Genomic DNA, 57,671 nt, shown 5'->3' with positions numbered 1-57,671 from the left:
ATCGCGTTCAATCGACCTTGGTTCTGAATAACCGGGCTTCCACCTTTTCCACATCTTCTTCGTATTTAGCATGAGTTGTGCGGATCAGGTCATAGAAGACCCCGCACAGCTCTTTTTCCATTATTAAGAGCGCTTCGGCGGTAATACCGCCCGGAACGGCCACTCTTTTTTGCAGCTCCGCCGGGGAGAAGCCGCCGGTCGTCAGCAGCTTGCCGGTGCCGAGCGTCATTTCGCTGGCGAGCTGCGTCGCTTCCGCTTCGGAGATGCCGGTCGTTTGAACCGCGGCTTCGACGAATTTTTCCACGAAGAAGGCCAGGAAGGCCGGGCCGCAGCTGCTCAGGTCCGAGGAGATGCGCGTATATTGCTCGGACACGCGAATCGGAGCGCTGATGTGGGAGAGCAGGTTCTCGAGCAGATCCTCGTCCTCCGGCAGCATGCGATCGCCGTAAATGCACAGCGTCGCGCCGCTTAATACGTAGTTGGTGATGCTCGGGATGATCTTGGCGATCTTGCAAGGGAGCAGCTCCTCCAAGTGGCGGATCATCACGGGACTTGTGATCGAAACAACGGTTTGCTGCGACGAAACGACAGATTCGATTTCGTCAATGACGGCTTTGAATTCCATTGGTTTTACGCACAGGAACAGCAGATCGGACTCCGCAGCCGTTTGTTTATTGGAAGGGGCCGCTTGAAGGCCCGGATAGCTTTGTGCCAAACGTTCCACTTTCGTTAACGTGCGGTTGGTTGCGATGATTTGCTCCGGGTTTAGCGCTCCGGAACGGATGAACGCTTCGATGAGTATGCTCCCCATGCTGCCTGTTCCTATGAATCCTACTCGCATGACCATCCCCCCTGAATAGATTGCAGCCTTTTTCCATTATATAGGGGGGCGTTTGAAAATATGCATCATTTTTCCAGTTAGAAGGAAGGGATGAAGATGGGAAACGGTCATTCTCCCCGTTTCGGCGGAATTTGGCTCGGGATGGCGGGCTTGCTTGCGCTGCTGATTGTCGGCTTTGCGCTGAAGCCTATTCTGTTTGCAGCTCCTGACGCGGGCTTTGTCACGGTCGACGAGGCGATGCGCCGTATGCTTCAAGAGCAGTCGGGCGCGGAAGCGGGGACCGGGAAAGCGGAGGATGGGAAAGCGGAGGCCCAGAAAGCGGAGGCCCAGAAAGCGGAGGATGGAAAGGCCCCGAGTGGCCCGGGAGCAGGAACTGCGTCGGAGGCGTTGAAACCGGCGGAGGCGGAGAAAGGGAAGCCGAACGAACCGGCGAACGACGCGCCGGAGGGAGCGAAGAAGCAATTGCCTTCCGCAGGCACGGAACCCGGTGCAGCGCAGCCCGCTCCGGGCGCAAGCGGCGGCAAGCTGAACCTGAATCTGGCGTCGGCCGACCAGCTCGATGCATTGCCGGGCATCGGGCCGAGCCGCGCACAGGCGATTATCGAGCTGCGCAGCAAGCTCGGCGGTTCGTTTCGCTCGGTGGATCAGCTCGGGGAGGTGAAGGGGATCGGCGAGAAGACGTTGAACAAGCTGAAGCCGCTCGTCACGGTCGGGACCGAGTGATGCCTTGCTTTTAATCATTTTGGAAATATGGCCGGTCCGGACGTTTCTAACGCGGTGCCTGCTTTCGTTTTTGCGAGAGATGTGCGACAATAGAGTTGTTTCTCATCCAATTCATGCCAATTTGAAGGAGGATTTGCACTCATGTCAGAACGCAAGCTTGCTTTGGAAACGTTAGCTGTTCATGCCGGCCAGGAAATCGATCCGACGACGAGATCCCGAGCGGTACCCTTGTATCAAACAACGTCCTACGGATTCCGGGATACGGATCACGCGGCCAATTTGTTCGGTTTGAAAGAGTTCGGTAACATATATACCCGCTTAATGAACCCGACCACGGACGTTTTCGAGAAGCGGGTGGCAGCGCTTGAAGGCGGGCTGGCGGCCCTCGCTACCGCATCCGGACAAGCTGCGATCACCTACTCCATCTTAAATATTGCCGGAGCGGGAGATGAGATCGTCTCCGCCTCCAGCCTGTATGGCGGCACTTATAATTTATTTGCGATTACGCTGGCGAAGCTTGGTATTCGCGTCCATTTCGTCGATCCCGCCGATCCGGAAAATTTCCGCCGAGCGATCACGCCGAACACGAAAGCTGTGTTTGCCGAGACGATCGGCAATCCAAGGGGCGATGTGTTCGATGTGGAAGCGGTTGCTGCAATTGCGCACGAACACGGCATTCCGTTAATCGTCGACAACACGTTCCCAAGTCCGTATTTGCTTCGCCCGATCGAACACGGCGCCGATATCGTTGTTCATTCGGCGACGAAATTTATCGGCGGACACGGGACGTCCATCGGGGGCGTGATCGTGGACGGCGGCCGCTTCGATTGGAAAGCGAGCGGTAAGTTTCCGGGCTTGACCGAAGCCGATCCGAGCTACCATGGCCTCGTCTATACGGAAGCGGTTGGACCGATCGCCTATATTATCAAAGCTCGCGTGCAGCTGCTGCGCGATATGGGGGCGGCGATCTCGCCGTTCAACTCGTTCCAGCTGCTGCAAGGACTCGAGACGCTGCATCTGCGTATGGAGCGGCACAGCACCAATGCATTGGCCGTGGCCCGCTTTCTGGAAAAGCACCCGTCCGTGGAATGGGTCAGCTATGCCGGTCTGGAAAGCCATCCGTCCTTCTCGCTTGCTCAGAAATATTTGCCGAAAGGCCAGGGCGCAATTCTGACGTTCGGCATTCAGGGCGGCGTCGAAGCCGGCCGGAAGCTGATCAATGCGGTGCAGTTGTTCTCTCATCTGGCTAACGTGGGCGATTCGAAGTCGCTGATCATTCACCCCGCCAGCACGACGCATCAGCAGCTCTCGGAGCAGGAGCAGGCTTCGGCCGGTGTATTGCCAGGCATGATACGTTTATCGGTCGGCACCGAGGCGATTGATGATATCCTCTATGATTTGGACCAAGCAATCCAAGCAAGCCAGCAGTAAAGGAGAAGAGCTTGACCATGACTCGACGCAAAGACTGGGACACTTATTTTATGGATATCGCTTATATGGCGTCTACTCGATCGCAATGCGGCCGCAGGCACGTCGGGGCTGTGCTCGTGCAGGGCAAAAAACTGCTGGGCACCGCCTACAACGGAGCCCCGTCGGGCGTGCCGGATTGCTCGGAAGCAGGCTGCATGCTCGTTGAAGAATACGAGCTCGTCGATACAGCAAGCGGAGAGCAGGTAATCAAGAAGCAGCGATGCATCCGCACGATTCATGCGGAGCAAAACCTGCTGCTGTTCACCGACCGCGAGGACCGGGAAGGCTCCAGCGTGTATGTGACCGATCAACCGTGCTGGACGTGTGCCAACATGCTGGCGAACAGCGGCATTGTGGAGATCGTGTACCATCGGGCGTATCCGAAGGACAGCGAGAAAGTCAGCGCGTTAATGGCCCAAAAAGGATTGACGTTCCGGCGTATGGCAGAATATGAACCGCCGTCCGGTACGTTGGCCGAAGTGAAAAATTAATCGATTGCCAAGAGGAAGAACCTCCAATGATTTGCCGACAGGCGAATGACGGGAGGTTCTTTTTGTTGCTTATGCAGGGGGAGATGGGACTTGGGTTTGGCCGAAAGACCGGTCGTTCTGATCGTGCTGTGTTGGACGCTCGGCTATGTATTGGCGTACGTGTGGGGTCTGCAAACCGCAGGGATATATATGGCCTTAGCCGGTATCGCGTTCAGCGCGCTTCTTGCGGCGGCGAAGCCGAGAGGCTGGATGTGGCTGCTTGCCGCGGTTACCGTGCTGACGGCTGCCGGCTGGTATGGGGCGTACGATGATCGAAACCGGACCCTTATCGCTCCGGCCGCCGAGCAGGTGGAGCAGGTCGCTTTCCGCGGTCGCCTTGTGACGCCGGTAATGGTGGACGGAGATCGCGTTTCCTTTCAGGCGGTGGCGGAATCGGTTAAGCTGCCGGACGCGCAAAGGGTAGGTGAGGAGGGCGGTGAAGCTAGGGGCGAGAAGCTGCAGGTGTCCGTACGCTTGTTGAAGCAGGAGGAACAGCTCATGGCTGCGAGCTGGCGGCGCGGGGACCGGATTGAAATGACGGGAACGCTGAAACGGCCGTCAGAGGCACGCAATTTCGGCGCGTTTGATTACCGGCGATATTTGTATATGCACCATATTCATTGGCAGTTGACCGTCAAAGGAACGGAAGCAATCGTCGTGACGGCCCCAGGTCGCGGCGATTGGGGAGTGTGGCGGCTCGGGAGGTGGAACGACCGTTTTCGGGACGCGCTCGCTTCGAAAGTGGACGCGTTGTTTCCCGAAGAACAAAGCGGCTTTATGAAAGGCATGCTGATCGGCTTGACGGATGAGATCGACCCGGAGCAATTCGACGCTTTTTCCCGGCTTGGTTTGACGCATATTATTGCGATTTCCGGATTAAACGTAGCGATCTTTCTAGGCTGCCTGATCTGGCTGCTGCGGCGCATCGGATTGACCCGTGAGACCTATCTGTGGACGGCGATGGGCTTTATCCCGCTCTATATAGCGGCAACCGGGGGCTCTCCTTCCATCGTCCGCGCCGGGATGATGGCGATGATCGGCCTGTACGCGGCTTACCGTAACCGGTTGAAGGACGGCCTGAACCTCGCGTTCATCACCGGACTTGCCATGCTCGCGTGGCATCCCTATTACTTGACCGATGTCAGTTTTCAGCTCTCGTTTCTCGTGACGATCGGCATTATCGTTCTTGTGCCGAAGGTGAGCAAGCTGCTTCCGGTCACGAATGTGAAGCTGCGCGACGCCTTGTCGATCACGCTTGTCGCACAATTCGTATCGTTTCCGCTGACGATCTATTATTTCAATCAATTTTCGCTGCTGTCCTTTGCCGCCAACTTGGCGCTCGTTCCGGTTTTCAGTCTAGTTGTCATGCCGGTCGGAACGGTTGCCATGCTGCTTGGATTCGTGTCTATGGAGGCGGGCGGCATACTGGCCTGGATCGTGGAGAAGGTCAACGGGCTGTTATTTGCGGTTGTGACTTGGTGCAGCGAGCTGCGGTTGTTTCAGACGATTTGGCCCAGTCCAACCGTCGGTTGGATGGTCTTCTATTACGGAGGGCTGGCGGGGCTTGTATGGCTGGGGCTGCAAAGGAAGCAGCAAGTTGAATCCGCTTCGGAAGACAGCGGGCCTATGCTGGATTCGGTTCTTGTTATGCACTGGAAAACACGCTTGCATCGATGGAACCGCCGTGTCCTGCTGCCTGGGGCTGTCATTGGCTTAGGGCTGGTGTTGTGGGCAGGGTACCGTCCGCTGCAGGAATATTCGCGGCAGGGCAAGGTGCAGTTTATTGACGTCGGACAAGGGGACAGCATCTTGATCCATTCTCCTGGAGAGGCCAGACATATCCTGGTCGACGGCGGGGGAACGGTGTCGTTTCGCAAGCCCGGGGAATCATGGAAGGAGCGGAGAGACCCGTATGAGATCGGCCGCAAAACGCTCGTGCCGCTTCTGAAAAAGCGCGGCATCCAGCAGATCGACGAGCTCATCGTGACGCATCAGGACGAGGATCATTTCGGGGGGCTGCAGGCGGTCCTGGAAGACATTCCGGTGAAAAGGCTGCTGTTTAACGGAACGTTGAAGCCGATCCCGAAGGTGAAGCAGTTGTTTGAAACGGCACTTGATCGGGGTACCCAGCTTGTCCCGGTACAAGCCGGAGACAGGCTGAAGGTCGGGGCGGATACCGAGCTGTTATTTTTATTTCCCTTCGGTGAGATGACGCAGCCGGAACGCACCACGGTCCGGTTGGAATCCGATCAAAATCCGATCTCGCTCGTATTCATGATGAAGATGGGCGGAACGCGATGGCTTTTTACGGGAGATATCGGAGTGAAGCAGGAACTGGAGCTGCTGGAACATTGGTCCGCACTGCCTCCGGAGCAGGGGGAAGGCTTGCACTTGCTGGATCAGCCGATCGATGTGTTGAAAGTCGCCCACCACGGAAGTAAATCGTCAACCGCTGACCCATGGTTGGAAGCTTGGCGACCGAAACAAGCGGTCATCTCCGCCGGAGCGAACAATGTGTACGGGCACCCGAGTCCGCAGGTGACGGAGCGGTTAAGCAGCCGCGGTACGCTGATTCACCGAACGGACCGCCACGGGGAGGTGCAAATGATGGTGAAGGAGGGGCAAATCTCCGTTCGCCGGAAGTTGGAATGAGGTGACAAGTGGATTGAAGGAATGTGTAAATTAGGATAAAATACCCATATATTCCGATCGAAAGAAAGGGTTAAATCGGATTTTATGTTGAGGGTGATATCGATATTATCGAGTAAAAACGACAACAATCCAATATCGCAGTACTTGTCTTTTTAACGATGAACGCATCGATATTGTCTATTTATGTAACTGAAACGACTTTGAGCGAAGTGGACGGGCATTGGGCTGACGATCAAATCCATCAGGGGATTGATGAAAAAGTATATTGACGGCTACATCGATGGCACTATTAAATCTGAGCAAAACGTTAGCCGGGTTTATTGGCCGCTCAATAATTGATTACTAAAGGAGCTAATAATTATGTGGAAAAAAGGAATTATTTCGTTATCGATCGTTGCAGTATTGGGACTATACGTTGGCATTGAGAAAAGTCGGGCGAGTTTTTCTGATACGGCTGGACATTGGGGCGCTGATGCGATTAACAAGGCCATTCAACTCAAAGTTGTGGATGGATACCCTGACGGTTCGTTTAAGCCTGAACAAAGCGTTAGCCGTGCCGAGTTCATGAAGATGACGGCAACAGCTTTAAAACTCAAGTTGGATTCGGTTGAGCAAGGTTCGGGCTGGTACAAAGCCTATGTTAAGGCACTCACGGATGCGGGAATCACGCGGGACCGAGACTTTGCTACGGAAGACTGGAACGCGCCGATCACGCGGCTGGAAATGTCCCGCATTGCGGTACGCGCAACGGATGCAGATCTGCAGAAGAAGGAATTCAATATCGACAATGCTTCAGTCATGTTCAATGCGACGAAGACCGGCTTGATTCAAGGTTTGGCCAATGGCGAACTGGCCGTCGATGCGCCCACAACGAGGGCGCAATCCGTTACGATCATCGACCGGATCTTGAAGGTGAATAACGGGGAGAAGCTACAGGTTGATCAAGCTGCCGCCAGTTTTGCGGAAATTGATCTGCGCGGCAGCAACTTTGAAACCGTGTGGAATATGAGGATCAAAACGCTTCCTGTTACTGAAAAAATTAACGACCATTTGGAGTTAACGATTCACAAGATGGTTGTTGTTGATACAAAGAAGCCTGATTCTGCATATTTCAATCTTTATGAGGAAATGGCTTCCGACTATTGGGGATACCCTTATGTTATGGGGGCGTACATTACTTTAAAGAATAAAGCTACACAAGAAGAAAATATTATTTGGCCTCGTCAAATGATATCTACTCTACTTGGAAATAGAGCGAAGGCTAGTCAAGACAACATTGTAAATTTCAAAACGAATAAAGATGGAGAATACTCTGGATGGATAGGTTTTAGGTTCGAGAGAGATGTATTTGATCCAATGTTAAACCAAGGTAAAAAGCCTCTTATTGAGATTCACTTACCATCTAAACAATTGGATCTTACGTACAACGAGTAGTTCACAAAGGCGGTATTTCAATGGCTTATAAAAAACTTATATTCAAAGCGATACGTTATATCGTTCTTATAACCTTTGTGACTTCTTGTCTTCCGCTGGATTTGATTCCGTCTGCAAACGCCGCTACAGAGCAGAGCGTTCGAGTTTTTGTTGATTTTTCCAGCTCCAACACAACGGGATCAAGTGCCGAGATTCCTATGATGTACTCAAAGGATACCAGAAAATCCGTGAATGTGGATGTGGGTTCTTTAGTTAAAGGTAATATCACATCGTGGAAGTTTATGTTTCATGGCGCTGATAAATCCTCGGTCGCAACCTTAAACGGGTATAGCTTGTCCATTAATAATTTGGATGGTAAGCAGCAAACCGTTTACGGAAAAATGGATACCAATCCGGGTCATTACATCTATAGGCTGCCCAGCGGGAAAAGATGGGAGCATAAAGGGGAAAAAACAGCGATATGGCAATTTGATGCTGACTCATCAACGGATACTAACGGGGATGGTGCAAGTGACTATCCTGGCACAGTACCTTCGACCGGATATATTCGTCAACCGGATCAAGCTTTGGCATCAAACACGCCCCAATCCTATGATTCGGGTCCTCCTCTTAATGGCCGCGACTTGCGGTACAATGGAACGGACGGTGTAGCCCCTGATTGGAACGGAAGGGGAGCAGCTGCTACAGCTGCGTATGAAGCGGAGCCGCCAACAAAGTTTTATGAGACAAAGGGAGGTATAGGGTTTGATACTCCAATAGCTAGCAGTAATGTTGTAAACATTCGCATTTCAAGAGCAAGTTCTAAACCAGATTCACGTTCTGTTCCCCTTCCAACCCCTTTCGATTGGGGGGCATCTGCAAATAACAAAGGTATGGTTAAAGTATTTCGACACTTATCGAATAATTTAGAAGAAGTAGTCGATTATGAAGCTTTTCCAGACACTACCAAGCAATATGCGGAGCTTCGAAATTACTTCATGGAAGTAGACACCGAGTGGGAAGGGGAAACCTATCTCTACCAAGGCTACTTTGACATCACGTATCAAATACCAACCAAGCCTGACATCGTAGCAGATAAGCTAACCGCTGACAAAGCTTGCTTTATAGCCGGGGATATCGTTAATTTTGAATATTCGTTTCGAGTGATTGGTCAAGATATTTCAACGCCGTTTAAGGTTCAAATCAAGGTCGATTCTACCGTTTTACGAACGGATGATTTCAATGGGACTTACACGACCGGCTTGAAATGGGGAAGGACGTTCAGTTATACATTCTCATCATCCGTTGCTAAATCTATAACGATTACGTTTGATTCTGAAAATAACATTTCGGAGGATCGAGAAGATAATAATGTCATCATTGAAACCTATACGCCGAGCGCAACATGTGATCAAGATTCTCCACCGGAAGTAATAACTGGCGAACTCGTATTGGAAAAGACAACGATGAAATTCGGCGAAAGCAATCTCATCAACAACAAAAACGTTACGGTTACAGGAGGAAACGGCTGCTCACTTGCTGAATTGAGCTATACCTTAACTCAAGGCAGCTTGACTCAGACATATAAAAACGGTTATCTCTATTCCGTAAACTTCTCGGGGCCGCCGTACCCGAAAAGCATGGGGGCAGGAACGGTTAGCGTTACCATGCAAATTAAGAGTACCTGCGGGACAATAAAAATAGTTACTCCCAAGACGTTCGAAATAACGAAGGATCCGGATAACAGTCCACCTGTGTTTGATGGTTCATTTTTCCAAGGGTATAACACCGCTGGTTATCCTCCAATACAAGAAGTCATTGTAGGAAATAGGGTTGATCTGGGCGTGGTAAATGATCCTACGACAAACCCTAAAACCCCGTATGATCCGGATGGAGATCCCGTCATCTATTATTGGAATTGGGAGGGCAGCTCCAGTGCATGGATCAGAGGTCTAAAGGGAAAGCATGATCTTTGGGATTATGGCGATCACTTTGGTCCGTTTGTTGCCGATGTCGAAGGCACACACACCATCGAGGTCACGGCCATCGATAAACGCGGCGCGGTAACCGGACCCAAGCGCGTTACATTGAAAGTAGTGCCGGAGAATCCGCCGCCAATACCTGTTATCACGTTGCCGCCGAAGGTCATTGAGGGCAGACCATTTACGCCGGACATTAGTGGCGCGGACAGCTATTCGCCGCGTAAAGATCGTACGATTGTACAGTATGACTGGACCGGTAAACTAGCTATTTACCCTACAGCCGGAGGGTATCCTATCACTTTGTCGGTTGTAGATAGCGGCGGAATCAGATCTACAGCACCGGCTGAGGCAACCTTAAATGTACAACCAGATTTACCTCCTGTGGCAAGACTGAATAATCCTGGGTACGGTATTCGAGGATCTGCAATTAATTTCAAGGATACTTCGTACAGCCCGGATGATGACCCAATAAGTGTGCATACGCTCACCATGTCTTACGACAGTAACAATGATGGTTCGTTTTCTGGGGAAAGTTCATGGGCAGTAACGACAGATGCAGCAGGAAACTTCTCTTACACACCAACTAAGATAGGTAAATACAACATTCGCATTTTCATTAAAGAGGGGGTTGGGTATCAGAAATCGGACCAGAAAGATTTTCAGTTCGAGGTTGTGAACGAAGCGCCGGAAGCCAGCTTTTATATTCAAGGTTCCGACTTCTTCCCGCCTGAAATCGTAACCAAAAGCTATTCGACTTCTGATCTCATAAATAACTGGAAAACTTCGACCGTTTATGAGGGTGTAAAAGCAAATAAGGAATATGTATACAATCCCGGGGAGGACGCTTTAGAAACTCCTACGGCACCTGTTGATTTGCATACTCCGCCCGTTGGTGTGCCCAATTTTACAAAGTATTCCTTTAGTTGCGCATCTCAGTATTGTGGCGGACCTGACGTTCTTTCGCCAAACTTGATTGGGGTGAAAGCCTGGGATAGCGTTTATTTCACAAACCCTAATTGGGCTGGATCAGGGTACTACCAAGCCGCTCGATGGAGCACCAATTATAACATTCAAATTGGAGGTTACGATGTAGAGCAAGATCGTGTTTGGTATATCACAAAATACGATGTAACTGAAAGTGGCCTATGGGTGTGGAAAGTAACAAGTTTGGTATATAGAATTTCAGATTTGGCGATGGCGGGAGCGTCCGGGACGACTAATATGCCTGCCCCTGTATGGCAGCGTGCGGAAACTATAGGATATTTCGATCAGGCCACACCCCCACCGTCCAATGTGTTTTATATACCACCCGAAAAGAAACCTGTAGTACAGAAATATTCCTTTGTCAAAGAGGGAACCAAAACCGCTAAAAAGATTTACGGACCCTCCGGTGAGTTGGTTGTCAGTCTGCCCGATGCCCAAGGAATCAAGTTTTTCGGGGATACGATGATTTATTTCACACATACAAGGACAGAGGATTATACTTTTATACATTATGACATCTTCATCAATTTTTATGATCTGAAGTCAAAAACACCTATAGGTTTACCTCAAAAAACAGGTCATTATTATTTTGATAAAGAATACGTATCTTCTGGTCAAAAGGATATTTACCCGATGTCTGACAATCGAATAATGGTAACTAGGGATGGAAAAGTAGTTTTGATAGATAGATTTATTAATTCCTGGAATAACTCTACCAATCCTATTTATTATTTATTCGACATTAGGGGTAATCAACTGATTAAGCAAGAACTTTCTGATCCTACTTTCCCTGTTGGTGTTGCGCCGATTATGTTAGAGGACGGCAAGCTTTACTTCTTTTACCCCTATGGCACCAACTTTGAGGTACGAAAGACCGATTTTACCCCTCCCGCTGTAGGCGCTGAATCTTTCAACTATGGTCAGTTCTACAACGAAGCCGAAACATTGGATAACGGGGAAATTTCACAAAAGGTCAAATTCAACTATAACAACTTTGCAAGTGAACCTTCCGTGGGTATTTCTGCAAGAATGGCTGACCACCTCAATATGTACCGGTTGGAGTTAGCTACAAATAAGGTGCGGATCGTGAAAATCGTAAATGGCGTAAAAACAACGCTTGGTGAAGTCGGTTATGCGATTTCATATCGTAATTACTATGACATGAAAATCAAACTGAACGGCAATCGTATCCGGGGGTACATAAACGGCGTACCATTGCTGGATGTGCAAGATTCGACTTTCACAAGCGGTTCTTTTGGGCCCTTCTCGGAAACGTCTTATGTGCTTATTAAAGGGCTCTCAACAACGAAGTACATCGGCAACAACAACCAGCTTCAAAATGTCGGCATCGTAGGGACGCAGCTCGATTATGTCAAAAGCTATTCAGATCTAGAGAATGATCCTGCGATTGAAAACATGACAAGATGGACTTACACGCACACCGAGCCGAATAAATTTCTAGATGCAGGGGATGGTTACTCTGGAATCTCATCGCTAAACGGCCATACGGTAACATCACCTTATGCAGTGCTGGATAAGGTCGGGACGTACAAAATCGATTATCAGATCCCCGACGATCCGGCCCCGGCTGGTTACAAGTATCCGGACAATACATTTGCTGCTTACCGCAAATACTCGGATTTGTCGAGCACTTACGTCACGATACATCGCAGGCCGGTTTCGTTCTTTACGTTGACAATCAATGCGGATAAAAGCGTGGCATGGCAGGATGCATCCTACGACCCTGACAGATGGCTTAGCCCGTCGAATTACTCGACCGAAGCTACCGGTATCGATTACCGCACAAACAGAGGAGTTATCGAGTACAAACGGACCTACACGACCCCAAGCGGCGCGACGATCAACGGTCAGCTGTCAAGGCCGACAGAATGGGGTTGGTATACGGTCAGACAAGCGGTCAAGGACGAATATGGGGCTTGGAGCGATTGGCACGAGGTTTTCATCTGGCTGGAGCCTGCACCGAATAACCCGCCTGCTGTTGCTTTAACTTTCCCGACAGGCACTTATGCTTCACCAACGCCGGTAAGCTTGAAACCGACCATCACTTGGAACCAGTGGGACCCTGATCCGAATACGACCTTCAGCGTCTTTAATCTAACAGTAAAAGACGAGTGGGGGAATTGTATCGAATGTCTCTCCAACAGAGCCATGTACACGCAAAACACATCTTGGGCGTGGACGATGGACGTACCGCTGGTGATGGGGAGGAAATATCAAGCGCAGGTGCAAGTTGTCGATGACGGCAATTTAGCCTCTCCATGGAGCGGCATCGGCTGGATGTCGACGAACAGCCCGCCTTCCGCCTATATGAGCGATCCGTGGGGAACCGAAAGCAGCCCGACTTTGAAAAACACAGTACGACCCGATCTTATATTTGCCCAAACCGATTCTGATCCTGGAACAACCTATATGTACATGCAGCTCCAAATTACAAATGCCGATCAGACCGTCACGATCAAAGACAGCGGTAAAGTATGTCAGCGATGGTCGGGAGGCGTTTGTGTCGGAACCACAAGTGTGTCGAACCGCTACAATTTTAATGAAGATCTCCCTGCCGGTCAAAAGCTGCGTGTGAGAGTGAAAGTGTGGGATGTGCGACTTGTTCCGCTACAACCGTGCCATACGGGAAATGCGGGGATTTGATATCAAATCCAACTTTGTATCCGAAGATGGGAATGAGGGATCCATGTTTCCTGAAACCATCTCGTTAATACTCCTGCATGCGGGAAGCGGGCAGCGCTTGCCGTATGACGCCAGGTGAAGTCGGCAGAAGGTAAGCTGGAGCCGCTCGATAAGAGAAGGTATGCGGACCGATATGCCGGACGGCTGAAAAGCAGGCTATGGTGAGCATGACCGAACGGTCTGACAAACTGCCGAATGTACGGGGCTATACACTTGACATATGGAAACATATGGACCAACCCTGCGTTGGTGTGGGCGGCGAAAAGTACGAATGTCCTATAGGAAATTCGCTATGCCGAACGATGGCGGCATCCGGCCCACAGTCTCAGAGGCAGCACCTAAGGCCTGCATAGGATAGCTAGGATACAAGGAACAAGGAAAGCAAGGGACGTCCATGCATCGAACTGCCATTCGGGACGGCTGCTATAAGACCTGTAAGTCGAAGTGCAGTTACCCTTGTGAGAGCAGGGGCACGACTCATGAAGTACCTGTAATGGGTATGGAGGAACAGCCCCAAGTCTTCTTTCCAAGAGAAGATGGAACGCCGTGTGCGCGGAAACGCGCATGCACGGTGTGGTGGAGGGGAAAAGGCGGAGATTGTATCAAACCCTTACCTATTCCAATCAATATGGTACAGCATCGGACTGGTCGCCGGAAGCTTGGATGTTTATCAACCGAGGACCTACGGGCTTGCTCGCTTTTGACACGCCGATCTACGAGCACGATACGCCGACGTTTACGGTCGCGGTCGCGGACCCCGACGGAGATTCGATGAACGTTCAAGTCGAAAGCAGCTATAACGGCGGCGCTTACGTGAATTTGATCCAATGGTCCGGCGTTCCTTCCGGAGAGCCGAAGGCGTTCTCGCACGGGCCGCTGGCCCGCGGTACCTATACGTTTCGACTAACTGTGAATGACGGTAACGGCGGATCGTATCAGCAAACGTACGTGTTCTACGCCTTGCCGCTCGGGCTTGCCGGACGTGTAAGCCACACCCCGGAGTGGGAAAGCTACCGGCAATTGTGGAACTCCAGGTTTCCGCTGCAGCCTCGCGGTTCGGATATGTTCTGGGCGGGCGAAGCGTTTGTGCTGGCGGCAGATGTGACCGATACCGGAACAAGCTCGACGAAACCGCTGGCCGTAACGGCGACACTGCTTGCTACCGGCGAATCGGTCGATTTGACAGGGGATTCCTTCCTGGTGTTGTACGAAGGAATGCTGCTGAACACCGAGCATCCGTACACGCTGGCGCAAGGCTCCCAAACTTTCCGGTTCAACGTGCAATGGTCCAACGGACTCCATCTAACATACGACGTGCCGATCCGTATCGAGGGGTCTGTCTTCGACGTGATCGTCAATCAAATTCGCCATTAATCGCGCATCATGACGTATAGCCTGTTTTACCCGGACAGCAGTTCTCTTGTTTTCCCAGTTTTTTTCTGTTATATTTCTCACTTGTGGGGTTCTTTCGAAGTCGGAGGAAGCTTCGCGGGTGGGTGAGGGAACATTTCTAAAGAAGGATCAATCATGGAGAAAAACAATCGCTGGAAAGCGGTCGTTTACGTGCTTCTGGGCGCAGCTTCTTACGGCGTATTGTCCACTGTCGTGAAACTGGCTTATGCAGGCGGCTTTACGGCGGCGGAAGTGACAGGAAGTCAAGTGCTGCTGGGATGTGCTGCGATGTGGCTGCTCTCCGCCCCGTACTGGAATCGCATTCGGGAGATCTCCGTCATTTCGATGCTGAAAATGATCGGCAGCGGCGTATTTACCGGATTAACGGGCATCTTTTATTATCAATCCCTGCAGCATCTGGACGCGTCGTTCGCCGTGCTGCTTTTATTTCAATTTACATGGATGGGGATGGCGCTCGAATGGCTGCTGCACGGCAAACGTCCGGGACGCCCCCAAGCGTCCGGCGCCGTCGTCGTCTGGGTCGGAACGCTGCTCGCTTCCGGACTGCTCGAAGGACGGCTGGCCGGTAAAGTCGAATGGCTCGGCATTGCGCTCGGGCTGATCTCGGCGGTCTGCTATACGCTGTTTATTTATTTCAGCGGTAAAGTGGCCGTCGAAGTGCCGCCCTCGCTGCGAAGCGCCTGGATGCTGGCCGGCGCGGCGTTGGTCGTATCGATCGTGTATCCTCCGCACTTTCTTTGGAACGGCGCACTGCTTCACGGGCTGTGGGGGTGGGCTGTCGTGCTGGGCTTGTTCGGGATGGTCTTGCCCCCGTACTTGTTCGCCAAAGGCGCGCCTAAGCTAAACACCGGGTTGACGGCTATTCTCGGCTCCGTCGAGCTGCCAGTCGTCTTGATCTGCTCGAGCCTGCTGCTGCAGGAATCATCGGATGCGGCGCAGTGGATCGGGGTGGCGCTGATCTTAGGCGGCATCGTGATCTCCGAGTGGTACAGCCGCATGGAAGGGAAGCTCGGAAGCCTAACTTCATAGCATCCTGGCAATCGCGCCGCGATAACCGTTCTTCCCCATCGGGGAGAACGGTTTTTACTTATTTTCAGAAGGAATGCGCCTTGAACGCTGCGACGAATGCCTGGAAAGCCGGTGAGTAATACGCATCCTTGCGATAAATGAATACGGTTTCCACCGTGCGGTGCCGCTCCGGTATAGCGTGAATGCGGATGAGGCCTTCGGCGCTCGCTTTGCTCGCGGCGAGCGATTCGGGAAGTAAAGAGACGCCAAGCCCGGCGGCCACACAGCCGAGAATAGCGTCCAGGTTGCCGAATTCCATAATTTTGACAGGCACGATCCCTTCTTCCAGCAGCCAATGCTTCAAGACGGCCCGGTACGTGCAGCCGCCGCGAAACACAAGGATGGCGCGGGTTCGAGCAAGATCGGCGGAGGTCGTCGAAGTTTGCGAAGCGGCGGTTACCATCACCAGCCGTTCTTCGACGACGCGCTCCTGCATAAGCTCCGGATGCCGGACGGGGCCGGCTACGAAGGCTCCTTCCAAAGCGTAGGACAGCACGGCTTCGATGAGCTCTTCCGTCGGACCTGTCTTTAAGATGAGATCGACATTCGGATACTGCCTATGATAGTTGGCCAAAAAGGCTGGAAGACGCACGGCGGCAGCGGTTTCCATCGAGCCGACGGACAGCGGACCCGCCGGCGAATCCGTATCCCGGACCGCTTTACGGGCTTCGTCGAGCAAACGGAGAACTTGTTCCGCATAGGTGAGGAGCGTTTGGCCGGCAGGCGTCAACGTAATGCCCCGGTTATGGCGGTAGAAGAGCGGGGTTTGCAGCTCTGCTTCCAGCTGCTTGATTTTGGCTGTGACGTTGGATTGCGCGTAATTTAACATTTGGGCGGCTTTCGAAATGCTGCCGGATTCGGCCGCCGAACGAAAAGTTTGCAATAACGAAATATCCATGGCATTACCCACGCTCCTGTCTAGTGCTGATATCAAAATTGTTGATGGGCTCGATCGGTATTGTTTATTGTTCATGATAACAGGAATCGGCTACAATGAACATATTGCACCGATTTGGGAGTATAAGGAGATAGCGTCGTGTGGAATCGTAATCACAACCAAAGCGAGCGCAAAGTGATGATCGGCGGCATCCTCGTTCTGATCATAGCGATGGGGATCGGCAGATTTGCCTTTACGCCGATTGTGCCGCAGATGATGGAGCAGGGGTTCATCGGGGAGAAGGAGGCCGGCACGCTGGCATCCGCGAATTATTTGGGTTATCTGGCCGGTTCGTTGATCGCGGCCTTCTATCCGCCGTCGCGGCGCAGGCTGTTCGCCATCAAGTCGTGGCTGCTGGTCAGCGTCGCTACGACCGCACTCGTGGCGGCTGTGGAATCCATCCCCATCTGGCACGTGCTGCGCTTCGTCTCCGGAGCGGCGAGCGCCTTCCTGTTCATCTACGCTTCAAGTCTCGTGATGGACGTTTGGTCCCTCAAGAAGCGCGCTTCCGCGGCCGTCAGTTCTTTGTACACCGGTGTCGGCTTAGGGATCACGCTGGCCGGCCTCGCCGTGCCCTTCCTCTACGCAGCGTTCGGCTGGAAGGGCTCTTGGTGGGGGCTCGGCGTGATCAGCCTGCCGGGGGTCGCGCTGGCTTGGCGCTGGCTGCGCGACGTACCGGCGGAGCGGACGGAAACGGCGCCGTCCTCGCCTGCGTCTCTTCCCGCCGGCAGGCGCTATGACTTGCGGCAAGGATGGGATGGGCGGCTGCTTGCGGCCTACGGATTAGAGGGACTCGGTTATATCGTTACCGGTACATTCCTGGTCGCTTACGCAGGTCGGCTGCCCGAGGCTGCTGCGATTTCCTCCTGGAGCTGGGTAGCTGTCGGCCTCGCCGCCGTTCCTTCGGGATGGGTATGGTCGTATGCGGCCGAGCGCCTCGGTTTCCGTTATGCGCTTGCTGCCGCATTGGCCGTACAATCGATAGGCATCGTCATGCCTGTAGCTTTTCCGACGCCGGCAGGGGTCATAGGGAGCGCGGTCTTGTTCGGCGGCACCTTTATCGGGATTGTGACGCTGGCCGTATCCTGGGGCCGGGCGTTGAATCCGCAGCGGAGCGGACGAACGGTCGGCCTCCTGACGGCGGCTTACGGAACCGGGCAGTTTATCGGTCCGGGCGCGGCCGGCTGGCTGATCGCGGAGGCGGGCGAATACGCGACGGCTTTGTTCGGAGCGGCATGCATTGTCGCGGCCGGTATGCTTTTTTTGCTGGCGCCCTTAAAGGAACGCAAATCCAAGCAATTTTTGAAAGGATGAGAAAAGCATGCCATTTGTGAATATCAAAATTACGAACGAAAACGTTACGCCGGAGAAAAAAGCGGAGTTGATCCAAGGCGTCACCCAACTGCTCGTCGATGTGCTCGGTAAAAATCCGCAAACGACGGTCGTCGTCATCGACGAGGTGGAGACGGACAATTGGGGCATCGGCGGCGAAAGCGTGACGAAGCGGCGCTTACAGGGGCGCTAAGACATGAAATCTATAAGGATTCGGGCGGATGTGGCCCGGGTCCTTATTTGTTTGTGCGTTTAACGAAACAAAACCGGTGCTGCCGCGTATAAGTAGAACAGCAAAAATGTGTCCATATAGGAAAATCATGCGTCTAAGAACCGTCAGCCACAATTGGATATTCTGATATTGTTGACAAGGCTGCAACATTTTTGCAACCGAATCCGTTTATTAGGTTGCAAGAGAGGGGGATCCCAGTGGTAGCGCCAGAGTTAATCAAGGCTGCCCAGATGGGCGATCGCGACGCTCTAATTACCCTATTGCGAGAAATTGAGAATCACGTCTATCGAACCGCTTATTACATTCTGGGCAATGAGCAGGATGCGTTAGACGCCGCTCAAGAAGCGTTAATCCGGATTTATACCAAAATCAACTCCTACGAAGAGAAAGCCCAGTTTAAAACGTGGGTGCAGCGGATCGTCACCAACCTTTGCATCGACAAGTTCCGTCGAACGAAGCCGACGATCTCCATTGAGCAGCACGATCTGAGCTTTACCGACCATAAAACGGTGGAAGACGAAGTTATGTCTACGTATATCGCACAGGACATCCGAGAAGCGATTGACAAGCTCCCCGAGCACCATCGTTCCGTGGTCGTCCTGAGATATTTGCAGGACTTCTCTTATAATGAGATCGCGGAATCGCTGGATTTGCCGATCAATACGGTGAAGTCGTATTTGTTCCGGGCAAGACAGCAGCTGCAGGGCATACTGAAGGATTACAACCGCAAGCAACGCAGCGATGCGGTACGGGGATAGATCGCGATGTGAACCATCAGGACAACAACGGATATACGAATCGTTAGGAAAGGTAGTGTACGGGGATGATGTGTCAAGAGGTGATCGAACTGATGCAGAGATACCTTGATCGGGATCTCGAAGAAACCGAATACCGCCGGATGCTTGGGCATCTGCAGCAGTGTCCGGATTGCTCTGAACTGTTCGAACGTCTTGTGAATTTATCGACCGAGCTGGAAAATTTGCCGAAGGTGACCCCTCCGTTTAGCTTGGTAGATGCAATCATGCCATCGATTGAACGGCTGGATGCCGCTTCCGGAAGCGGAGAGGCCGTTTGGACGAGTACGGCAACGGAAGAATCGGCTTCGCAGGACGCCGAGCGAACGACGGCTAGGGAGCTGCCGAAGCGAACGCGCCGCATGGAGAGCTGGCGTCAGCAGGTACGGGAGTGGGTTTCATTCCCGGTGCTTGGCGGCGTCGTCGCGGCCGGATTGATCTTCGGGTTTTTCATCTTCCAGCAGGACCGATCGACGACGGGCAATTTGGCCGAGAGCTTGAGCTCGAAGGCGGAACAGAAAGCCGCAGCCGACCAAGCGGCGGCGCCGAGAGCGCAGCCGGCCGGTAACGCAGGCGGAGCAAACGAAACCGGACAGGTGCTCAATGACGGGAACGCAGCGTCGGGCGGCTCAAGCGGAGGAAGCCCGGCAGCTGGCGAAGCGAAGGGGGCCGAACAAGAGGTCGGGAAGAACGGTCAGGCCGAGGCGCTGAATCCGGCGGGAGCCGGGGAAGCTGCGCCAACCGGTAAACCGAATGCGACCAAGGCGGCTCCATCGGCTCCGGATCAGAAGAATGACGCGCCTCAAGCGGGTGCGGGGACGTCCGAACAGCTGCCGGCGACGCCGCCGGCTTCACAGGGAACGGCGGATGAGACGCCGGGCGGGAGTGCCGGGACGGAGGAGCCTGCGGTGCCGGATTCCGAAGCGAGCGGCCCATCAGCGGCGAAACCGGGTTCAGCTCCAGACGGTGAGGCCGAGCTGCATCCGCGGGAGAAGGGCGGACCGAGCTTCGGCTTTATGGCTATCAATCCTGAACCTGCGGCGGTGCACGAGCTGTCCTCATCGGACAATGTTTATCATGCGAGGGTCGAAGCGAATCAAGTGGTCATTCGGGACGCCAAAGAAGCGGAAGTATACCGTTCCAAATTCGACCGGTGGGAAGATGCCGCTCGCATCGAGCTGGTCGAATGGAGCTCTCACAAGCTGATATATACGGTTCAAATTTCCGATCGGAAGCGGACGTTCGAGATCAATATGCAAGCACAATCCGTTACGGAAACGGAAGTTAAAATGAACTGACAAGCTAGTTTCAAGACGCGGGATACACGTTGAGGAAGAGGAAGAAATCACAAACGTTCGCGCACACATCGGGGGCTGCTGCGTATAATATGTAGCAGACGAACAATTGAATTCGAACGCGTCTATGATCACGCTTTGATTGGCAGGTTTCTAGAGCCTGCTCGGCGTGTTTTATATAGATGGGTGTCGGGCGAAGGGATTAGGTCGAACCGCTTGCGGCTTTGACGTAATCCCTTTGTTGTTGTTATGATGAGAAGCGAGAACTAGCAGCGGGAGCGGTGGTTGCGGAAGATGGAGTACAAGCAAGCGTTAAAACAAATCGCGAAGGGCCAATTTGCGCCTGTTTACGTCTGTTACGGCTCGGAAAGCTATTTGATCCAGGAGTTCGTGCAGCGGCTGACCGAGCATTTGATCGAGCCCGAACAGCGGGCGTTTGCGGTAGGGCGATACGATTTGGCGGAGACGCCGATCGACGCGGTGATCGAAGAGGCGGAGACGCTGCCTTTCCTGGCGGAACGCAAGCTGGTCGTGGCTTCCGGCGCCGCCTTTTTAACCGGGGCCAAGGAAAGCGGGAAGGTCGAGCATAACATGGACCGGTTGACCGCCTATTTGAAAGCCCCCGCTGAATTTACCGTCCTGGTGTTGACGGTGAGCGCGGACAAGCTGGATGAGCGCAAGAAAATCGTCAAGGCGCTGAAGGATGCCGACCGGCTCGTTCCCTGCGGGATGCTGGGCGAAGCGGAGCTCACGCAATGGCTGCAGCAGCAGGCCGATAAGGCAGGCTTCTCGTTCGCGCCGGGAGCAGCGGAGCAATTGATTCAATACGCCGGGACAAGCCTGCAGACGCTTGTGAAAGAAGTGGAGAAATGCTCGCTGTATATTGGCTCCGGCGGGGTTATCACAACGGACGATTTGGGGCAGCTGGTCACCAAAACCGTGGAACAAGACATTTTTCAAATGGTCGAACATATCGTTCAAATGAAAATGGAAGACGCCTTCACAATGCTGGCTGAATTGCTGCGGCGCAAGGAAGAGCCGATCAAGATTGTCATGCTGATCGCCCGGCAGTTCCGGATCATCCTGCAGGTCAAGGATATGACGCAGCAAGGTTATTCGCAGCAGCAGATCGCGGGGCAAATCGGCGTGCACCCGTATGCGGTCAAAATTGCGGCGGGGCAGGCGGGACGCTTCGATACAGGGCGGCTGATGAGCATCCTTCAGCAGCTGGCCGATCTGGACTACCGCATGAAGAGCGGGAAGATTGACAAGGTGCTCGGGCTCGAGCTGTTCTTGCTCCGGTTAGCGGCGGCGTGAGCGGCTTCTTGCAAACAAAAAGACCATGTGTCCTGTTGAAGGCACATGGTCTTTTTGTTTGTCGCATGCTTGTATCGGGACGCTTAGCCTTGAGCGGCAAGCGCGTTCAGCTTTTTCGCGAGGCGGGACTTTTTGCGGGCAGCTGTGTTTTTATGGACTAAACCTTTGGTCACCGCTTTATCCAGCTTTTTGCTGGCAGCGATCAAAGCATCTTTAGCAGTTTCCACGTTGCTACCTGCTGCAGCCGTTTCAAAAGCTTTTACAGCAGTACGAAGTGCGGATTTGTGAGATGCGTTGCGCAGACGGCGCTTTTCACTCACTTTCACGCGTTTGATAGCGGATTTAATGTTTGGCATGACGTTCACCTCCTACAACAACTTGCAAACAAACAAAGTTCTTATTTGTTGACAACTCTAGATATTCTAACATGGGCGGTATCAAAATGCAATAGAACGTCAGGCCGTTAGCGGAACATTTTGTATAACGCCCTCTTGTTTATCACACAATATACGAGCGAAACGATGAAGAGAGGGGATACGTTCATGGATTTGGATTTAAGCGCGTATTCGGTGCGAACGGACCTCGCGTTAGAAGCTCACGACTTGGCTTCCGCCTCCGGCTCGGCCATTCCCGGCGTACATACGTCCAGCAAAGACGAGGAGGGCATCCGGGTCAGCCTGATCGACATCACGTCGGAGGAAGGCTCCCGGGCGATCGGCAAGCTGCCGGGGCATTACATTACGATCGATGTTCCCGAGCTGCGCAAAAAAGACAGCGATCTGCAGGACCGCGTCGCGACCGTGTTTGCCCGTGAATTTGAAAAATTTCTACTCAAGCTGAATGTTCCCGCTAATGCCAGCGTGTTGATCATCGGACTCGGCAACTGGAATGTGACCCCCGACGCGCTCGGTCCGATGGTCGTTGAGAACGTGATGGTTACCCGCCACTACTTTGAACTGATGCCGGGTCAAGTCAGTCCCGGCTATCGGCCGGTCAGCTCGGTGGCGCCCGGCGTACTCGGCACGACCGGGATTGAAACGAGCGATATTGTGCAGGGCATCGTTGAACGGTCCAAGCCGGATCTTGTCATCGCCATCGATGCACTGGCTTCCCGTTCGCTCGAGCGGGTAAACACGACGATCCAGATCGCGGACACGGGCATCCATCCCGGCTCCGGCATCGGCAACAAGCGCAAGGGGCTGACGCTCGATGCGCTCGGCGTGCCGGTCATCGCCATCGGCGTTCCGACAGTCGTTTACGCCAGCACGATCGTCAACAACGCCTTTGACTTGATGCATGCCCATTTTGCGCGGCAAACGTCCAACACCGGACAAATCCTCGGTTTAATGGATACGATGCAGGAGCAGGAACGGCTTGAGCTCGTCAAAGAGGTGTTGAATCCGTTAGGTCACGATCTGCTCGTGACGCCGAAGGAAATCGACCAATTTATCGAGGATATCGCCAACATCATCGCCAGCGGCCTGAACGCCGCGCTCCATGAAGCGGTTGATGTGGACAATGTATCGGCTTACACGCACTAGCATCGGTATGAGCGGGAGGCACGCACAATTGTGTTACGGTCCCCGTACAGAGGCCATCCTTAAAGCGCAGCGGCTTTAGGGATGGCTTCCTGTTTGTTAAGTCATTTTGAAGCGGCTTAGCAGCCTCTGCAAGTTACCGGCCCTTACAAGCAACTGCGTGGTAGACGATTGCGGATGAGCCTGCCTGACTCGGCGATGGAACCGTCGATTTCTCGGAACGAAGACCCTGCGCTTTGCACCGCTCCCCCGACCTTATTGATTTCAGTTGTTACCGCACGCACCCTGTGACGGCTTGTTCCACGTACTCCTTCACGTCCTGAATCAGCACGCCTGCCTGCTCAGAGCCTGCGAGCCCTATGAAATTTATGGTTCTATCTCCCGAACGAGACTCATAGAGTAGTTACTAGAGAAGCGGGGGACACGAATCACGAATCGTTCCCCTGCCGACATCGCAGCAACGGTCGTACGACGCGATCCGGTAAAGAGGAGGAACAAGTACATGAAATGGTCTGCCGTCACCGTCAATCTAAGCAAAGTTCGCAAAACGGGACAAATGCTCGGGGTTTATTCGAAAACGTTGTCCATGTTGATGATAGGGTGCTTCATTTTTTTTATGGTGCTGGGCGTGCTCGGCTACGTGCAATCGCGGGTGTCGGGCGCCTCGCCGAACGCTTCGATGAAGGGGCTTGCCGCGTCCGTATCCAGCCGCTTTTTTATGGATATGATGGGGCTTGAGGTACCGGGCTTGCCGGCCGGCGGCAAATCGTTCACGTTCTCGCAATCGAACGTATCGAATTTTTTGTTCGCGCTGGTGACGGATTTGAATCCGAACGATCCGAAGACGCTGATAGCCCGCGAAGTGCCGGGGATGTCGCAGACCCGTGCGGTGCCGCTGAATAATGTGGGAAGCATCGATACGCCGGAGGATTACAGTCCGCGGTCGGATGTATTTGAGGGGAAGGAGCTCGGGAGCGAAGGGACGATCACGGCGAATCCGGGATCGGCGGGCGAAACGGGCGGAGCGGTGCTCGGACCGCAAGCACCGACGGCTCAGCCTCCCGCTGCGGCAGGCAAGAATGTCGCCTTTATCTATCAGTCTCACAACCAGGAATCGTATTTGCCGGAGCTGCCGGGCGAGAAGGATCCGGATAAAGCGTACGATCCGAAGAAGAATGTCACCCAGGTCGGTCTCAGGCTTGCGCAGAGATTGGAAAAGGAAGGCATCGGCGCCGTCCATTCGGATAAAAACTATCCGGCTATCGAGAAAGGCTTCAATTATTACTTTTCCTATAAATATTCGTTAAAAACGCTGCAGGAAGCTTCGGCCGGGCATCCCGATCTGGATTATTACTTCGACATCCATCGCGATTCGCAGCGGCGCTCGAAAACGACGGCAACCATCAAAGGGGTAGACTACGCGCAAATCTATTTCATTATCGGGGGCAAAAACCCGAATTATAAACAAAATTACGAGTTTGCCGAGAAAATTCATGAGGCGTTGGAAGAGAAATTCCCCGGCATTTCCAAGGGCATTCATGCGAAGTCGGGGGAAGGGAACGGCGTATACAACCAGAACTTCTCGCCGAACAGCGTATTGGTCGAAGTGGGCGGGGTCGATAACAGCCTGGAGGAATGCTACCGGACAGCGGATGCGCTTGCTGCAGCGATCGCCGAGGTCATCCTGAACGCGGAGAAGGTCGATGCGAAACCGTCGCCCGCCTCGGACGGCACGTCAGCAAAAAAGCCAAGCTGACACGGCTAGGGGAATGAAGCGGCCAAGCCAAATCGTTGAGGACGCGGACAGGTAAGCTGCAGGCGGAAGCGCGGAGAACCCCGGGGAACCCGATTGGCGCGGTTGGTCATGCGAAACCGAAACGCGGGAAGAAGAAAGGGCGCTGAGGCGGCCTGAAGAGACAAGGCAAGGAGCGTGCAAAGGATCATGAACGGAAGCGGCTGGTTCAAATTCGGCGCCATCGCATTGGCGATGGCTTTTTGCCTTTTTTTCGGGGTATCGCTTGCGACGCAGGGAACCGAACGCATTCACGGTCCGCTGACGAAGCCGCCGGGCGAAGCTTCCGCCGCCGGAGTGCGCCCGAACAGCGCAGCTCCGGCAGGGGCGAAGAAGTCGGCGCCGCCTGCGCCCGAGAAGTCGGAGCCGGTGAAGAAAACGGCCGAGAAGAAGACGAAGCCTGCAGCGAAAGCGCCTCAGGAGCCCGCCGCCGATACCGGCATCAACCGGGTCGGCAACAAGGCGGGCGAGCTGCTGCAAATCATCGCCTATCACGGCATCCGCGCCATTGTTTCTTTGTTTGAGGCGATGCTGAAGTAATGGCGCAGGCAGGGGGACTTCTCTGCAAGGCTGTCGGGGCCCGCAAGCCGGAAACAGCGCGGAATTTCCGTGCATTGATGCAAGACCCCACAACTGCTATAATGAAAAGTATTGTACAAAAAGCGAGTTTAGTGAGGTTTTGCTGCCGATGGATATCCAAGCCAGACAAAAGAAAATTAGAAATTTCTGCATTATCGCCCATATCGATCACGGGAAATCGACGCTGGCCGACCGGATCTTGGAATTTACCGGCGCGCTGACATCCCGCGAGATGCAGGATCAGGTGCTCGACCAAATGGATTTGGAGCGGGAACGGGGCATTACGATCAAGCTGCAGGCCGTACGCTTGAACTACCGCGCCGACGACGGCGAGGAATATATATTGAATCTGATCGATACGCCGGGACACGTCGATTTCACGTACGAAGTATCCCGCAGTCTGGCCGCCTGCGAAGGCGCCCTGCTTGTCGTTGACGCGGCGCAGGGGATCGAAGCGCAGACACTGGCTAACGTGTACTTGGCGCTCGACAACAACCTGGAGATTTTGCCGGTCATCAACAAGATCGACCTGCCCAGCGCAGATCCGGAACGGGTGAAGCAGGAGGTCGAGGACGTCATCGGTCTCGATGCGAGCGAAGCGGTCTTGGCTTCGGCCAAAGCCGGGATCGGCATCAAGGAAATTCTCGAGCAGGTCGTGCAGAAAGTTCCGGCGCCGACCGGAGATTCGACGCAGCCGCTGAAAGCGCTCATTTTCGACTCGCACTTCGACCCTTATAAGGGCGTTATCGTGTATGTCCGCGTCATTGACGGATCGATCCGGGCCGGTTCGAAAATCAAGTTTATGGCGACCGACAAAACGTTCGAAGTCATTGAGGTCGGCGCGTTCAAACCGCGTATGGGCATCGTGGATTCGCTTGAAGTCGGCGATGTCGGCTTTATTGTGGCCGGGATCAAAAATGTCGGGGACACCCGCGTCGGGGATACGGTGACTGACGCGAAGAATCCGACGCCGGAACCGCTGCCGGGCTACCGCAAAATCAATCCGATGGTGTTCTGCGGCTTGTACCCGATCGAAACGAGCGATTACAACGATTTGCGCGATGCGCTGGAGAAGCTGCAGCTGAACGACGCTTCGCTCAGCTTCGAGCCGGAGACGTCGACAGCGCTCGGCTTCGGCTTCCGGTGCGGCTTCCTCGGGCTGCTGCACATGGAAATCATCCAGGAGCGGATCGAGCGCGAATTCAACATTCCGCTCATCACAACGGCGCCGAGCGTCGTGTTCCGCGTCACGCAGACGAACGGCGAGGTGCTGAACATCGAGAACCCTTCGCTGTTCCCGGAGCCGGGCAAAATCGATTTCGTCGAAGAGCCGTTCGTAAAAGCCAAGATCATCGTGCCGAACGATTACGTGGGCGCGATTATGGAGCTGTGCCAGGGCAAGCGCGGCGAGTTCGTCAACATGGAATACCTGGATACGACGCGCGTGACGCTTACCTACGACATTCCGCTGTCGGAGATCGTATACGATTTCTTCGATCAGTTGAAATCGAGCACGAAAGGGTACGCTTCGTTCGACTACGAGCTGTCGGGCTACAAGCGGACAAATCTCGTGAAGATGGACATCCTGCTGAACAACGAGCAAGTCGACGCGCTCTCGTTCATCGTCCACCGCGACAGAGCTTACAACCGCGGACGCATCATTTGCGAGAAGCTCCGCGAGCTCATTCCGCGTCAAATGTTCGAGGTGCCGATTCAAGCGGCGATCGGGCAGAAGGTCATTGCCCGCGAAACGGTCAAAGCGATGCGCAAGAACGTATTGGCCAAATGCTACGGCGGCGACATCAGCCGGAAGCGGAAACTGCTGGAGAAGCAAAAAGAAGGAAAAAAACGGATGAAGCAGGTCGGCAGCGTGGAAGTGCCTCAGGAGGCGTTCATGGCCGTCTTGAAGATCGACGAATAGATCAAAAGCAGTGCGGGAAGCAGGTGTTCGGCATAACGCGAACGCCTGCTTTTGGCATTAAGGGGGGGACTAGGCATGTTGCAGCAAACGCAAACGCCCAAGGCGGTGTATCTTCATATCCCGTTTTGTACGAACAAGTGCCATTACTGCGATTTCAACTCATATATATTGAAGGGGCAGCCGGTCATGGATTATTTGGATGCCTTGGAGCGGGAGATGGAACGGACGGTAAAGAGCGTGCCGCCGGGTGAGATCGAGACGATCTTCGTCGGAGGCGGGACGCCGACGGTGCTGACGCCGGAGCAGATGGACGTATTCCTTCGCCGCGTGCGCATGTATTTTGGCAATTGGGCGGCAAATATCGAGTTCTCCATGGAAGCGAACCCGGGGACGACCGATCTGGAGAAGCTGCAGGCGATGAAAGAGGGCGGCGTGAACCGGATCAGCTTTGGCGTACAGTCGTTCGACAATGCGCTGCTCGAGCGAATCGGGCGCATTCACAATACGGACGACGTGTACCGGAGTCTGGAGAATGCGCGCAAGGCCGGGTTTACGAACATGTCGATCGACTTGATGTTCGGGCTGCCGAAGCAAACGATCGATATTATGGAGGCCACGCTGAAGGAAGCGCTCGCGCTGGAGCTGCCCCATTATTCGATCTACAGCTTGAAGGTAGAGGAGAACACGCTGTTCCACTCGCTCTACGAACGCGGCGATTTGCCGCTTCCGGAGGAGGATGAGGAGGTCGGCATGTTCCTTCATATAATGAAGCGGTTGAAGGAGGCCGGGTACGGCCAGTACGAAATCAGCAACTTTGCGAAACCGGGTTACGAGAGCAGGCACAATTCGATGTACTGGCTTAACCAAAGCTACTACGGTCTGGGGGCCGGCGCTCACGGGTATGTGCGCGGGACGCGGCACGTTAACATCAAAGGGGTTCAGCCTTACATCGACGCTACGCGCAGCGGCCTGCCGCTTCTGCAGACGAGCGAGGTCGAAGAGGTTGAAGCGATGGAAGACTTTATGATGGTTGGTTTGCGCCTGCTGCGCGGCGTGCGCAGATCCGACTTCGAAGAGCAGTTCGGGCGGCCGCTGGAATCCGTATTCGGCGGAACGATACGCCGGTTGTGCGCGAAAGGGCTGCTGGAAGAGACGCAAACCGGCTACCGGCTGAGCGATTCGGGCGTTTTGCTCGGCAACGAGGTGTTCGCGGAGTTTTTGGAGGCGTCTGAATTAAAAATAGGTTGAAGCCTTTATACGTTTTGTTGTATATTTATTCATATCATTTCATTTTCTTCATAATGCGATTGGTGGGAGCCCGTATGACTTTGACCCTGACCTGCCGGAAGGCGAACGAACAGGATATCGATACTTTATATGACATTATTCAAGGCTATGCGGAGCAGGGCATTATGCTGCCGCGTTCCAAAGAAACGTTAGCGGCTCAGCTGGATACGTTCGTCGTCGCGGAAGTCGACGGTCGGCTGGTCGGCTGCGGCTCTAACACGCGTCTCGGTCCGGATCTCGTCGAGATCCGTTCGCTCGGCGTGACGGCCGGATACAAGGGCCTCGGCATCGGCAAATCGATAGTCAACAAGCTGGTGGAAGAAGCGAGAGCTCAGGGCATTCCGAAGATCATGGCGCTGACATACGAGGTGGCTTTCTTCGAAAGAAACGGCTTCACGGTCGTGCAGAAGGAAATCTTTCCGGAAAAAGTATGGCGCGATTGCATTCACTGTAAAAAACAGCACTGCTGCGACGAAATCGCCGTGCTCAAACGGCTGGATTGACTTGACACAGACCCTTGAGGTCTGTTATTTTTGTATTAGCTTAGCACTCGCTTGATCTGAGTGCTAACGAGCCCGGAATCGGAGGTGGTTTTCGAATATGCTAACCGAACGTCAGAGACATATTTTAAGCGCCATCGTTGACGATTACATCCGTTCCGCGGAGCCGATCGGCTCACGCAGCATATCCAAACGCGGCAATGTGGGGTTCAGTCCCGCCACCATCCGCAACGAAATGTCCGATTTGGAAGAAATGGGATTTTTGGAGCAGCCGCATACGTCGGCGGGCCGAATCCCTTCGCATAAAGGTTACCGGTATTACGTGGATCACTTGATGGCTTTAGGTGCGCAAGAAGCCGGCGAAGAGGTCGACGTGATGAAACGTTTCTTTGCCGAGCGCATGCAGGAGATGGAACGTGTCATTCAACAGGTCGCGTTGATTTTGTCGCAGGTGACGCCGTACACCTCGATCGTCATGGGTCCGGAGATGCTTACCACGACATTGAAGCATCTGCAAATCGTCCCCTTGAACGAGCGGACCGCCGTGGCGATCGTGGTGACGAACACCGGTCAGGTGGAGAACAAGACGGTAACGATTCCGGAAGGCATTCCGATGTCGGAAATCGAGAAGTTCGTGAATCTTCTGAACGCCCGGTTGAAGAACGTGCCGCTGCTGCACTTCAAATCGAAGCTTTACACGGAGATCGCTTCGGAAATGAGCCGTTACTTGTCCGGTTACGAAGAGCTGCTGATCATGCTGGATTCCGTCTTCGAACGCGACGAAGAAGAGCGCGTGTTCCTCGGAGGCACGACGAATATGCTGACGCAGCCGGAGTTTAAGGATGTCGATAAGGTGAAGAGCATTCTCGATTTGCTGTCGGAGACGCCGAAGATCATTCAATTGTTCGAAGGCACGGACGCAGCCGGAGGCATTCAAGTACGGATCGGCAGCGAGAACAAGATGGAGGCCGTGAACGACTGCAGCCTGATTACGGCGACGTATTCGCTCGAAGGGCAGCTGCTCGGCACGATCGGCATTCTTGGTCCGACACGAATGGATTACGCTAAAGTCATCAAGCTGTTGGACCATCTGTCCAAAGATATGACACAGTTGATGGAGCGTTGGTATAAATGAGTCAGATGAAACCTTCGGGTCCGGAAGGCGAGGAATCGTACGCCAGCCTGCGGAATAACGCCAATGCGGTGCGTGCGATTTGCTCGGCCGTCGAAGGCACGCTCGGCCCGAAAGGGCTCGATACGATGCTCGTCGGCGCTCATGGCGATGTAATTATTACGAACGACGGAGTGACGATTCTGGAGAAGATGGACGTCGCGCATCCCGCGGCCCAGCTGCTCATTCAAGTCGCGCGGGCGCAGCAGGAGCGGATCGGCGACGGGACGACGACGGCGACGGTGCTCGCGGGCGCGCTCGTCGCCGAAGGCGCCCGGCAGGTGACGCGCGGCGTGCCTGTGGCCAAAGTCGTGCGCGGCATCCAGGACGGCGTCGCGCACGCCGTCCGCAGCTTAAGCGAGCGGTCGCGGCCGCTGCAGGGTCTGGACGATCCGATGGCTTATCGGATCGCTTATATCGCAGGCCGCGAGCATGCCGACCTTGCAGAGCTGATCATAGACGGCGCCAGGCAGCTTGGCGCGGCAAAGCTGCGCGAAGAATCGTTTCGCTTCGCGGATGTTGTGCAGTCGCTCGGCAAGTCGCCGGGCGAAGTGTGGCCCGGGCTCGTCATCGCGAAGAAGCCCGCCAACCTGCAGCCTGATTTCCCGTCGGACGAGGCCCGCATTCTGATGATGCAGGATGCGTTCGGACCGGAAGAGGTGGAAGATGAGGCGCTGATGACCGAGGCCGGCTTTCACCGGCAAATGCAGCTGCGCGAGCAGTTCCGCGCCTCCCTCGGCCGCTTGACCGAGCTGCGGGTCGGGCTCGTCGTCAGCGAGCGTGGCGTCGATCCGGAAGCGGAGCAGTTCTGCACCGATCACGGCATCATGGTGCTGCAGCGTCTGCCGCGGGCGCAGCTGCGCCGTCTGGCCGAATACAGCGGCGCGCGGCCGGTTCGCCGTTCCGCGCTGTACCGGCCGGCGGCTGACCTGGCCCCTTATCTCGGCTTCGCCGGGCATATCGCCTACGACGAGCGCCTCGAATGCGTGCGCATCGCCGAAGGCAGAGGCAGCGTCGAAGTGTCTATCATCGTCGGCGCAAGCACGCACGAGATCGCCGGCGAACGCCTGCGCATTGCGCGCGACGCCGCTTCGGCGGTGCAGGCCGCACTGCGCGGCGGCTGGCTGCCCGGCGGCGGCGCGGCGGAAATGGCCGCCGCGCATGAGCTTGAACGCTATCGCGAAACCGTGCGGGGCATGGAAGGTTTTGGTTTCGAAGCGGTTGCTCACGCGCTGCGCAAGCCGCTCTCGCAGATCGTCGTCAATGCCGGCTACAACCCGCTGGAGAAGGTCGAGGAAGTGAAAGCGGCGCAGATCGCATCCGCCAGCGACAAGCTTGGCATCGATTGCGATACCGGCGCCATTACCGATCTCGAGGCGCTCGGGGTCATCGATCCGGCCGATGTGAAGCTGCAGGCGCTGCAGGCCGCAGGAGAAGTGGCGTCCGCCGTGCTGCGCATTCATACCGTAATCAAGATGCGGCAGCCGCGCGAAGAAGATTAAACCTTTGTTATCCAACTGCGTTATGTAGGGTTTTGAGCCCGACTACGTGGTTAGACTAATATTTAAAAGAGAGAGCGGCGGCGCATATTATGGAATGGGCGCGGCCGCAGCCGATTCGGTTAAGGAGGTGACAGACATTGAATACGGAACAACGAGATCCGCAAAGCGGTGAACAAGCCGTACAAAACGAGCAAAATCAACCGGAGAGCGCTACATACGAAGCAGAGGGCGCAGAGACGGCGGAAGCGGGCACTGCGGAAGCTTCCGAACCCCAAGATGCTGTCCAAGCGGAGCTGGAGCAGGCGAAGAAGCTGGCGGACGAAAACCACCAACGGTTTTTGCGGGCCCAAGCTGATTTTGACAACTACAGACGCCGGACGCAAAAGGAAAAGGAAGATTTTGCGAAATACGCCTCTTTGAAAGTGATCGAGCAGCTGCTTCCGGTCATCGACAACTTTGATCGGGCGCTTGCAGCCAGCAAGGATAATAAAGATTATGACGCCCTTGCGAAGGGCATTGATATGACTTTCCGTCAATTGACCCAAATTCTTGCGACGGAGGGCTTAACGGCGATGGAAACCGTCGGCACCCCGTTTAACCCCGAGTACCATCAAGCCATCATGCAGGTGGAATCCGACGAGTACGAGGAAGGCATTGTGGTCGAAGAGGTGCAGAAGGGCTATATGCTGAAAGACAAGGTGCTTCGTCCTGCGATGGTTAAAGTGAGCTCATAGCATAAATCCGTTATATGACAAACTTTCGAAAACAAAAGGAGGCTTATCCTTATGAGTAAAGTTATCGGTATTGACTTAGGAACGACGAACTCTTGCGTCGCGGTTATGGAAGGCGGCGAAGCGGTCGTTATTCCTAACGCGGAAGGCAACCGCACGACCCCTTCGGTCGTCGGCTTTAAGAAAGACGGCGAGCGCGTCGTCGGCGAAACGGCGAAACGCCAAGCGATCACGAACCCGGATCGCACGGTTATCTCGATTAAGCGTCATATGGGGACGAACCATAAGGAAATTATCGAAGGCAAAGAATATTCGCCGCAAGAAATTTCTGCGATCATCCTGCAAAAGCTGAAAGCCGACGCGGAAGCGTACCTCGGCCAACCGGTCACGCAAGCCGTTATTACCGTTCCGGCTTATTTCAATGACAGCCAGCGCCAAGCGACCAAAGACGCGGGTAAAATCGCCGGTCTGGAAGTGCTGCGGATCGTGAACGAGCCGACAGCGGCGGCTTTGGCCTATGGTTTGGAAAAAACCGAAGACCAAACAATTCTGGTCTACGACCTTGGCGGCGGTACGTTCGACGTCTCGATCCTTGAGCTCGGCGACGGCTTCTTCGAAGTAAAAGCGACGAGCGGCGACAACCGTCTCGGCGGCGATGACTTCGACCAAGTGATCATCGACTATCTCGTTGCCGAGTTTAAAAAAGAGCACGGCATCGACTTGAGCAAAGATAAAGCGGCCGTACAACGGTTGAAAGACGCTGCGGAAAAAGCGAAAAAAGAACTTTCCGGCGTATTGACGACGACGATTTCCCTGCCGTTTATTACCGTGGTCGACGGCGTTCCGCAGCACTTGGAAGTGAACTTGACCCGGGCCAAATTCGAAGAATTGTCCGCGCCTCTCGTCGAGCGCACACTCGGACCGACGCGTCAAGCGCTTAGCGATGCAGGCCTGACGGCGGACAAAATCGATAAAATCGTGTTGGTCGGCGGTTCTACGCGTATCCCGGCCGTTCAAGAAGCGGTTAAACGCTTGACAGGCAAAGAGCCGCACAAAGGCGTGAACCCGGACGAAGTCGTGGCACTCGGCGCGGCCGTGCAAGCGGGCGTGTTGACGGGCGACGTGAAGGACGTCGTGCTGCTCGACGTGACTCCGCTCTCCCTCGGTATCGAAACAGCCGGCGGCGTGTTCACCAAAATGATCGACCGCAACACGACGATTCCGACAACGAAATCACAAGTGTTCACCACATATGCCGACAACCAGCCTAGCGTAGAAATTCACGTGCTGCAAGGCGAGCGCGCGATGGCTAACGATAACAAAACGCTCGGCCGGTTTATTCTGGGCGACATCCCGCCGGCGCCGCGAGGCGTTCCGCAAATCGAAGTCACCTTCGACATCGACGCGAACGGCATCGTGAACGTATCCGCTCTGGATAAAGGCACGGGCAAGAGCCAAAAAATTACGATTACGTCTTCCAGCGGTTTGTCCGACGAGGAAATCGACCGCATGATGAAAGACGCCGAGGCGCACGCCGAAGAAGATCGGAAGCGCAAAGAAACGGTCGAAGCACGCAACCAAGCGGATCAGCTCGTTTACCAAGTCGACAAAACGTTGAAAGATCTTGGCGACAAGGTCGATCAAGGCGAAATTGACAAAGCGAACGAAGCGAAAGAGAAGCTGAAAAAAGCGCTCGAAGGCGACAACCTCGACGAAATCAAAGCGGCCAGCGAAGAGCTGACGCAAATCGTGCAGGCGCTGTCCGTGAAGCTGTATGAGCAAGCGGCTCAAGAAGCGCAAAACGCAGGCGGTGCCGCAGGCGGCGAGCCGCAGGGCGCGAAAGGCAAAGACAACGTCGTGGATGCGGATTTCGAAGTCGTTGACGACAAGAAATAATCCGTTCGCATACAACAAGTCCGGCTTGACCTTCTCAAGCCGGACACTTTCCTTTTTTTTGCAGGCCAGGGAGTGGGAGTGAAGGATGAGTAAACGCGATTACTATGAAGTATTAGGGCTTAGCAAGGATGCTTCGCAGGAGGATATCAAGAAAGCTTACCGCAAGCTTGCTCGTCAATACCATCCTGACGTCAACAAAGCAGACGACGCGGAGTCGAAGTTCAAAGAAGCGAAGGAAGCTTACGATGTACTGAGCGACGAACAGAAGAAAGCGCAGTATGACCGCTTCGGCCACGTCGATCCGAACCAGGGCATGGGCGGCGGCGGATTCGGCGGCAATGCGGATTTCGGCGGATTCGGCGACCTGTTCGATATGTTCTTCGGCGGCGGCGGAGGCGGCCGGCGCAATCCTAACGCTCCGCAGCGCGGCAACGATTTGCAGTATACGATGACGATCGAGTTCAAGGAAGCGGTCTTCGGGAAGAAGACCGACATTCACATTCCTCGTACGGAAACGTGCGAGACTTGTCACGGCAGCGGCGCGAAGCCCGGTACGAAGCCGGATACATGCGGCGTCTGTCATGGTTCCGGGCAGCAGGAGGTCGTGCAGAACACGGCGTTCGGCCGCATCGTGAACCGCCGGGTTTGTTCCGCCTGCCAAGGTCAAGGGAAAATTATTAAGGACAAGTGCCAGACGTGTCACGGCGCCGGCAAAGTGAAAAAGCAGCGCACCATTAACCTGAACATCCCGGCAGGTGTCGACGACGGCGCCCAGCTGCGGGTAACGGGAGAAGGCGAATCGGGTACGCGCGGAGGTCCGGCAGGCGATTTGTACGTCGTGATCCGCGTGAAGCCGCACGATTTCTTCGAACGCGAAGGCGACGATATTTACTGCGAGGTACCGCTTACTTTTGCACAAGCGGCGCTCGGGGACGAGATCGAAATTCCGACGCTGACGGAGAAGGTCAAGCTGAAAATTCCTCCCGGCACGCAAACCGACACGTATTTCCGCTTGAAAGGCAAAGGCGTACCGCGTCTGCGCGGTTACGGCCAAGGCGACCAGCACGTGAAGGTGGTCGTCGTGACGCCGACGAACTTGAGCGATGAGCAGCGCGAACTGCTGCGCGAGTTCTCCCGGCAAACCGGAGAGAATACGCACGAGCAGCAGCAATCGATTTTCGAACGAATGAAAAAAGCATTTTTAGGCGACTGAAGCGCCTATCCGAAAGCAGCCTGCGGGATTTCCCGAAGGCTGCTTTTTTCGTGAAGCGGGCCGCATATTCCCGTTAATAATGCGGACAATAGAAGCAGGTTCTTGAACCTGCACGGTGGACCCTGGGATGGATACCGACTTGAAAGGAGGCTGGACCATGGCGGAACGATGGAAAAAGGCGTTTCAAAAAAATCGATTGCCGATCGCGAAGAACGAGGACATCGAATTTTCTGCAGAGCTGGCAGATAGCGACGACTTGGAAGCGGAGGAACGCGCCGCGCTAGCCGATGCCAGACAAGAGCAGGAATAGCTGATGCCGGATCACGGCCGTAGATTTTGGAGAAATGAGGTTTGACATATGTCAGAGAAAGGCATCATGGCCTACTTTCGAACGACGGAGGATGCACAAAGCTGTGTGCCGAAGCTGAAAGCACTGCGTGCGGCGGAGGTGCAAATCGACCAGGTGGGGGAATACCCGGGACACGGGATTGGCGAAACGTTAAATCCGTTATCCAATAGCGATTTTCCCGGTTTGTCTTATTTAACTTTGGGAACGACAAGCGCGAATCAGGATGCACGCGTCCTGATGGCCGCCGACGTCGATGCAAGCGGCATGGCGGACGGCAGCAGGGAACTGCTAATGAACGATCCGGACGATATGACGCGCCGCAATGTGTTGTTGACGGTCGTGCTCGATGAGGCGGCCGTCGAGCAGGCGAAACGCGTGATCCGCGATGCGGGCGGCAGCGTCTGAAATGAAGCGCCAGGCTCACGGTATGCTAACGGCTCCCGGCATGAAGATTCATTCATGCCGGGAGCCGTTTCGCTTGAAAAAACCAGAGGCAAAATATTCGCGACAAATAAAATGTGAGCAGCAGCGTCAGCCACGTCCAATACCAGGCCCAATGCACATATGTAAGGCTGGACCGGTTTTGCTCAGGAAACAATCGCACGGGGTATACGATCCACCCTTTTTCCACGACATACAGACCGGCAATCCAAGTGATCGTCTGTTTGAACAAGAAGCCGGCATAGGCTATTCGAGCTTTACGTTTGGGCACGCAGAAGATCAGCATCGAGATGCTGATGATCCATACGCACATAAGAACGATATATTCGATCATCATGACAAACGGGAGCTCCTCGGTTTAGTTGGCAGTCGGCTCTGATTTGAAATACCAGCCGCAGTACAAGCGAACAACGGTGAATTCCAGAAAAAGTCTAATCCAGGTCCAGTACCAGGAATAGCGCTCGTATCGAATTAAATTCGAATAGGTGACGAGCAGCGCAACGATACCGGTTAATGCGGAGACGGCCAATGCGAGAGCGGCCAGGCGGGCGGATAGCGCTCCCTTCGGCTCATTCGCGATATAAAGCGCGCATATTAGCGGATACAGAAAGTATTCGGTCGTAAACAGCAGGTCGGTCGCTTTCGGAAATTCGCGCACCGGGAATGACAGCAGATGAAACTTGACGTGCAGCAGCGAGTCTAACCAGGTTAACGGCTGACAGGCGAGAAATGCCATAATCGCTTCTCGCCGCTTGGGCTTGGGGATCAACAGCACGGTCGCGATCGCTCCAAGCAAATAAATAAGAGCTATTATCCATCTATCCTTCGTCATTACGGACCCGCCTTTACTGTGTGTTTGTTAGATTTAGCCTTTCCCGCACCGTTTATGTAAGAACCCGTCATTTTACCCGTATCCCTAATTGTTGTATACTTGTTCTTATGCGTGAAAATGGAGCAAATTATGGGAGGGAATACCCGGTGCGTTGGCATGAAATTACGGTATATACGACAGAAGAAGCGATCGAAATGATCTCCAATTTTATACACGAGCTTGGTGCCGGAGGCGTTTCCATCGAGGAATCAGGCACGTTGAACAAACCGCGCGACACGTCGCTAGGTCAATGGTACGAGCTGCCGTTGAACGATATTCCGGAAGGACGAGCGGTTATTAAAGGTTACTTTGCCGAAGGTTCGGATACCGAAGCGATCCTCCAGGAGCTGAAGCAATCCGTTACTCAGCTCGCGGAGTTTGATATTGATACCGGCGAGCCGACTTACGAGTGGAAGCTGGTCGACGACGAGGATTGGGCGAATGCGTGGAAGCAATATTTCAAACCGCTGCGCATTACCGACCGGCTGACGATTAAGCCGACCTGGGAAGAGTACGAGCCGCAGGCCGAAGAGATTATTCTGGAACTGGATCCGGGCATGGCGTTCGGGACGGGAACGCATGCGACGACGGCCCTCTGCCTGAAGACGATCGAGCAGGTTGTGAAGGAAGGCGACGACGTGATTGATGTCGGGACGGGCTCGGGGATTCTGGCAATCGCGGCGGCGAAGCTGGGAGCCAAACACGTGCTCGCGCTCGATCTTGATCCGGTCGCCGTCTCCAGCGCGACGGAGAACGTACATTTGAACGGCTTGGACGATCGCATTACGGTGAAGCTGAGCGATTTGCTGCAGGTGATCAATGAACATCGGGCTGCCGGTGAAAGCACGGCGCTCGGCGTGCAGCTGCCGGTGCAGGTCGTGGTCGCCAACATTTTGGCGGAAATTATATTAATGTTCGTACAGGATGTGTACGAAGCGCTCGCCTCGGGGGGCTCTTATATTGTGTCAGGCGTTATCAAGAGCAAGCAGGACATGGTGCAGGACGCATTAACGTCGGCCGGCTTCCATGTAACCGAGGTGAACGAGGATCAGGATTGGGTCGTGCTCGTCGCCAGAAAGCCGTAGGTGAGCGTCGATGGATTGGAGTAGTTTTCTGCCGTATCCGGTTGACGAACTGCCCTTCGTCTTTCTTGTGCTGCTGCTTGCCTTCACGGTACATGAATTTGCGCATGCGTATCTTGCCGACAAGTTCGGCGACCCGACGCCGCGCGCGATGGGCCGGGTGACGTTAAACCCGCGCGTTCATCTGGATTGGCTGGGCATGATCTTCTTTCTCATTGTCGGGATCGGCTGGGCCAAGCCCGTGCTGATCAACCGGGGACGATTCAAACACCCGCGCGTGATGGGTATCGCCGTGTCGTTCGCGGGCCCTTTCAGCAATCTTGTACTCGGGTTTATCAGCTTGGTGTTCGTCTACGCTTTTCACGCGTACGGCTGGCTTGACGGCATGAGTCCGGGGGTTTCGAGCGCCGTGCTGACGTTTTTGCACTGGATGGTTATTCAGAACATATTTCTATTCATTTTAAATTTGATTCCGTTCCCGCCGCTGGACGGCTACCGCATTCTGGAAGATGTGCTGCCGCGTCCCTGGGCGATCAAGCTGCAGCAATACCAGCAGTGGTTGTTCTATGCCGTGCTGCTGATGTTCTTTATTCCGCCGATCCGTGTGGTAACGCTCGGCCCGATTTTCGCTTGGCAGAACGACATTTTGGCCTTGTTCGTGGCTATACTTAAACCGATATTCGGACCTCTGGCTTTTTAGCGAAAAAACGTGTATGATGAAGGTTGACCGTTCTACGAACCTGTATAACGGTCTCACCTTTTTTTGGGAAAGCGATGGGGGTTATGCAGAGATATTTCATTCAGCCGGAGCAATTTTCCGCTGATATGGTTACGATAACGGGTGACGACGCTCACCACTTGATTCGCGTCATGCGGGCTAAAGCCGGAGATCGCTGTATCGTGAGCGACGGGGCGAACCGCGAAGCTGTTGTCGTGCTTCGTTCGCTCGAAGGCGGACAAGTGTCGGCGGAGGTTGAGACGGAGCTGCCGATGGACCGCGAACCAAGCGTCGACGTATGGATCGCGCAAAGCTTGCCGAAAGGCGACAAGATGGAGCTGGTGATCCAGAAGGGAACGGAGATCGGGGCAACCCGGTTCGTGCCTTTCACGTCGGAGCGCACCGTCGTTCAGCTGGACGGGAAGAAGGAAGGCAAGCGTCTGGAACGGTGGCAAAAAATTGCCAAGGAAGCGGCCGAACAGGCGCACCGCAACCGGATTCCGTCCGTCGATGCCGTGCGCGGCTGGAAGGAGCTGCTGCAGCTCGCCGCCGAGGCGGATGCCGCTTGGTTTTGCTATGAGAAGCAGGATGTTCAGGAGCTGCGAGCGCAGATTCGCGCAGCGCTTCAGGGGCGTATGGGCCCGGAAGCGGCGGAGACCGGGGGCACTCATGCCGCTGCTCGTCCGAAGCTGCTGCTGATCGTCGGACCGGAAGGCGGATTCAGCGAACGCGAAGCGGATGAAGCGGAACGCGCCGGCTGCCGTGCGGTCTCTTTGGGCAAACGTATTTTACGAACGGAAACCGCCGCCATGGTCGGTCTGACGTGTATTTTATATGAATCCGGTGAGATGGGAGGAGAACGGTAATTATGGCATCAGTCGCTTTTCACACCCTCGGCTGTAAAGTCAACTTCTACGATACGGAAGCGATCTGGCAGCTGTTCAAACAGGAGGGCTACGAGCAGGTCGACTTCGAATCGACGGCCGATATTTATGTGATCAATACGTGTACGGTTACGAATACGGGGGACAAGAAGAGCAGGCAAATGATTCGCCGCGCAATAAGGCGCAACCCGGAAGCGATCATTGCGGTCACCGGCTGTTACGCACAGACGTCCCCGGCCGAAATTTTAGCCATCCCGGGCGTCGATCTGGTGATCGGCACGCAGGACCGGGACAAAATTTTGACCTATGTGAAGCAGCTGGAGCGGGAGCGGCAGCCGATCAATGCGGTCCGCAACATCATGAAAACGCGGGCGTTCGAAGAGCTTGACGTGCCCGATTTCGCAGACCGGACCCGTGCCTTCTTGAAAATTCAAGAGGGCTGCAACAACTTCTGCACGTTCTGTATCATTCCGTGGTCGCGCGGATTAATGCGCAGCCGCGAACCGCAAAGCGTCATCAACCAGGCGCGGATGCTGGTGGACGCAGGCTATCAGGAAATCGTGCTGACGGGGATTCATACGGGCGGATACGGGGAAGATATGGAAGATTACAGCTTGGCCAAGCTGCTTTGGGATTTGGACAAGGTGGAAGGCTTGAAACGGATCCGCATCAGCTCCATCGAAGCCAGCCAAATTACGGATGAGGTGCTCGAGGTGCTCCAGCATTCCGAGAAAATGTGCCGTCATCTGCACATTCCGCTGCAGGCGGGCGATAATGACGTGCTGAAGCGGATGCGCCGGAAATATACGACCGAGGAGTTTGCCGCGAAGATCGAGCATATTCACCGCATTATGCCGGGCGTCGCGATTACGACGGACGTCATCGTCGGCTTCCCGGGCGAAACGGAAGAGATGTTCCGGAACGGCTATGCGTTCATGGAACGTATGGGCTTCTCGGAAATGCACGTGTTTCCGTACTCCAAGCGGACCGGTACGCCGGCAGCGCGGATGGAGGATCAGGTCGACGAAGAGTTGAAGAACGCGCGCGTGCACGAGCTGATCGATTTGTCCGAACGGATGCAGCTCGCTTACGCGCAGAAATTCATCGGCCAAGTGCTGGAGATCATCCCGGAGCGCGAGCATAAAGCGCAGCCCGGCAGCGGGATGATTATGGGCTACTCGGATAACTATTTGTCGGTTGTGTTCGAAGGCAGCGAAGACTGGATCGGGCAAGTGTGCCGGGTGAAGGTGACGGAAGCGGGCGTTAACGAATGCCGCGGACAAATCGTCGGCGCGCCGCAGCTGCCTGCCGTCAGCGGCTTGAAGAGAGCGACGAAGGCGACGGCAGAGGCAATTCCAGGACAAGCGGCCAAAGCAATCGTATAAATGGAAGGGTGTTGTCGATGAAGGAGATTTCAGCTGGCGGCGTGGTGTACCGAAAAGCCGGTGACGATTTGCAGGTGCAGATGATCCAAGACCGTTACGGGAAAATTACGCTGCCGAAAGGGAAAATGGAACCTGGCGAAACGGTCGAACAAACCGCGCTCCGCGAAATTTTGGAGGAGACAGGCATCGTCGGCCGCATCGTGAAACCGCTCGAGACAATCACCTATCAGTTCAATTTGTCAGGCGTCGGGGTCGTGGATAAAGAGGTGTACTACTATCTGGTCGAGGCGACCGGGGGGACGCTGCAAGCGCAGGTGGAGGAAATTCGCGGCGTTGAGTGGCTGCATCCCCTCGAAGCGTGGCATCAGCAGACGCATTCGGGTTACGGCAACAACGATTCGGTATTAAAAAAGGCGCTGGACGCGCTAGGTTATGAGGTGGAGTAACGATGACGGCCTTTGATGTAAGCAAGCTGCCCGGGTATATCGATCATACTCTGCTGAAAGCGGACGCCGACGAACAAGCGATCCGTAAAATTTGTGAAGAAGCGCGTCAATACCGCTTTTACAGCGTGTGCGTCAACGGCACTTGGGTGCCTTTGTGCCGCGAGCTCCTGCAGGGCTCCGGGGTGAAGATCAGCGTCGTCTGCGGTTTCCCGCTGGGCGCGATGGAAAGCTCCGTGAAAGCGTTGGAAGCGGCGAAAGCGGCCGAGCAGGGCGCGGCGGAGATCGATATGGTGCTGCAGATCGGACGATTGAAGCAGGGCGATTACGCCGCAGTCCGCGAAGACATCCGCGCAGTCGTGCGTGCGGTGGAAGGCCAAGCGATCGTGAAGGTGATCTTCGAGACGGGCGCCTTGAACGAGGAGCAAAAGAAAACGGCCTGCCAGCTGTCTGTCGAAGCAGGCGCCCATTACGTCAAGACGTCGACAGGCTTCGGCCAGGGCGGCGCGACGGTGGAAGACATTGCCCTGATGCGTTCGTCCGTTCCGGATTCCATCGGCGTGAAAGCGTCCGGCGGCATTCGCGATCTCGAGACCGCGGTGCGCATGATTGAAGCCGGCGCGACGCGGCTCGGCACGAGCTCCGGCGTCGCTTTGATGCAGGGCAGCACCGGCGCGTCGTCCTACTAGGCGGGCGGGGCTATCGCGGCTCTCAGCGGCCGGGGTGCGCCGATTGCACCGGCAGCATGCGTTCGCGCCGGACGGTTGGTGCTCCCTCTGAGCGCTCATCATGGAATAGCGGAACTCGGATGCTTGATTTGGGGCATCTTACGCCTGCACTTCATCAATAGCGGAACCAGGATGGCTTATTTGCGGCGAATCTCCCTTTTCAAACGAAATAGGAGCAAATAAGACACTGCAGTTCCGCTATTTCTTTGATAGGGCGTCCAAAAGGTCCAATGGCGTACCAAAGCTCCGCTATTTGTCGCGATTATTGGCCGCAGTCGGGTACACAGAGTAAAGGATGGGGAAGCATGATGGCGATCGTTTATTTACATAAAAAACGGAAAAAACGGCTGGAAGAAGGCCACCCTTGGGTATACCGCACGGAAATCGAACGGGTGGAGGGCGAAACGGAGCCGGGCCGTCTTGTCGCCGTGCACCGGCATGACGGTCAATATCTCGCTACCGGTTATTATAATCCTGCGTCACATCTGACGGTCCGGATCGTCTCTTACGAGCCGCTCGCCGAGCTGACGCATGATTGGTTCGCGGATCGCTTGCGGCATGCGAAAGCACACCGCGAGCGCTTTTTGCCGGAGGCCAGGTCGTACCGGCTCGTTTACGGCGAAGCGGACTTTATGCCCGGGCTGATCGTAGACAAGTTCGAGGACGTCCTTGTAGTGCAGCTGCTGACGCTTGGCATGGAGACCGCGCGGGAGGCGATTGTGTCCGCGCTTGTAGAGGTGATGCAGCCGGCGGGGATTTACGAGCGAAGCGACGTCTCCGTCCGCGAGCTTGAGGGCTTGGAACAGCGCAAAGGCGTACTGTACGGCGAGTGCCCGCGGCATATTGCGATTCGCGAGAACGGGCTGCTGCTGGAGGTGGATATCGTCGAGGGGCAAAAGACGGGCTATTTCTTCGATCAGCGGGAAAACCGGGCGGCCATCGCGCCGTTGATGCTCGGCTGGGGCAAACGCAGCGGCATTCAGACCGTCGACAAGCTGACCGACGACGGCACGCTCAGACGGGTGCCGGTCAATAAAAGCGGGCAGGAAGTAACGTTCCCCTATTGGGACGGAGCGACCGTTCTCGAATGCTTCTCTCATACGGGCAGCTTTACTCTTAACGCTTGCCAATACGGAGCGAAGAAGGTAACCTGCCTCGACATCTCCGAGCACGCGGTAGAGACTGCGCGGCGCAATGTGGAGTTGAACGGATTCGGTGACCGTGTGGAGTTCGTAGTGGCCGATGCGTTCGATTATTTGCGCGAGCAAGTGCGCGGGATCGAGCAGCGTCAGGAACGGGGGCAGGCCGACCGCCGCAAAGTCGATACGTCGGTTAAGCTGGAGGCTAAGGGGCGGACGTGGGACGTCGTCATTCTGGACCCTCCGGCGTTCGCCAAATCGCGGAGCGCGGTGGAAGGCGCATGCCGAGGCTATAAAGACATCAACCTGCACGGGATGAAGCTGGTGAACGAGGGCGGATATTTGGTTACGGCGAGCTGCTCCTATCACATGAAGCCGGATTTGTTCCTGGAGACGATTCATGCGGCGGCCCGCGACGCGGGCAAGACGCTGCGCCTTGTCGATTTTCGGGCGGCGGGCAAGGATCATCCGCGCATTCTGGGCGTGGATGAAGGACATTATTTGAAGTTTGCCATATTTGAGGTTACGACGAGAGTATAGGCAGCGATCACTCACAATGGGGAGGAGTGGAAGACATGGATGTGTTTAAAGCGATTCGCGAAAGGCGCACGATCGGTCGTGTGAAAGACATAGCGGTGCCCCGCGAACAGATCGAGCAGCTGTTGGAAGCGGGCAATTGGGCGCCCAGCCATCATGCGACGGAGCCTTGGCGCTTCTTTGTGCTGACGGGGAATGGACGGCACATTCTGGGCGAAGCCTACGCCGACATTGCGGAGCAAACGCAAAGTCCGGCCAAGTTGGCGCCGGAAGAAAGGGAAGCGTTCCGCGCGAAGCATGCGGCTAAAGCGTTCCGGTCGCCGGTGGTGATTGCGGTCGCCGTTTCGCCTTCGGCGGAGAAGGGCGTCAGCCGCATCGAGGAATTCGCAGCCGCCCACGCGGCCGTGCAAAATATGCTGCTTGCCGCGCATGCGCTCGGGCTCGGGGCGATCTGGCGCTCGGGCGAGCCGATGTATCATCCGCGCATGCAGCAAGCGTTCGGCTTAACCGGCGACGAAGCGCTCGTCGGGCTGTTGTACGTCGGGCAGCCGGCTATGCCGCAGCCGGAAGGAAAGCGCCGTCCGGTCGCCGATAAGACGCGGTGGATTACCGAACATCTGACCTAAGTCATGTTCACCGTTCCGATTTATTTCGAACAGCCTGATGCAATCCGTGCGTCAGGCTGTTCTTCGTATACGCCCAGCGAAGGCGTTATCCGAAAAGGGGAGAGGAAAGCAATACGTTCGCGCGAAGAGCAGCGGCAGGAGGGTGGAAATCCCAAACCGGGAGGCGGCGTGCGTATGCCCGGTTTACGTCAGGAACGTGTGTTCTTATTTCTCAATATATGATATAATGTACCAGAACCTACCTTTTACCTGAACTACGGTTTCTTTGGTAGAATAGTAGAGTTAAGGACAAGGTGCGGTGTGGGAAGAGGAGGAGCTAACATGGCGTTTCGATTCGTGCTTGGGCGTGCGGGCAGCGGCAAGACAACGCTGTGCCTGAACGAAATTAAACAGAGACTGAAGGCGGAGCCGCAGGGGCCTCCGCTCATCTGGCTCGTGCCGGAGCAGGCGACGTTCCAGGCGGAGTACGCTTTGATCTCGGTGCCGGAGCTTGGCGGGACGCTTCGGGCGCAGGTGCTCAGCTTCCGGCGTCTGGCCTGGCGCGTGATGCAGGAAGTGGGCGGTACGGCGCGGCTGCCGATTGACGAAACGGGCAAGAAGCTGCTGCTTCACCGCATTTTACATAAACAACGGGATCGTTTGAAACGGCTGCATACGGCTGCGGACCAAATGGGGTATTTGGATCATGTCAATCAATTGTTTACCGAATTTAAAAGGTATGGCGTGACGTCGGCGGATTTCGGCCGTTTTTATCGGGAGCGGTTTGCGGCGGGAGCCGGGCCGACAGGATCGCTGGCAGACAAGCTGCATGACCTGCAGAGCGTGTATGCCGAATTTGAGGAGGAGCTGTCCCGGCTTTATTTGGACGGGGAAGATTATTTGACGCTGCTCGCCAGACAGATCGGCGAATCGTCCTACATCCGCGAGGCGGTTTGTTGGATCGACGGTTTTCACGGTTTTACACCGCAGGAAGCCGCCGTGATCGAGCAGCTTGCCGTGCATGCAGAGGATGTGACGCTCACGCTGAGCTTAAACCGGCCGTACCGGGCCGGGAAGGAGCTGCAGGAGCTCGACTTGTTCCATCCGACGGCGCGGACGATGGTTCAGCTGCGGCGCAGGCTTGACGAGCTGGGGATTGCCGTCCGGGAGCCGGAAGTGCTGCCGGCGGCGCCGCCGGCCCGGTTTCGCGCCAACCCGATGCTCGCGCACATGGAGGCGCACTGGGGCAGCCGGATGAAGCAGGCGTACCGCATGTCGCCGGAAGAGCGAGAAGGCGCGGCATTGCGTGTTACGGCAGCCGTTCACCGCAGGGCCGAAGTGGAGGGACTGGCGCGGGACATCCGGAGCCTGGTGCGGGAAGAGGGGATGCGCTGGCGCGACATCGCCGTCTCCGTGCGCAACATCGAGGCTTACGGCGATTTGATCGCCGGAACGTTTGCGGACTTCGGCATCCCTTTGTTTTTCGACCAGAAGCGGTCGGTGCTGCATCATCCGCTTGTTGAATTCATCCGTTCCGCGCTGGAAGTTGCCCGGCTTCATTGGAAATATGATGCGGTGTTCCGCTGTGTGAAGACGGGGTTCTTGACACCGCTGCCGAATACCGGCGGCGGGGAGGGCGAGGCGCCGCAGCTCCAAGTCGGCCGCTATGCGTTCGATCAGCTGGAAAACTACGTGCTGGCTTTCGGGATTCAAGGCTCGAAGTGGCGGGTGAACGCGGACTGGACGTACGTTTATGAGGCTTCGCTGGAGCAGGAGGAAGGCCGGCGCGAGGCGGATACGGCTTTTTTACGCCAAATCAACCGCTGCAGGAGGCTTGTGGCTGACCCTCTCGGCCGGCTGCAGGACCGTCTGCGCGAGCGGAAGGCGGTGCGCGACCGCGTAGAGGCGTTGTACGAGCTGCTTGAAGGGCTGCGAGTGCCCGAGCGTCTCGAAGCTTGGGGACAAGCGGCGCTTCGGTCGGGCAAGCCCGAGAAGGCGAGAGAGCACGCGCAAGTGTGGGATCGCGTGATCGATATGTTCGATCAGCTCGTCGAGCTGACGGGCGACGAAGAGACGTCGCTGGAGCAGTTTGCCAAGCTCGTCGAAACCGGCCTGGAAAGCATCAAGCTCGGGCTTGTCCCGCCGACGCTGGATCAGGTGCTGATCGGCAGTATGGACCGCACCCGGTCTGACGGCGTCAAGCATCTGTTCGTGCTGGGCGTCAACGAAGGGGTCATGCCGTCCAAAATCGTCGAAAGCGGCGTACTGACGGAGGCCGAGCGGCTGCGGCTGGCGGAAGCCGGTCTTCAGCTTGCGGAGGACAGCCGGAGAAGGCTGCTCGACGAATCGTTCTTGATTTATAACGCGCTGTGTACGCCCAGCGTCGGGTTGTGGCTCAGCTATCCGCTGGCTGACGAGGAAGGCAAGTCGCTGCTTCCGTCCGATGTGATCCGTCAGATCAAACGGTTGTTTCCGGACGTTCCGGAAAGGCTCCTGCTGAACGAACCGGCTGCGCAAACGACGGCTGGCGAGCAGCTCGAATTCGTGTCGCACCCGAACAAAGCGCTGTCCCTTCTGATCGTGCAGTTGAAGCAATGGATGCGGGGAACGCCGATCCACGGTGTCTGGTGGTCGGTGTACAATTGGTTCGCCCGCCAGCCTGAATATAGCGGCAGATTGGCGAGAATGATGGAGGCGCTGCAGTATACGAACCGGATCCAGCCGCTAAGTCCGGCTGCGAGCCGGCAGCTGTACGGGGACACGATCGAGACGAGCGTATCCCGGATGGAGCGGTTTGTCGCATGCCCCTACTCGCAATTCGTTTCTCACGGCTTAAGGCTGAAGGAACGGCGGATGTTTCGGCTGGAGGCCCCGGATATCGGGCAGTTGTTCCATGCGGCGCTCAGCCAATTCGCCGAACAGGTCGTCCGCGAAGGCGTCGACTGGGGCGGCATGACGGCGGCCGAAACCGAACGCCGTGCGGCACTCGTGATCGATGCGCTGACGCCAAGACTGCAGGGCGAAATATTGCTCAGCTCGAAGCGGTACCATTACATCGCCCGCAAGCTGAAGCAGGTGATCGCCAGAGCGGCGCTCATGTTAGGGGAGCATGCGAAACGGGGGCAGTTCCGTCCGATCGGACTGGAAATCGCCTTCGGCGCAGGCCAGTCGATACCGCCGCTTCAGTACGAGCTGGAGAACGGCGTTCATATGAACCTGCGAGGCCGGATCGATCGCATCGACCGGGCCGATACGGAGCGCGGCACGCTGCTGCGGGTCATCGATTACAAGTCGAGCTCCAAGGCGCTGCAGCTCGGGGAAGTGTACTATGGACTATCGCTGCAAATGATGACGTATTTGGACGTCATTCTGACCCATGCCCCGCTTTGGCTCGGTACGGAAGCTCAGCCTGCGGGGGTCCTGTACTTCCACGTGCACAATCCGCTGCTGAACGTCAAGAATGCGATCAGCGCCGAGCAAATCGAGAAAGAAATGAAGAAACGGTTTAAAATGAAAGGTCTGCTCACTGCCGATCCAGACACGATTCGCTTGATGGATAGCGGTTTGATCGGCTCCAGCGGTTACTCGGAACTGCTTCCGGTTGCGTTGAAGGCGGACGGCGGCTTTTACAAGACGTCTTCGGTCGCAACGGAGGCGGAATGGAATGCGGTGCGCAAGCATGTCCGAAGGACCATTCGCGATATCGGCACCTCGATGACCGACGGTCATATCGGGATCGAGCCGTTCCGTATCGGTACGGCGACAGCCTGTCAAGGCTGCTCGTACAAGCCGGTATGCCAGTTCGATCCGCAGCTTGCCGGCAATGCGTTCAAGCAGCTGCCTGCGCTCGGCAAAGAGACGGCGCTGGAGCTGATGGAGCGCAAAGCGCAGACTCCTGCGGGCGGAGAGAAGGCGCGGACGTTCCGCCCTGCGGCCGCACGCACGAGCCCGCTTGCGGCGCTGGAAATCGGACAGGAGCCTGAAGAGGAGTCGGCGGAATCCGAAGAAGGAGGGAATGAACGATGAAGATGAGCATACCCAGACCAGAGGATAGCACGTGGACGGACGATCAGTGGAGCGCTGTAGCGACTCGCGGTCGTTCCGTCCTGGTGGCGGCGGCGGCCGGATCGGGCAAGACGGCGGTCTTGGTCGAGCGCATCATCCGGCGCATAGCCGATCCGAACTCGCCAATCGACGTTGACCGTTTATTGGTCGCGACGTTCACGAAGGCGGCCGCTGCCGAGATGCGTCACCGGATCAGTGAGGCGCTTGAGAAGGCATTGACCGCCGATCCGGAATCGGAGCATTTGCGGCGGCAGCTGGCGCTGATTCCGCGCGCGTTTATTACGACCCTTCATTCCTTTTGTATGGAAGTGATTCAGAAGCATTACCAGCGTATCGGACTTGATCCGGGCTTTCGTATCGCCAATGAGACGGAAAGCGCGCTGCTGCGTCAAGAGCAGCTGGAGGAGCTGCTGGAAGAACGGTACGGCGAAGCGGCGGAAGGCGATCCGTTCTGGACTTTGGCCGACTCGTTCAGCGGCGATAAGAACGACGAAGGGTTGTTTCGCCTTGTGCAGCGGTTGTACGACGATTCGCGCAGCCATCCTTGGCCGGAGCATTGGCTGAACGAATGCGTACGCATGTTCGGGGAACGGCGCTTAGAAGATGATCATCCGTGGCTGTACAGCCTCCGGGCTGCGGTACGGATAGAGCTGCAGGGCGCAATCGGGCTGCTGCGGGAAGCGATCCGGCTGTCCCGGACGCCGGGCGGCCCCGAGCCGTATTTGGCCAATCTGGACGACGACCTGACGGTTATCGAGTATTTGCTGGAGCTGTCGGAAGGACACGGATGGGAGCATTTGTATCACGCTGTACAGGGCGCGGGATTCGGCAAGCTGAAGCCGTGCAAGGGCGATCATTACGATAAAGAGCTGCAGGAACGCGTCAAGGAGCTTCGCAATGCGGCGAAAGACAAGCTGGCGACCCTCAGGGAGGAATGGTTCTCGCGCAGCTTGGAGCAATACGACGAAGAGTTGAAGCGAATGGCGCCTTTAATGAGCGCGCTGGCCGAGCTGGTCATGACGTTCGGAGAGCGGTATCAAGCGGCCAAACTGGATAAAGGGCTGGTTGACTTTGCCGATCTGGAGCATTACTGCCTCCGCATTCTAAGTGAGGAGGGGGGAACCCCGGACCATCCGGTTCCATCCGCTGCGGCGCTGGAATACCGCGAACAATTCGAAGAAGTGCTGCTTGACGAATACCAGGACACGAATCGGGTGCAGGAAGCGATCGTCGCTTTGATCTCGCGGGAACGGCCCGGCAACCGGTTTATGGTCGGCGATGTGAAGCAGAGCATTGTGCGCCCATAAGGCGCATCAGTTTTCCTCATTAAGCGGAGGGGCTTCCAGGGTATCGAAGTCATGCCGCCCAACTTATCCAAAGGGGAAACCTGGCGGGGAGTGCAGCATGTTGGGAAAGTCGTAAGTTGGTGAGCTAACGCACCACGACTGAACGGCGAGGCATAAAGATAAGTACAAGGATGAAAGCTAAACTGCTTAAAGTCTAGTCTCAGCGGGCCCATGCTTGCCAGACAGGAAAGTTAGCTGCTACCTGTTATCAGCACGCTGACAGTGGATAGATGGAACGCTGTCAGACATCTCATATCGGATAAATGCTATAATATGAGATGATACCCAAGCTTCTCAAGTGCTGACGCACACCTGGACAGGTGGAAAGGACGAAAGGACCATCCGACAACTTATCGCGCTTGGACTGATGTGACTAAATGGGGATTACCTAAGTGAGAATGCCCGATATGGCTATATCCGAAGGGATTGAATATCTCATAAGGTAACGGAGTCTCCGTAGTAGTTCGAGATAGGGAAAGCCTGTCACATGGCGAAGGGAGACAGCTTGTCGGTATAAAATTTGCGGAAAGGAGCGCAAGGCTCCGTGAATTCTAGCGAAACTTTATACCTATTGACCAAGATATCCAGTGAGAAACCTGACTATAGATTTGATAGGGTATATCGACTTTTCTACAACACAGACTTTTACTTCCTGGCCTATAACAATTTATATGCGAATGACGGCAGTGGAACACGGGAGATCGATGGTGTGACCGCTGACAAGTTCAGCTTGGAGAAAGTCAACGCTTTAGTTGAGTCGATGAAAAACGAATCGTATCAGCCTAAACCGGTTCGGAGAACGGGTATCCCTAAGAAAAACGGTCAAAAACGACCGCTCGGGAATCCTTCCTTCCCGGACAGAATCATCCAAGAAATATGCAGGATGATCCTTGAGGCGATATACGAACCCGCTTTTGCAAATTTCAGTTACGGCTATAGACCTAATCGCAGCTGTCACACGGCCCTCCACGAAGCCAAAGTTCAATTCAAGGGAGCGACCTGGTTCATTAAAGGAGATATTAATGGTTATTTGGATCATCTCTCCCATCATAAACTAATAGCTATCCTTGAAAAGAAAATAAAAGATGCCAAGTTCATCCGACTCATATGGAAATTGCTTAGAGCTGGTTATTTGGAAGATTGGAAGTACGACGGTACTTACAGCGGCACCCCTCAAGGCGGCCTTGTAAGCCCTGTTCTTGCCAACATCTATCTGGACTGCTTGGACAAGTGGTTTATCTCTTATAAGGAAAAGTTCGACACGGGTTCTCCGAAAATGAAGAAAGTTTCTACCGAATACAAGAAACTGGACATGCGGGTTGTTCGGGCTAAGCGGAAGCTGGAAGCTGCTGACGACGCAAGCACTCGCGAGACCGTGACTGAATTTATTAAAGAGCAATCCGCTGTAAGGAATAATCTTCCATATGACGCATCGGAAGAATCGGAGTTCAAGCGTATCAAGTGCATTCGATACGCCGGCGAATTTGTCATCGCGGTCTGGGGCAGTAAAGAGCACAGTGAAAAGATTAAACAGGATGTCAAGGATTTCATGCTTCGGGAATTGGAGATTGAAGGGTCGGAAGAAAAGACGCTCATCACTCATGCTGAAGCAGGGACTAAATTCCTTGGGCACATCATGAAGGTCAAAAGCGACTGGAATTTCAAAAAAGATCAAACCGGCGCCAGAAAGAGAGAGGGGCATGATCGTGTCGAACTCTATATGCCGGATGATATCGTCAGGAACTTCATCATCAAACACAAGATGGTTAAAGACATTGATGCCAAGCCATGGCGGATGCTCCACATTCCGTCCATCATCCATCTTCCCGATATCGAAATTGTTGCGTTATACAACGCACGCCTTCGAGGTTTATACAATTTTTACAAAATGGCTATGAATGTGAGCACGTACATGCGGCAATTGCGGTATGTTATGGAATACAGCTGTTTGGCGACCCTTGCCAACAAGCATAAGTCCAGTATCGCTAAAATAAAGCGGAAGTTCGCTGTTGATAAGAATTGGGGCATTCCTTACGAAACGAAAACAGGTCTAACCAAGACTCTCTTTTTCTATAAGGACGGATTTTCAAGGGCCAAGGCTCCCTATACGTTGTCTGACCCGGACCTTCATCCCCGTCTAATGCCTTTCTTCAACAATGCTGCGAGCTTACTCGATCGGCTGCGTGCCGGTCAGTGCGAGCTCTGCGGTACAAACGACTTCAGGCTTGACTATGAAGTACATCACATGAATAAACCCATTAACCTCGGGGGCAAAGAGATACGGGAACGAATGAGGATCGGCAAGAACCGGATCATGCTTATCGTTTGTCCGGAATGTCATCATAATATCCATCAGGGTTACTAGGAATCTAGGGTCGAGATGACAAGTGGCGAGCCGTATACCCGGAGACGGGTACGTACGGTTCTGAGGGGAGTTCTTCGAAACCTGTCACAGCAATGTGACAAGGCGCGGGGTTCTTACCCTACTACCGCTTTCGGCTGGCAGAGCCGGGATTGTTTCAGGAGAAGTATAAAAGCTATCGGGCGGACGGCAGCGAGCCGGGGCAGCGCATCGATTTAGCGCGTAACTTCCGCAGCCGGCGCGAGGTGGTCGACGGGACGAACTATATTTTCCGTCAGGTGATGAACGAGAGCGTCGGCGAGATCGACTACGACGCCAGAGCGGAGCTCGTCTGCGGCGCGTCCTATCCGGAGGACGGGGGCGACCGTGCGGCCGAGCTGATATTGATCGACAGGTCTGCGGATTCCCGTGAGGAGCCGGGCGCAGGCGCTTCGCCGGACGCGGATGCGGAAGGGCAGGAACCCGAAGGCGGCGGAAGCGACCCGATGTCGGAAGCGAAAGAACTCGAGACGGCCCAACTGGAAGGGCGGTACATCGCAGAGCGCATTCTTTCGATGATGGGAGCGGACGGCGGAAGCAAGTACCAGGTCTATGACAAAGGTGCGAAAGCGATGCGCGACATTGCGTTCCGTGACATCGTCGTGCTGCTGCGGGCGACCCAGCAGTGGGCGCCGGTGCTGATCGAGGAGCTGCGCCTGCGGGGGATTCCGGCTTATGCGGAGCTGAACACCGGTTATTTTTCGGCGACGGAAGTGCAGGTTGTGCTGTCGCTGCTTCGGATCATCGACAACCCGTATCAGGATATCCCGCTTGCCGGAGTGCTCCGGTCGCCGCTCGTCGGCTTGGACGAAGAGGAGCTCGCGCATATTCGGATCGGACGGCGCCACGGACCGTTCTTCGATGCGGTTCGCGCTTACATCGGCCGGGAATCCGCAAGCGGCGCGCATGAATCTGGGCAGGCTCGTCAAGCCGCAAGCGGTTCGGGAGATTGGCTTGCGGCGAATGGAAGCGGGAGCGGCGATCAGAGTGCAGCCGGAACGAGCGAAGCGGACTTGGCTGGCTGCGGCTCGGAAAGCGAGCAAAGTCTTGCGCAAGCCTCCAACGACATGTTCGTACCGCGTCCGGCGTTGCGGCACAAGCTTCAGCGGTTCCACGAGGCGTTGAAGACGTGGCGGCTGCAGTCGCTGCAAGGGCCGCTTGCCGATTTGGTCTGGGATATTTATCGGGAAACCGGTTATTTCGACTTCGTCGGAGGGCTGCCCGGCGGGGAACAGCGTCAGGCGAATTTGCGGGCGCTGTACGACCGTGCCAAGCAATACGAAGCGACGAGCCTTCGCGGCTTGTTCCGGTTTTTGCGGTTTGTGGACCGGATGCAGGAGAGCGGAGGGGACCTGGGAACGGCCCGCGCGCTTGGGGAACAGGAAGATGTCGTGCGGATTATGACGATTCATAAGAGCAAGGGTCTGGAATTCCCGGTCGTGTTCGTCGCCGGCTGCGCCAAGGCGTTCAACCGCCGCGAGCTGACTGATGCATTCCTGCTGCACAAGGAGCTCGGCTTCGGCCCGAAGCTGACGGAGACGGATACGCGTGTCAGCTATCCGACGCTGCCGTGGCTTGCAATCAAGCAAAAAATCAGGATGGAATCGCTCGCCGAAGAAATGCGAGTCTTGTATGTCGCGTTGACCCGGGCGAAAGAGAAGCTGATTTTGCTGGGAAGCGTGCGCGGTTTGGAGAAGCTGCTCGGAACCTGGGGACGTTACGTCGGCCGCGATGTGCTGCCGCTGCCCGACGATACGCTGGCCTCGGCCCGCTGTTATTTGGATTGGATCGGACCGGCTCTGATGCGTCATCCGGACGGAGAGCTGATGCGGCAAGCGGTAGGAATCGACGAATCGCCGCATGCGATCGTGATGCGCGAGCCCTCGCGTTGGCGAATCGAAATTTTAAGCCAGGAGCGGTTCGCCGGAACGGTTCAGGCGGCGGCGGGGACGGAAGCGGCGAGCTCGGATCCCCGTTGGGCGTCGCTTGCCCGGCTGGAGCCGGTGGACGATACGGAACGCTGGGAGCGCGAAGTATGGCGACGGTTATCGTGGCGCTATGCGCATCCGGACGCGACGCAGGTGTTCTCCAAAACGTCGGTGACGGAGCTGAAGCGGCTTTCCGAGCACGACAAGCTGCTCGATCTGCTGGCGGAAGACGGGGCTGCTGCGACGGTACGCTGGGACGAGTTCGGCGAGGCTTTGTTCGGCGGAACGGCGAAGGCGGCACGCTCGTTGCATGCATCCGCTCCACAGAGCGAATCCGGCACAACGAGTGAATGGCCGGCAGCCGGCGCTTCGGGCCGGCGGGCTTCGGCTTACCGGCCTCTCATCGTGAGGCGGCCGCGCTTCCTGGAGCAGCGGGAGCTGAATGCCGCCGAGCGCGGATCGGTGTTCCACGCGGTTATGCAGCATATGCCGCTCGGCCGTCTTCCGCAGGAAGCGGATATCCGCGAAACGCTCGCGGATCTGGTGCGCAGGGAACTATTGACGGAGTCGCAGCGCGAGCTCGTCGACCCGCAGGTGATCGCTTCGTTCTTTCAAAGCGAGCTCGGCGGTCGCCTGCTGTCCGCGCAGCGCGTATACCGCGAGGTGCCGTTCAGCTTCGGCCTGCCCGCCAGGGATGTATATCAGGGAGACGAAGCCGGACTTGCCGAGGAGACGGTCATGCTGCAGGGCGTCATCGATTGCTTGATCGACGAAGGCGACGGTTACGTGCTGCTCGATTATAAGACGGACCGTTTAAAAGGAGCCTCTCCGGCCAGCATCGCGGAGAAATATCGGCTGCAGCTTCAATTGTACGCGAGAGCGGTTCAGTCGATTTGGAAAAAACCGGTGCACGGTACGTTCATCTTTTTGTTCGACGGCGCGCATATCGTGGAGCTTTAGCCCTCAGGGGCGAATGCCCGGATACTAGAAACGCGAAGGAGGAATGAATCCCATGCGGATTTTGCATACGGCCGACTGGCATTTCGGGCGAACGCTGGAGGGCCGCAGCCGGCTGTCCGAGCAGGAGGCGTTTGTCGACGAGCTCGCGGCGATCGTTCGCGATCAGCAGATCGATCTCGTCCTGCTGGCCGGGGACGTCTACGACTCGGTCAATCCGCCGGCGGCGGCGGAGCAGTTGTTTTACGAGGCGCTGGCGCGACTGTCCGATCAAGGCAGCCGACCGGTGTTTGCCATCGCGGGCAACCACGATCACCCGGACCGGCTGACCGCAGCCGCGCCGCTCGCCGGGAAGCTTGGCGTTACGCTGATCGGGCTGCCTGAGCCCAGGGTGCATCGCGTGCCGATCGCCCGAACGGGGGAGACGGCGGTTTTGTTCGCGCTGCCGTATCCTTCCGAATCGCGGCTCCGGGAACTGCTGACCGATGAAGCCGACGAGGCGGTGCTGCGTGCGGCTTATTCGGATCGCGTGCGCCACATCGCGATGGAACAGGCGAAACATTTCGGTCCGCAAACGGTCAATTTGCTGATGAGCCATTTGTATGTGCTCGGGGGCAAAGAAACGGAATCGGAGCGGCCGATCCAGGTCGGCGGCGCTTATACGGTGGATGCGTCGGCGTTGGCGGTCGGCGCCCGTTATGCGGCGCTCGGGCATTTGCATCGTCCGCAGCAGCAGCTGAGCGGCGATACGGTTATCCGGTACAGCGGTTCTCCGCTGGCATACAGCTTCTCTGAAGCGGGACAAGCGAAGTCGGTGACGATTGTCGACTTGAAGCCGGGCGGCGAGCCGGTGCTGGAGGAGGTGTTCCTCTCATGCGGCCGCCCGTTGGTGGAGTGGAAGGCGAAGGGCGGCTTGGCGGAAGTGTACCGCTGGCTCGATGAAGCGAAGGACGCGACAGCCTGGATCGATCTGGAGCTGCATTTGCAGGAGACGATCTCGCTCGAGCAAATCCATCGGCTGCGGCAGACGCGGGAAGGCTTGATTCATATCCGGCCGGTTTATCCGGAGCTGGAAGCGGAGAGCGAAGCCTACCGGGCGACTTCGAAGCTGCCGATGGATGAGCTGTTCCGCCGTTTCTACGAACGGCAGACCGGCGGCGCGTTGCCCGAGCCCGAGCTGACCCGGCTGTTTCTGGAGCTGCTGTCGGATGAGCAGGAGGAAGAAGAATCGGCTTAACGCTTACCATAGATTGGCAGAAGGGAGGCGCGTACGATGCGTCCGATATTGCTGCAAATTGGCGGATTGCAAAGCTACCGCGAAGTGCAGGAAATTGATTTCGGGGCTTTGACCGGGGCGGGCGTGTTTGGTATTTTCGGCCCGACGGGCAGCGGCAAATCGACGCTGCTGGACGCGATTACGCTGGCGCTGTACGGCAAGGTGGAACGTGCGCCGGGCGGCACGCAAGCGGTTATGAACCAGGCCGAGGACACGCTTTCCGTATCGTTTACTTTCGAGCTGGCCACGGCTGGAGGAAGCGAGCGGTATCGGGTAGACCGCCAGTTTAAACGGAATGGCGAGCTGTCGATGCTCGGCAGTCTTTGCCGCTTGATTCGCTACGAACAGGGAGAGACGATCGTTCTCGCAGACAAGGCCGGCGAAGTCAATCAGCATGTCCAAGAGCTGCTTGGCTTGTCGATGGCCGATTTCACCCGCGCGGTTGTGCTGCCGCAGGGGAAGTTTGCGGAGTTTTTGACGCTTGCGGGCAAAGACCGGCGGGCGATGCTGCAGCGGCTGTTTCACTTGGAGCCGTACGGCGATCGTTTGAGCGCGAAAACGGCCAGCCGCTATAAGGCGGCCGATGCGGCCGTCAAGGAGCTGCAGGCGGAGCAGCAAGGGCTTGGCGACGCTTCGGCGGAAGCGCTCGCGCTGGCCGAGACGCGGCTGGCCGAGGCCCGCGAGGCGTGCGCGCGCGTGC

Annotated in this window: 44 protein-coding genes and 1 pseudogene; 40 read left to right on the top strand and 5 right to left on the bottom strand. The window is 55.6% G+C overall.

All coding sequences use genetic code 11. The features are described from left to right. Positions 1–7: 7 nt before the first annotated feature. A complete protein-coding gene (gene comER / locus PVA01S_RS08890) occupies positions 8–841 on the bottom strand; it encodes a late competence protein ComER (RefSeq protein ID WP_127606933.1) in 834 nt (277 codons plus the stop codon). Between the two features lie 96 nt (positions 842–937). On the opposite strand from comER, the gene PVA01S_RS08885 reads away from it, so the two are divergent. From PVA01S_RS08885 to PVA01S_RS08850, 8 genes are all read left to right on the top strand, one after another. After that, complete coding sequence (locus PVA01S_RS08885) at positions 938–1,564, top strand: ComEA family DNA-binding protein (RefSeq protein WP_218029632.1); 627 nt, start codon at positions 938–940, stop codon at positions 1,562–1,564. 141 nt (positions 1,565–1,705) lie between these two features. Continuing rightward, positions 1,706–2,995: a homocysteine synthase gene (locus tag PVA01S_RS08880; RefSeq protein WP_127606929.1), complete on the top strand. Its 1,290-nt coding sequence runs from the start codon at positions 1,706–1,708 to the stop codon at positions 2,993–2,995. A gap of 17 nt (positions 2,996–3,012) precedes the next feature. Next, a complete protein-coding gene (locus PVA01S_RS08875; protein ID WP_054796723.1) occupies positions 3,013–3,525 on the top strand; it encodes a deoxycytidylate deaminase in 513 nt (170 codons plus the stop codon). Between the two features lie 90 nt (positions 3,526–3,615). Then, complete coding sequence (locus PVA01S_RS08870) at positions 3,616–6,216, top strand: DNA internalization-related competence protein ComEC/Rec2 (RefSeq protein WP_244932928.1); 2,601 nt, start codon at positions 3,616–3,618, stop codon at positions 6,214–6,216. A 360-nt stretch (positions 6,217–6,576) separates the two neighbouring features. Further along, positions 6,577–7,650, top strand: a complete 1,074-nt coding sequence (locus PVA01S_RS08865) for an S-layer homology domain-containing protein (protein WP_127606927.1) — start codon at positions 6,577–6,579, stop codon at positions 7,648–7,650. A 20-nt stretch (positions 7,651–7,670) separates the two neighbouring features. Beyond that, positions 7,671–13,259: a hypothetical protein gene (locus PVA01S_RS08860; RefSeq protein ID WP_127606925.1), complete on the top strand. Its 5,589-nt coding sequence runs from the start codon at positions 7,671–7,673 to the stop codon at positions 13,257–13,259. A gap of 636 nt (positions 13,260–13,895) precedes the next feature. After that, positions 13,896–14,672: an Ig-like domain-containing protein gene (locus tag PVA01S_RS08855; RefSeq protein WP_174817572.1), complete on the top strand. Its 777-nt coding sequence runs from the start codon at positions 13,896–13,898 to the stop codon at positions 14,670–14,672. Positions 14,673–14,825: 153 nt separating this feature from the next. Beyond that, a complete protein-coding gene (locus PVA01S_RS08850) occupies positions 14,826–15,740 on the top strand; it encodes an EamA family transporter (RefSeq protein WP_127606923.1) in 915 nt (304 codons plus the stop codon). Between the two features lie 64 nt (positions 15,741–15,804). Here PVA01S_RS08850 and PVA01S_RS08845 read toward each other — a convergent pair whose 3' ends face one another. Beyond that, positions 15,805–16,677, bottom strand: coding sequence for a LysR family transcriptional regulator (locus tag PVA01S_RS08845; protein WP_054796710.1), 873 nt, complete (start codon positions 16,675–16,677; stop codon positions 15,805–15,807). Between the two features lie 138 nt (positions 16,678–16,815). On the opposite strand from PVA01S_RS08845, the gene PVA01S_RS08840 reads away from it, so the two are divergent. The 5 genes from PVA01S_RS08840 (at position 16,816) to holA (ending at position 21,686) form a co-directional block, all read left to right on the top strand. Continuing rightward, the gene (locus PVA01S_RS08840) at positions 16,816–18,030 is read left to right on the top strand and encodes a YbfB/YjiJ family MFS transporter (protein ID WP_127606921.1); all 1,215 of its coding nucleotides are present in this window, start codon (positions 16,816–16,818) and stop codon (positions 18,028–18,030) included. A 7-nt stretch (positions 18,031–18,037) separates the two neighbouring features. After that, positions 18,038–18,241: a 2-hydroxymuconate tautomerase family protein gene (locus tag PVA01S_RS08835; protein WP_127606919.1), complete on the top strand. Its 204-nt coding sequence runs from the start codon at positions 18,038–18,040 to the stop codon at positions 18,239–18,241. 236 nt (positions 18,242–18,477) lie between these two features. Then, positions 18,478–19,038, top strand: a complete 561-nt coding sequence (locus tag PVA01S_RS08830; protein WP_054796708.1) for an RNA polymerase sigma factor — start codon at positions 18,478–18,480, stop codon at positions 19,036–19,038. Positions 19,039–19,103: 65 nt separating this feature from the next. Next, the gene (locus PVA01S_RS08825) at positions 19,104–20,372 is read left to right on the top strand and encodes an anti-sigma factor family protein (protein WP_127606917.1); all 1,269 of its coding nucleotides are present in this window, start codon (positions 19,104–19,106) and stop codon (positions 20,370–20,372) included. Positions 20,373–20,663: 291 nt separating this feature from the next. Next, positions 20,664–21,686 (top strand): DNA polymerase III subunit delta, encoded by a 1,023-nt coding sequence (holA, locus tag PVA01S_RS08820; protein WP_127606915.1) that lies wholly within the window; start codon positions 20,664–20,666, stop codon positions 21,684–21,686. A gap of 83 nt (positions 21,687–21,769) precedes the next feature. Here the strand turns inward: holA and rpsT are convergent, their stop codons facing one another. Then, complete coding sequence (gene rpsT, locus PVA01S_RS08815; protein WP_127606913.1) at positions 21,770–22,042, bottom strand: 30S ribosomal protein S20; 273 nt, start codon at positions 22,040–22,042, stop codon at positions 21,770–21,772. A gap of 186 nt (positions 22,043–22,228) precedes the next feature. On the opposite strand from rpsT, the gene gpr reads away from it, so the two are divergent. The 13 genes from gpr (at position 22,229) to PVA01S_RS08750 (ending at position 36,570) form a co-directional block, all read left to right on the top strand. Continuing rightward, the gene (gpr, locus tag PVA01S_RS08810) at positions 22,229–23,227 is read left to right on the top strand and encodes a GPR endopeptidase (protein WP_127606911.1); all 999 of its coding nucleotides are present in this window, start codon (positions 22,229–22,231) and stop codon (positions 23,225–23,227) included. A gap of 499 nt (positions 23,228–23,726) precedes the next feature. Continuing rightward, positions 23,727–24,980: a stage II sporulation protein P gene (locus PVA01S_RS08805; RefSeq protein ID WP_127606909.1), complete on the top strand. Its 1,254-nt coding sequence runs from the start codon at positions 23,727–23,729 to the stop codon at positions 24,978–24,980. Between the two features lie 186 nt (positions 24,981–25,166). Beyond that, on the top strand, positions 25,167–25,556 hold the full coding sequence (locus tag PVA01S_RS08800) for a hypothetical protein (RefSeq protein ID WP_127606907.1): 390 nt from the start codon (positions 25,167–25,169) through the stop codon (positions 25,554–25,556). 148 nt (positions 25,557–25,704) lie between these two features. After that, positions 25,705–27,516 (top strand): translation elongation factor 4, encoded by a 1,812-nt coding sequence (gene lepA, locus PVA01S_RS08795; protein ID WP_127606905.1) that lies wholly within the window; start codon positions 25,705–25,707, stop codon positions 27,514–27,516. A gap of 75 nt (positions 27,517–27,591) precedes the next feature. Beyond that, on the top strand, positions 27,592–28,764 hold the full coding sequence (hemW, locus tag PVA01S_RS08790) for a radical SAM family heme chaperone HemW (RefSeq protein ID WP_127606903.1): 1,173 nt from the start codon (positions 27,592–27,594) through the stop codon (positions 28,762–28,764). A 74-nt stretch (positions 28,765–28,838) separates the two neighbouring features. Continuing rightward, positions 28,839–29,306: an N-acetyltransferase gene (locus PVA01S_RS08785; protein WP_127606901.1), complete on the top strand. Its 468-nt coding sequence runs from the start codon at positions 28,839–28,841 to the stop codon at positions 29,304–29,306. 97 nt (positions 29,307–29,403) lie between these two features. Continuing rightward, entirely contained in the window at positions 29,404–30,438 is a 1,035-nt protein-coding gene (gene hrcA, locus PVA01S_RS08780; protein WP_127606899.1) for a heat-inducible transcriptional repressor HrcA, read from the top strand. Beyond that, complete coding sequence (locus PVA01S_RS08775; RefSeq protein ID WP_127606897.1) at positions 30,435–31,976, top strand: TCP-1/cpn60 chaperonin family protein; 1,542 nt, start codon at positions 30,435–30,437, stop codon at positions 31,974–31,976. The genes hrcA and PVA01S_RS08775 overlap by 4 nt, the downstream gene beginning before the upstream one ends. Positions 31,977–32,113: 137 nt before the next feature. Next, a complete protein-coding gene (gene grpE / locus PVA01S_RS08770; protein WP_054798018.1) occupies positions 32,114–32,710 on the top strand; it encodes a nucleotide exchange factor GrpE in 597 nt (198 codons plus the stop codon). 51 nt (positions 32,711–32,761) lie between these two features. Further along, positions 32,762–34,603: a molecular chaperone DnaK gene (gene dnaK / locus PVA01S_RS08765; protein ID WP_127606895.1), complete on the top strand. Its 1,842-nt coding sequence runs from the start codon at positions 32,762–32,764 to the stop codon at positions 34,601–34,603. Between the two features lie 85 nt (positions 34,604–34,688). Continuing rightward, the gene (dnaJ, locus tag PVA01S_RS08760; protein ID WP_127606893.1) at positions 34,689–35,816 is read left to right on the top strand and encodes a molecular chaperone DnaJ; all 1,128 of its coding nucleotides are present in this window, start codon (positions 34,689–34,691) and stop codon (positions 35,814–35,816) included. 157 nt (positions 35,817–35,973) lie between these two features. Next, complete coding sequence (locus tag PVA01S_RS08755; RefSeq protein WP_127606891.1) at positions 35,974–36,126, top strand: YfhD family protein; 153 nt, start codon at positions 35,974–35,976, stop codon at positions 36,124–36,126. Positions 36,127–36,174: 48 nt separating this feature from the next. Beyond that, positions 36,175–36,570, top strand: coding sequence for a hypothetical protein (locus tag PVA01S_RS08750; protein WP_054798016.1), 396 nt, complete (start codon positions 36,175–36,177; stop codon positions 36,568–36,570). 52 nt (positions 36,571–36,622) lie between these two features. Here the strand turns inward: PVA01S_RS08750 and PVA01S_RS08745 are convergent, their stop codons facing one another. Together PVA01S_RS08745 and PVA01S_RS08740 are read right to left on the bottom strand one after the other, a co-directional pair. Continuing rightward, positions 36,623–36,943, bottom strand: a complete 321-nt coding sequence (locus PVA01S_RS08745; RefSeq protein ID WP_127606889.1) for a CBO0543 family protein — start codon at positions 36,941–36,943, stop codon at positions 36,623–36,625. Between the two features lie 21 nt (positions 36,944–36,964). Continuing rightward, positions 36,965–37,438 carry a CBO0543 family protein gene (locus PVA01S_RS08740; RefSeq protein WP_127606887.1) on the bottom strand — a complete coding sequence of 158 codons (474 nt, stop codon included), beginning with the start codon at positions 37,436–37,438 and terminating at the stop codon, positions 36,965–36,967. 146 nt (positions 37,439–37,584) lie between these two features. On the opposite strand from PVA01S_RS08740, the gene prmA reads away from it, so the two are divergent. From prmA to PVA01S_RS08670, 14 genes and pseudogenes are all read left to right on the top strand, one after another. Next, on the top strand, positions 37,585–38,562 hold the full coding sequence (gene prmA, locus PVA01S_RS08735; RefSeq protein WP_127606885.1) for a 50S ribosomal protein L11 methyltransferase: 978 nt from the start codon (positions 37,585–37,587) through the stop codon (positions 38,560–38,562). Between the two features lie 10 nt (positions 38,563–38,572). After that, positions 38,573–39,259: a site-2 protease family protein gene (locus tag PVA01S_RS08730; RefSeq protein WP_127606883.1), complete on the top strand. Its 687-nt coding sequence runs from the start codon at positions 38,573–38,575 to the stop codon at positions 39,257–39,259. An 83-nt stretch (positions 39,260–39,342) separates the two neighbouring features. Beyond that, positions 39,343–40,143, top strand: coding sequence for a 16S rRNA (uracil(1498)-N(3))-methyltransferase (locus tag PVA01S_RS08725; RefSeq protein WP_127606881.1), 801 nt, complete (start codon positions 39,343–39,345; stop codon positions 40,141–40,143). A 2-nt stretch (positions 40,144–40,145) separates the two neighbouring features. Continuing rightward, positions 40,146–41,546 carry a tRNA (N(6)-L-threonylcarbamoyladenosine(37)-C(2))-methylthiotransferase MtaB gene (mtaB, locus tag PVA01S_RS08720; protein ID WP_054798012.1) on the top strand — a complete coding sequence of 467 codons (1,401 nt, stop codon included), beginning with the start codon at positions 40,146–40,148 and terminating at the stop codon, positions 41,544–41,546. Positions 41,547–41,563: 17 nt separating this feature from the next. Next, positions 41,564–41,992 (top strand): NUDIX hydrolase, encoded by a 429-nt coding sequence (locus PVA01S_RS08715; protein WP_127606879.1) that lies wholly within the window; start codon positions 41,564–41,566, stop codon positions 41,990–41,992. A gap of 2 nt (positions 41,993–41,994) precedes the next feature. Further along, on the top strand, positions 41,995–42,678 hold the full coding sequence (deoC, locus tag PVA01S_RS08710) for a deoxyribose-phosphate aldolase (RefSeq protein ID WP_054798011.1): 684 nt from the start codon (positions 41,995–41,997) through the stop codon (positions 42,676–42,678). 347 nt (positions 42,679–43,025) lie between these two features. Beyond that, positions 43,026–44,396 carry a class I SAM-dependent rRNA methyltransferase gene (locus PVA01S_RS08705; RefSeq protein WP_127607039.1) on the top strand — a complete coding sequence of 457 codons (1,371 nt, stop codon included), beginning with the start codon at positions 43,026–43,028 and terminating at the stop codon, positions 44,394–44,396. 35 nt (positions 44,397–44,431) lie between these two features. Continuing rightward, on the top strand, positions 44,432–45,019 hold the full coding sequence (locus PVA01S_RS08700; RefSeq protein ID WP_127606877.1) for a nitroreductase family protein: 588 nt from the start codon (positions 44,432–44,434) through the stop codon (positions 45,017–45,019). A 321-nt stretch (positions 45,020–45,340) separates the two neighbouring features. Continuing rightward, positions 45,341–49,024 carry a helicase-exonuclease AddAB subunit AddB gene (gene addB, locus PVA01S_RS08695; RefSeq protein WP_127606876.1) on the top strand — a complete coding sequence of 1,228 codons (3,684 nt, stop codon included), beginning with the start codon at positions 45,341–45,343 and terminating at the stop codon, positions 49,022–49,024. Then, positions 49,021–50,370, top strand: coding sequence for a UvrD-helicase domain-containing protein (locus PVA01S_RS08690; protein ID WP_307720672.1), 1,350 nt, complete (start codon positions 49,021–49,023; stop codon positions 50,368–50,370). The genes addB and PVA01S_RS08690 overlap by 4 nt, the downstream gene beginning before the upstream one ends. Before the next feature lie 748 nt (positions 50,371–51,118). Then, complete coding sequence (locus tag PVA01S_RS08685; RefSeq protein WP_164751781.1) at positions 51,119–52,774, top strand: reverse transcriptase domain-containing protein; 1,656 nt, start codon at positions 51,119–51,121, stop codon at positions 52,772–52,774. 122 nt (positions 52,775–52,896) lie between these two features. Further along, a pseudogene (locus PVA01S_RS08680) lies at positions 52,897–55,698 on the top strand (3'-5' exonuclease); the annotation flags it as partial. 52 nt (positions 55,699–55,750) lie between these two features. Continuing rightward, a complete protein-coding gene (locus PVA01S_RS08675; RefSeq protein ID WP_127606870.1) occupies positions 55,751–56,932 on the top strand; it encodes an exonuclease SbcCD subunit D in 1,182 nt (393 codons plus the stop codon). A gap of 36 nt (positions 56,933–56,968) precedes the next feature. Continuing rightward, the coding region (locus tag PVA01S_RS08670; RefSeq protein ID WP_164751780.1) for an AAA family ATPase at positions 56,969–57,671 on the top strand (703 nt) is incomplete at its 3' end.

The organism is Paenibacillus validus NBRC 15382 (genome assembly GCF_004000985.1).
Taxonomy (GTDB): Bacteria; Bacillota; Bacilli; order Paenibacillales; family NBRC-103111; genus Paenibacillus_G; species Paenibacillus_G validus.
The sequence above is the reverse complement of the archived record's forward strand: the minus strand, read 5'-3'. Positions and strand labels throughout refer to the sequence as shown.

Bases quoted from the DNA above. Each gene is read 5' to 3' on its own strand.
- comER (WP_127606933.1), bottom strand. From the start codon at position 841: ATGCGAGTAGGATTCATAGGAACAGGCAGCATGGGGAGCATACTCATC.
- PVA01S_RS08885 (WP_218029632.1), top strand. From the start codon at position 938: ATGGGAAACGGTCATTCTCCCCGTTTCGGCGGAATTTGGCTCGGGATG.
- PVA01S_RS08880 (WP_127606929.1), top strand. From the start codon at position 1,706: ATGTCAGAACGCAAGCTTGCTTTGGAAACGTTAGCTGTTCATGCCGGC.
- PVA01S_RS08875 (WP_054796723.1), top strand. From the start codon at position 3,013: ATGACTCGACGCAAAGACTGGGACACTTATTTTATGGATATCGCTTAT.
- PVA01S_RS08865 (WP_127606927.1), top strand. From the start codon at position 6,577: ATGTGGAAAAAAGGAATTATTTCGTTATCGATCGTTGCAGTATTGGGA.
- PVA01S_RS08860 (WP_127606925.1), top strand. From the start codon at position 7,671: ATGGCTTATAAAAAACTTATATTCAAAGCGATACGTTATATCGTTCTT.
- PVA01S_RS08850 (WP_127606923.1), top strand. From the start codon at position 14,826: ATGGAGAAAAACAATCGCTGGAAAGCGGTCGTTTACGTGCTTCTGGGC.
- PVA01S_RS08845 (WP_054796710.1), bottom strand. From the start codon at position 16,677: ATGGATATTTCGTTATTGCAAACTTTTCGTTCGGCGGCCGAATCCGGC.
- PVA01S_RS08835 (WP_127606919.1), top strand. From the start codon at position 18,038: ATGCCATTTGTGAATATCAAAATTACGAACGAAAACGTTACGCCGGAG.
- PVA01S_RS08825 (WP_127606917.1), top strand. From the start codon at position 19,104: ATGATGTGTCAAGAGGTGATCGAACTGATGCAGAGATACCTTGATCGG.
- holA (WP_127606915.1), top strand. From the start codon at position 20,664: ATGGAGTACAAGCAAGCGTTAAAACAAATCGCGAAGGGCCAATTTGCG.
- rpsT (WP_127606913.1), bottom strand. From the start codon at position 22,042: ATGCCAAACATTAAATCCGCTATCAAACGCGTGAAAGTGAGTGAAAAG.
- gpr (WP_127606911.1), top strand. From the start codon at position 22,229: ATGGATTTGGATTTAAGCGCGTATTCGGTGCGAACGGACCTCGCGTTA.
- PVA01S_RS08805 (WP_127606909.1), top strand. From the start codon at position 23,727: ATGAAATGGTCTGCCGTCACCGTCAATCTAAGCAAAGTTCGCAAAACG.
- PVA01S_RS08800 (WP_127606907.1), top strand. From the start codon at position 25,167: ATGAACGGAAGCGGCTGGTTCAAATTCGGCGCCATCGCATTGGCGATG.
- lepA (WP_127606905.1), top strand. From the start codon at position 25,705: ATGGATATCCAAGCCAGACAAAAGAAAATTAGAAATTTCTGCATTATC.
- hemW (WP_127606903.1), top strand. From the start codon at position 27,592: ATGTTGCAGCAAACGCAAACGCCCAAGGCGGTGTATCTTCATATCCCG.
- PVA01S_RS08785 (WP_127606901.1), top strand. From the start codon at position 28,839: ATGACTTTGACCCTGACCTGCCGGAAGGCGAACGAACAGGATATCGAT.
- hrcA (WP_127606899.1), top strand. From the start codon at position 29,404: ATGCTAACCGAACGTCAGAGACATATTTTAAGCGCCATCGTTGACGAT.
- PVA01S_RS08775 (WP_127606897.1), top strand. From the start codon at position 30,435: ATGAGTCAGATGAAACCTTCGGGTCCGGAAGGCGAGGAATCGTACGCC.
- dnaK (WP_127606895.1), top strand. From the start codon at position 32,762: ATGAGTAAAGTTATCGGTATTGACTTAGGAACGACGAACTCTTGCGTC.
- dnaJ (WP_127606893.1), top strand. From the start codon at position 34,689: ATGAGTAAACGCGATTACTATGAAGTATTAGGGCTTAGCAAGGATGCT.
- PVA01S_RS08755 (WP_127606891.1), top strand. From the start codon at position 35,974: ATGGCGGAACGATGGAAAAAGGCGTTTCAAAAAAATCGATTGCCGATC.
- PVA01S_RS08750 (WP_054798016.1), top strand. From the start codon at position 36,175: ATGTCAGAGAAAGGCATCATGGCCTACTTTCGAACGACGGAGGATGCA.
- PVA01S_RS08745 (WP_127606889.1), bottom strand. From the start codon at position 36,943: ATGATGATCGAATATATCGTTCTTATGTGCGTATGGATCATCAGCATC.
- PVA01S_RS08740 (WP_127606887.1), bottom strand. From the start codon at position 37,438: ATGACGAAGGATAGATGGATAATAGCTCTTATTTATTTGCTTGGAGCG.
- PVA01S_RS08730 (WP_127606883.1), top strand. From the start codon at position 38,573: ATGGATTGGAGTAGTTTTCTGCCGTATCCGGTTGACGAACTGCCCTTC.
- PVA01S_RS08725 (WP_127606881.1), top strand. From the start codon at position 39,343: ATGCAGAGATATTTCATTCAGCCGGAGCAATTTTCCGCTGATATGGTT.
- mtaB (WP_054798012.1), top strand. From the start codon at position 40,146: ATGGCATCAGTCGCTTTTCACACCCTCGGCTGTAAAGTCAACTTCTAC.
- PVA01S_RS08715 (WP_127606879.1), top strand. From the start codon at position 41,564: ATGAAGGAGATTTCAGCTGGCGGCGTGGTGTACCGAAAAGCCGGTGAC.
- deoC (WP_054798011.1), top strand. From the start codon at position 41,995: ATGACGGCCTTTGATGTAAGCAAGCTGCCCGGGTATATCGATCATACT.
- PVA01S_RS08705 (WP_127607039.1), top strand. From the start codon at position 43,026: ATGGCGATCGTTTATTTACATAAAAAACGGAAAAAACGGCTGGAAGAA.
- PVA01S_RS08700 (WP_127606877.1), top strand. From the start codon at position 44,432: ATGGATGTGTTTAAAGCGATTCGCGAAAGGCGCACGATCGGTCGTGTG.
- addB (WP_127606876.1), top strand. From the start codon at position 45,341: ATGGCGTTTCGATTCGTGCTTGGGCGTGCGGGCAGCGGCAAGACAACG.
- PVA01S_RS08690 (WP_307720672.1), top strand. From the start codon at position 49,021: ATGAAGATGAGCATACCCAGACCAGAGGATAGCACGTGGACGGACGAT.
- PVA01S_RS08675 (WP_127606870.1), top strand. From the start codon at position 55,751: ATGCGGATTTTGCATACGGCCGACTGGCATTTCGGGCGAACGCTGGAG.